The following is a 57671-nucleotide window of genomic DNA, read 5'->3' as shown; positions in this document are numbered from 1 at the left end:
CGATCTCGGGAAGCAGCGCCGCCAACCGGTCCAGCAACTCGGTCCGGCGCAGCGGGCGGCCGGCCAGCACCTCGCCGTACCCGACGTTCGCCCGGCCGTCGCCGATCGGGAACGCCCAGGCGTAGCCCGGCCAGTGCGCGGCCGAGGTGACGATCCGCTGCTCGGCCGGCCCGGCGGGGTCCGCGGCGTACCCCCGGATGGCCAGCCCCAGGTGTCCGTCGGGATTCGGCCCGTGCCCCAGCGCCCGCCGGACCACCGAACCGGCGCCGTCGGCACCGACCACGGCACGGGCGGCGAACGTACCGTCGAGCAGCACCAGGCCGTCGGAGCGTTCGATCCGCCGGACCGCGTGCCGGCGCAGCTCCGCGCCGGCCGAGCACGCCGCCGCCACCAGCCGGGCGTCGAAGACCTGGCGTGGCACCGTGTACGCCGGCCGGGGCAGCCGCCGCGCCACGCTCCCGCCGCCGGGCGCCACCAGCCGCAGCGCCGGCACCGGCCGGTAGCCGGCGACCGGGTCGGAAACCCCCAGTTCGGCGAGTACGTCGAGCGCGTGCGCCGCGATCCCGTCCCCGCAGGCCTTGTCCCGGGGAAAGTCGGCCCGGTCAAGCAGCAGTACCCGCGCTCCGGCCCGGCGGGCCGCCAACGCGGCACTGGCCCCGGCCGGCCCGGCACCCACCACCGCGACGTCGACGGTCTCCACCACTGCTCGCCTCAGCCCAGGAGCGCCGGGAATGCCTGATGCTCCAGAGTGCGTCCCGGTCGGCTCGAACCGGGCTCGCCCAGGTGCGCGGCGGCTCAAAAGATCATTCTTCGTCTGCAGGGCTAGGTACGACAACCGTGGCGAGACCTCGTACCGCTATCGGGTAGTAGGTATCGAATTCGTCAAGAACATGATTGGCCTGTTCGGGTGTAAGATCCGTCTCCCGCGCGCCCGCAGGCCAGTCATGGGACGAAACATGGTAGGTCGAATCATTGGCCATGTTCTTGACACCACTTCGTGAGACCGACTCGGATCCTTGCCCTAGTTCTACTACTCGCGATCTCGGCACCGCAATCCTCCGGTGGGGTCGTTGCTACTGGTGCTCAGGTGTTCTGATGCGGCAGCATCAGGAACCATAGCAGGACATAGGGTGATCAATCCAGGTGTTCATGATGCTCACCGAAGGCGTTGTGCCGGCTCGACAGGTGCAGAAACTCCCAGGTGCGGGCCAGATATATGTAACCGATCGCCATGGCGTTCAGGATAGCCAGGAGCGTCAAGACGCTCCATGCCAGCGAATCGATGCCCAGCACGTAGAGATCGAACGGGTTCTTCCAGCGGAAGTACGGCAACTCCGCCTTCGCAACCATAAACAGACCACTAGCGGAGATCGATGCCAGCACGGTCGTCAAGAGTGAGAGTCGTGCCGCCAACGTACCCTCCAGCAGGCGCCGAGGCGGTCCGTCGAAACCGAGCCAGGCTGCCGCGAGCGCTGGAAACACCAGAAGGAAGGCGGGTACGTCCGTGCCGGGATCGGGCCGTCGCGAGGCAACGAAACCAATCAGCCATATCAACAGCGCCGCAGCCGATCCAGTGATCACCGCCCGGAAGACCGACCCGGGCGGAGTCTCGTAGAAACGGAAGCGGGCCTGCGGAATCTTGTCCCCGCCCTCCAGACGCTCTATTGGCTCGGGGAAAAACCTCGAATAGAAGTGGGCATATCGCTGCCCCCCACGCCTACGGAATCGGTAGTAGGGAGGTGGCGGCACCTCTCCGGCGCCAGACTTGCGGTTCTCCCTGATACGCCGCCAGTGCGCGTCGAAATACGTGAGAAGCGCCCCCTGCGCTCCGACGAAAACACCCTCCTGACCGTCCACCACCAAGTGGTAACTCTGGCTGGTGCAGGCGTTCTCGAGCGAGACGCTGAAGTCGACCGGCCGTGAGCCCAGAACGAAGCGGGCGCGCTCCTTCGCCCAGTTCAGCAAGCCCTTGTCCCGCCTGGCGGCGAGTTCCAGTGACGGAGTGATTAGACGTTGGTAGGAGATCACGAACCGCCCGTCCGACGGACACGGCACGGCCGCGACGATCGCGTAGTGCAAGGCGAGTTTCTGGACCAGTTGCACCGCCAGTTTGTGCGCGGCGGGATTCGACACCCGCTCGCCCTGCCTCGACTGCGATCCGTCCAAATCCCTGATGGCCTGGATCCCCGAGTCGTCTGGCTCCTTGCCGTCGGCTCGACGCATGATGGCACGCAGGGCCAAGTGCTCCGCGTCGTACGCATTCCTATGGGTGGCGGGCGAGATATCCTGGCTGTGCGCGATGGCCAGCAGGGTCCGCAAAACCCGTGCCACCAGTTGGAGATACTGCCGGTACGAAAGTACGGGCAACGCGCTTCCGTCCGCGGCAGTTACCCGCAGGTCGTCCACCATGTCCCCCTTGCGCGGGACAAGGACAGGGAACAGCACGACAGGTGCTGCGAGGTTCGACTCCGCAGGCGCTGCACTGCGGTCCCCGCAAAGTTGCCGGACCGTGCTCTGCGGCAACTGGACGTCGATGGTGACGCGCTGCACGAGAGTCCGCTGGCTGAGTTCGTACCGCTCCGTGATCCGTTGCCGGACGTTGGCCGGGTAGATGACGGAGAAGGTGAAGGCGCGGGCCTGTCCGGCACCCGCGATCTCCGGATTCAGCATTCCGCCGCCACGACCGGCGCTGCGTTGCAGGATATTCACCTGATAGTCCGGCAGTTCGGTGACCCTGGTCTTGCGGTGTGAATCCTTCTGGGGCAGGTAGAAGCGAATCCGCGCATGCAGCACCACGAGTGCGACGATGCCGATCGTCGCGAACACCCGGCATGTGATGTCCGCGTACAGCCCGAGCCTGGGCGGCAGCCCGACTATCGCCACGCTAAGGAGCAGGCCCAGGGTCAACCAGATCAGGACCGAAGCAGCTGGCGAGGCACGGCGGACGGCTCCATTCGCGACCCCCTCGTCGTTCTGGTCGGATCCTCCATTGAAATGTCGCGCATCATCGTCGTCATGATCCGCCTCAGGTCAAAGCCGTGCTTACCGACCGGCACGAGATAACCAACAGCACCGGATTCCTGAAATTGAAACCATCTTCGTAGTCGCCTGATCACGCAACGTCCGTGTCGGAGAGGCGACATCGACCAGGGAAGGTCTGTCCGAAGGTGCGACCGGGGTCTCCAACTACCGCCTCGGCGGCAGCGACCACGAGGGTAGGCGCCACTCGGTCGGCGGATCCCCGAACGCCGCCGACCACACACGTTCGGCCCGGCTCTCCGACCGATCACTCCACAGACACGGCGCCATCCGGATCCAGCCGGACGCAGTTCGACGCGCCGTAGCGGCCACTAGGTGCGCGGCCGAGCTAGGCGACCCGCCACACCCGGACGGCGCCTCAGCCCGTCCCTGACCCAACCGGACTAGCCCGGCGCAGCGCGTAGAGGGTCAGCCCGGCGGCCACCACCAGCGGCACACCGTCCCGGACCAGACCGTCGACCCCGAGCAGCAGCCAGCAGAACGCCAGGTCCACCGCGACCACCGCCACGCTGACCACCACCAGCAGGCCGCTCGCCCAGGACTTGCCCCGGAGCAGGAAGAAGGTGCAGAACAGCACCGCGTAACTGACCCCGATGCCGATGCCGAACCACAGCACCAGGGTAGGCACCGCGAGCAGCCGACCGTCGAAAATCGTGCCGACCGCCACCAGACAGGGCACCAGGGTCAACGGCCCGTACGTGAACGCGGCGACCCGGGCGGTGAGCAGCCAGCCGGTCACCGGGGGCCGGCGCGGGGTGACCTCCCGGAAGGAGATGCCCTGCCGGTCGACGACCAGCCGGGCCGGATGCCGGACCAGGTACTCCCGCAGTGGCGGCGACCGGTAGAGCATCCAGACGACGGCGACGCAGAGTACGGCCAGTACGGCGAAGCCGAGTACTCCGGGCAGTGCGGGTACGCCGGCCCGGGGCACGATCAACCGGCCGACCGCGAAGACCGTGGTGACGGCGAGGATCAGTCCGAGTGGACGCGCACCGGCCCGGCCCCGCCGCACGTGCCGGATCAGGATCAGGAAGCCGAGGGTGCGCAGCAGCGCCCAGCCGCTGCGTACCGCCAGGCCGAAGCCGCGCTCGTCGGCGTACCACCAGTTGAGCGCGTCGACCGCGACGGTGGCCGCCGCGGTCGCGGCGAGCAACCAGGTCAGCGCGCGGACGGCGGACGGCCGCCGGACCTCGGTCGCGGCGGCCGTCGTCATGCCGTCGATGATGCCCGCCGGTCGCCACCCGCACACCTGAAAGGAAGGGCCCCCGCTTATCGTTTTCTGTTGTACAGGGGGCCCTTCCTTACATCTCAGCGCTGGTTGGCGCCTACCCGGGACGCTTCGTCGTCGAGGCGGGCGCGGAGGGCGTCGAGCTCGGCCCAGAGCACGCCGGGGAGCTTGTCACCGAACTTCTCGAACCACTCGGTGATCATCGGCAGCTCGTCGCGCCACTCCTCGACGTCGACCCGGGTCGCGATCCGCAGGTCCTCCGGGCTCATGTCCAGGCCGTCGACGTCGAGCGCGTCCGGAGCCGGTACGAAGCCGATCGGCGTCTCGACCGCCTCGGCCCGGCCCTCCAGACGCTCGACGATCCACTTGAGTACCCGGGAGTTCTCGCCGAAGCCGGGCCAGATGAACTCGCCGTCGGCGTTCTTGCGGAACCAGTTGACGTAGTAGATCTTCGGCAGCTTCGACTCGTCGCCGTCGGTGCCCTTGCCCATCTCGATCCAGTGCCGGAAGTAGTCCCCGCCGTGGTAGCCGATGAACGGCAGCATCGCCATCGGGTCCCGGCGGACCACGCCGACCTGGCCGGAGGCGGCGGCGGTGGTCTCCGAGGAGAGCGTCGCTCCCATGTAGACCCCGTGTACCCAGTCCCGGGCCTCGGTGACCAGCGGGATGGTGTCCTTGCGCCGCCCACCGAACAGGATCGCGTCGATCGGTACGCCGTTCGGGTCGTTGAACTCGTCGGCGACGATCGGGCACTGGAGCAGCGGGGTGCAGAACCGGCTGTTGGCGTGCGAGGAGAGTTCGCCGCTGTCCGGGGTCCAGTCCTGGCCCTTCCAGTCGATCAGGTGCGCCGGCGGCTCGCTCATCCCCTCCCACCAGATGTCGCCGTCGTCGGTCAGCCCGACGTTGGTGAAGATGGAGTTCCCCAGGTCGATGGTGCGCATCGCGTTGGCGTTGGTCTTCCAGCCGGTGCCGGGCGCGACGCCGAAGAGGCCGTACTCGGGGTTGACCGCGTAGAGCCGGCCGTCCGGGCCGAACTTCATCCAGGCGATGTCGTCACCGATCGTCTCGACCTTCCAGCCGGGAATCGTCGGCTCCAGCATCGCGAGGTTGGTCTTGCCGCAGGCGGACGGGAAGGCGCCGGCAATGTACTTGACCGTCCCCTCCGGCGAGGTCAGCTTCATGATGAGCATGTGCTCGGCGAGCCAGCCCTCGTCCCGGGCCATCACGCTGGCGATCCGCAGCGAGTAGCACTTCTTGCCGAGCAGCGAGTTGCCGCCGTAGCCGGAGCCGTAGGACCAGATCTCCCGGGTCTCCGGGAAGTGCGAGATGTACTTGGTGTCGTTGCACGGCCACGCCACGTCCTGCTGACCCGGCTCCAGCGGCGCGCCGACCGAGTGCAACGCGTGCACGAAGTCGGCGTTCTCCCCCATCCCGGCCAGCACCTTCTTGCCCATCCGGGTCATGATGCGCATGCTCGCCACGACGTACGGACTGTCGGTGATCTCGACGCCGAACATGGGCTGTTCCGCCTCCAGCGGACCCATGCAGAACGGAATGACGTACATGGTGCGTCCGCGCATCGAACCCCGGTAGAGGTCGGTCATGACGCGCTTCATCTCGGCCGGGGCCATCCAGTTGTTGGTCGGGCCGGCATCGGCCTCGTCGACCGAGCAGATGAAGGTACGGTCCTCGGCCCGAGCCACGTCGCCCGGATCGGTACGCCCCCAGAAGGAGTTCGGCTTACGTGCCGGATCCAGGCGTACGAGGGTGCCGGCGTCGACGAGTTCGTCGGTGATGCGGCGCCATTCCTCCTCCGAACCGTCGACCCAGACGACCTGGTCAGGGCTGGTCAGTTCGGCTACCTCTTTGACCCAGGCGAGTAGTTTCGGATGCCTTGTCGGAGCTTGATCGAGACCCCGGATAGTCGCCGGAGCGGCCATGACAGTTCTCCTTTGGTCGACGCTGACCGATTGCGGGGCGGGCGGTGCCGAACAGGCCTGCGACCGCGTCGCCTTGTGAAAGCCTGGGATTTCCGTCAGCGTAAACCGAGCCGGCGTTCGGGGCAGCGAGACTGGTTGTGAAGAACTGCACAAGATGCGGTCAGGCTGCGGTAAGGCGATTCTTTCCTCGCTCCCACGCGCAGTTTCACGCAAATCCTTCCGGGCAACAACATTGCGTCACGGCATCCTCACAGTGGCCAGTGACGCCAGGTGACTCTGGTGTCACATGAGACCCTCCGGTCGCCCGCACCGCAGAACCCGTCCGCCCCGCACCGCGGAACCCGCCCGGCCGGGCTCGGCCGGAGTCCGGCGCCGCGAGTCGCCGGTTGCGGCCCGTGCGGACGAGCGGCAACCGGTACGCTCAAGCCGTGTCCTCGACCGCCACCGGCGAACAGCCCTCCCTGCCGGATGCGCGGCGCGGAGTGATTCGCACCCTTCTGGACCGGTTCGGTCACCTGTTCCACGAGCTGGGCAAGTTCGGCACGGTCGGTGGGGTGGCCTTCGCTGTCGACTTCGTGCTGTTCAACTATGCCAACGCGAGCCTCGGCTGGGAGACCCTCACCGCGAAGACGTTCTCCACGGTCATCGCCGCGACCGTCGCCTTCGTCGGCAACCGGTTCTGGACCTGGCGACACCGGGAACGCTCCGGCATGGCCCGGGAATACTCGCTCTACTTCTTCTTCAACGCCGTCGGCCTGGGCATCGGCCTCGCCTGCCTCGCCATCAGCCACTACGGGCTCGGCAGCATCTGGCCAGGCGTGTTCAAGTCACTGATCGCCGACAACATCGCGGCCAACTTCGTCGGTGCGGCGCTGGGTACCTTCTTCCGGTTCTGGTCCTACCGCCGGTTCGTCTTCGTCGGCCCGGCGGCCGCCGACGCGCCGGACGTGATCACCCAGAGTCACAAGAGGCAGTGACCGGCAACCCACCTCCACCCGGTCGGCGCACCCGGCGCCCAGATCTGCCCTAAGGTGGTCGAATGCGTTTCGCCCGTTTGTTGCCCGAGCGCTGGCAGAAGTTCCTGCGCGAGGTGCTGAAATTCGGTGCCGTCGGGGGTTTGAACGCCGCCATCAACTACGCGGTGTTCAACGCGCTGGCGCTCACCGTGTTTGCCGACGGGCAACTGAAGGCGAATGTCATCGCCACGGTCGTCGCCACCATCTCGTCCTATCTGATGAACCGGCACTGGACCTACCGGGACCGGCCAAAGTCGGCGATGCGCCGCGAGTACGCCCTCTTCTTCCTCTTCAACGGCGCCGGACTCGCCATCGAGTTGGGCGTGTTGGCCCTGGCCAAGTACGGGTTCGGCATCAGCAGCCTGCTGGCGCTGAACGTCGCCAAGACGGTCGGCGTCGGGCTGGCGACCATCTTCCGGTTCTGGTCGTACCGCACCTTCGTCTTCCGCAAATCCCCCGCCGTGCCGTTTGCCCCGACCGAGAGCGGTGCGACGGGCAGGACGACCGCCCCCGGGCGGACCGCCGAACTGGACGACGACTTCCTGGCCGAACTCGACCCGGTCGCCGAACTCGCCGAGGCGGTCGGCGAACTCACCGGCCCGCACGCCGCCGCGCCGGGTGTCGACGGCGGCCCGGGCGTGGGTTCGGAGCCCAAGGTCCGCGACGGTAGGGCCACACCCGCCACAGGCGCAGCCACACCCAGCGCCAACGGAGCCACACCAGCCGCGAACGGGGCCGCGGCCGGTGCTACCAACGGGGCTGCGGCCGGCGCCAACGGAAGGCGGACCGCCGCCGGAGTGCCGGACGGTTCCGACCAGCCGCTCGAGGTCCAGTTCGCCGAGACCATCGACGTCGCGCTGGAGACCGAACTCGCCGCCGAGCTGAACGCCGCTCCCCGGCGTTCGTCAGCCCGCTGAGCGGCGCGGTGAGCCGCTCGGGTACCGGCGCACCCGCCGAACTGTTCTTCGAGGACCTGACGCCCGGCCGCTCCTTCGACCTCGGGGTAACCGTCGTCGACGGGCGGGAGATGGTCGACTTCGCCCGGCGCTTCGACCCGCAGTGGTACCACGTCGACGAGGAGTTGGCCCGGCGCAGCCATCACGGCGGGCTGATCGCCAGCGGCTTCTTCACGGTCAGCCTCTTCATGCGGGCGTACGTCGACCACGTACTCGCCCGAGCCGCCGGGGACGCCTCACCCGGGCTGGAGGAGCTGCGCTGGCTGGCCCCGGTACGCGCAGGTGACCGGCTGGCGACCCGGCTGACCGTACTCGGCAGCAAGCCGTCGGGGGCGCGGCCCGGCTTCGGGACCGTCACCCTGACCGGCAGCATGGACCGGCTGGACGCACAGAGCCAACCGGAGCGCGAGGTGCTGCGTACCCGCTTCCGGGGCTGGTTCGTGATGCGGGAGCCGCTGCCGCCGGGCTGACCCGGCCCCGGGCCAAGTGCGCCGGGGCGAGGTGCGCCCGGCCGCGCCAAGGGCCCCTGCCCGGCCGCGAACGGCGATCCGGTCCGCCGAAGGGCGGTTCGGTCGCCGAGCGGCGGTTCGGTCTGCCGATCGGCGATTCGGGTCGCAGGGGCCCTCCAGGGCGTTACTTCGACTCTTCGCGCAGCGGCTTGCCCTCGGCCACGTCGGCCATGATCTCGCGCATCTCGCCGTCACCGAGCGAGTGCTTGTCGTGGTTGGCGTCGACCAGCTCGTAGAGCATGGTCTGTACCCGCTCCACGCCCGGGATGTCCTCCAGCACCGACTGGCCCCGCTCGCCCGCCGACTCGATGGTCAGCGTGCCGCAGCCGAGCAGCCGTTCGAGGAACTTCTGGTTCATCGAGTGGTCGTTGATCCGGCCGAGCGGGATGTCCCGACGGTCGCGGGAGAAGACGCCCTTCTGCAACAGCACCCGCTCGTTCGTGAACAGGTAGTGCGTGGTCCGCCAGACCAGGTACGGCCGGACGCTCAACCAGACGACCAGCACCAGCGCGGCCGCCGCGATCACGTAACCGAGCACGGTGCCGGCACCGGTCGACGGCAGCAGAACGAGGCCGGCGACCACCGCAGCAACGGCCAGAACCAGCACCACGACCGGTCGGATCAACGCCTTCCAGTGCGGGTGCAGGTGCGCTACGACATGCTCGTCCTGGGTGAGCACGTCCTCAGGGAAAGCCACCCCATCCTCCTCGTCCATAACCGAATGTCCGCGGTGACCGTAGCGGTTGCGCGCCACCCTCGCGGTTTCCGGTATCGACTCTTTACCGACGGTCGGGCGGGTGGCGGTCAGCGCAGGTGCAGGACGTCACCGGCGGCGATCCGACGCTCGCCGTCGGCGGTCGCGAGTACGAGCTGGCCGTCGGGGTCGACCGTGCTGGCGGTACCGACCAGTTCGTCGCCGGCCGGCAGCAGCACCCGTACCTCCCGGCCGAGGGTGGCGCAGTTGCGCACGTACGCCTCGTGCAGGCCGCAGGCGGCGGCGTCGCCACCGGCGGTCCGCCAGCGGACGTACCAGCGGTCTATCCCGCGCAGCAGTGCCCGCAGCAGCGGGTCGCGGTCGGTGGCCACCGCACCGGCCAGTTGCAGCGAGGTGGCCGGCAGCCCGGTCGGGTTGACCGGCAGCTCGTCGGCGCGAAGCGTGACGTTCACGCCCAGGCCGAGCACCACCCCGGGGTCGCCCGCCCCAGTCCCGGAGACCCCCTCGGCCAGGATCCCGGCCGCCTTCGCCTCGCCACTCGGGGGACGTTCGGCGGGGCTGCCGTTGCGCGGGCGGGCCCAGAGCAGCAGGTCGTTCGGCCACTTCAGCGCCGAGTCCAACTCGGCCAGCAGGTCCACCGCCTCCACCAGGGCGACACCGGCCAGCAGGGGCAGCCAGCCGTACCGGGACGGCGGCACCGCCGGCCAGTTCCGGTCGGGTTCGGTCAGCCCTGGCCGGAGCAGCACGCTGACCGCGAGCCCGGCTCGGGCCGGCGACTCCCAGCTACGCCCCCGCCGGCCCCGCCCCGCGGTCTGCCGCTCGGCGACCACCACCAGTCCTTCCGGCTCACCGGCCCGGGCGGCCTCGGCCGCGTCGGCGTTCGTCGACCCGGTCTCGCGGTGCAGCACCAGCCGGGTCCAGAGGCTCTCCGGTGTGATCAGAGCCCGCCGGAGCCGCCGCGCGTCGAGTGGCGGACGGTCCAGGTCGGTGTACGGCGATCCCGGCATCAGCCCAGCGTACGGGTCAGGGCCTCCGGCCCGGGTCCGACCGTCGCGGCGACCTCGTTCCACCCGTCGCGGCGACCTCCTTCCGCCGGTCGTGGCGGAGTGGTACGGCACACGCCGCGCCACCGGGCGGTGGGGTGGCGCCGGCCGTCGTTACCATCGCGAACGTGACTGGGCAGCCGAGCACCACAGACGTCGACCCCCACAGCACCGCAGGCCGGCTGGCGGATCTGGACCGCCGGGTCGACGAGGCGGTGCACGCCGGTTCGGCCCGGGCGGTGGAGAAACAGCACGCCCGGGGCAAGAAGACCGCCCGGGAGCGGATCGAACTGCTGCTCGATCCGGGTTCCTTCGTCGAGCTGGACGGGCTGGCCCGACACCGGTCGACCAACTTCGGGCTGGACCGCACCCGCCCGTACGGGGACGGCGTGGTGACCGGCTACGGCACCGTCGACGGCCGGCAGGTCTGCGTCTTCGCCCAGGATTTCACGGTCTTCGGCGGCTCCCTCGGCGAGGTCTTCGGCGAGAAGATCGTCAAGGTGATGGACCTGGCGATGAAGATCGGCTGTCCGGTGATCGGCATCAACGACTCCGGTGGCGCCCGGATCCAGGAGGGCGTGGTCAGCCTCGGCCTCTACGGCGAGATCTTCTTCCGCAACGTCCGCGCCTCCGGGGTGATCCCGCAGATCTCGCTGGTGATGGGGCCGTGCGCGGGTGGTGCCGTCTACTCCCCGGCGGTCACCGACTTCACAGTGATGGTCGACCAGACCTCGCACATGTTCATCACCGGTCCCGACGTGATCAAGACGGTGACCGGTGAGGACGTCGCGATGGAGGAGCTGGGCGGGGCGCGTACCCACAACGCCCGCAGCGGCAACGCGCACTACCTCGCCACGGACGAGGACGACGCGATCGACTACGTCAAGGCACTGCTGTCGTACCTGCCGAGCAACAACCTCGACGAGGCACCGGTCCTCGACGCGCCGGCCGAGGTGGAGGTCACCGACTTCGACCGGGAACTGGACACGCTGATCCCTGATTCGGCGAACCAGCCGTACGACATCCACGAGGTGATCGAGCACGTCCTCGACGACGGGGAGTTCCTGGAGGTCCAGCCGCTCTACGCGCAGAACATCGTGGTCGGCTTCGGCCGGGTCGAGGGACGGCCGGTCGGGGTGGTGGCGAACCAGCCGATGCACTTCGCCGGCTGCCTGGACATCGCCGCCTCGGAGAAGGCCGCCCGGTTCGTCCGCACCTGCGACGCGTTCAACATCCCGGTACTCACCTTTGTGGACGTTCCCGGGTTCCTGCCCGGTACCGGCCAGGAGTGGGACGGCATCATCCGGCGGGGCGCCAAACTGATCTACGCGTACGCCGAGGCGACCGTACCGAAGGTCACCGTGATCACCCGGAAGGCGTACGGCGGGGCGTACGACGTGATGGGCTCCAAGCACCTCGGCGCGGACCTCAACTTCGCCTGGCCGACTGCGCAGATCGCGGTGATGGGCGCGCAGGGCGCGGTGAACATCCTCTACCGGGGCGAGCTGGCCGCCGCCGACGATCCGGTCGCCGTCCGGGCCAAGAAGATCCGGGAGTACGAGGACACCCTCGCCAACCCCTACGTGGCGGCCGAGCGCGGCTACGTCGACGCGGTGATCCGGCCGGCGGAGACCAGGAGCCAGATCGTGCGAGGGCTACGGGTCCTGCGCACCAAGCGGGAGACGCTGCCGGCCAAGAAGCACGGCAACATCCCCCTCTGAACCGGCTGCCCGGGCTACTCCGGGTTGCCCTGGGCCACCGGGCTGCCCCCAATCGGCTCCGGGCTGCCTCCGGGGTGCTCCGGACCGCCCCCAGGCTGCTGCGGGCCGCCCCCAGGCTGCTTTGGGCTGCTCGGGGCGTCCTCGTCCGGCTCCGGACACGGCGGGTTCACGGCCTCGCAGAGCCGGACGGCGGCCCGCCGGGTCAACGCCTCGGTCCGCTCCGGGTCCGGCGCCTCGTCGACCCTGTCCACCGTGGCGACCAGGTCGCCGACCCGGACGACTCCGACCAGCCGGCTGGCGGGACCGTCCACCACCACCGGACTGTCCTGCCGACGGACGGTGGTCTGCCAGTCCAACAGCACCGACTCGTCTCCGGCGAAGTCCTCGGCCAGGACCCGCCAGCGGTGCACCGCATCGACGGCAAGCCCTCGGCCGTCGACCTCGATCGCCCCGGCGCTGCGGTATTCGGCGCAGAGGTCGGGCACGGCACGGGCGTCCGCGAAGACCTGCCGGGCCGCGCCGGGAAAGAGCCGGAAAACCCGCTCGTGTACGACAGCAGCGCCGCTGTGCGGCTCACCGGGTACCGTCGGCGGCTGCTGTACCGTGTGCCGCCGCATCGTCCGGGCCAGCCCGTCGTAGCGGTCGCGTGTCGCGTACCCGGGACAGCCCAGCGGCACGGTCGGGTCGACCACCTCCACCAGCGTGTCCAGCCGCACCTCGACCCGATCCACCACCAGCCCCGGCCCGACGTCCTCCGGTTGCAACAGCGCGGAAGCCGGGATGGCGAGCGGGTCCGGTGACGGCATCGGGGCCGACGGTTCGGCCAGCGCTGGCTGCCCGGCCGGCAGCGGCAGTGGCCCGTACCGCTCGACGGCCACCACCGAGCCCGTCGCGACCACGGCGAGTACCGCGGCCGTCCCGACCAACGACCGGAGCCGGTTACGCCGCCGGGCCCGCGCCCGGATCTCCTCGGGCGCGAGCCAGCACACCGTGGCGATCTCCCCGGCGATCTGGTTCACCAGCTCCGGCCCCACCTTGACCGACTGGTCCGCCAGTGGGCCCGCCGACAGATCCGTCGACAGGTCCGTCGGCGGGTTGGACCGGTATCCGGGCCGGGAGACCCGGGTGGACATCGACTCAGGCATCGGCTGCCTCCTCCAGATCCACGACCCTCAGCAGGCCGGCCAGCGCCGCCCGGCCACGGGCCAGCCGGGCCTTCACCGTGCCGACGGGAGCACCGGTCTCCCGGGCCACGTCGGCGACCGGCATGCCGAGCAGGTAGTACAGGGCGATCGCGGTACGTTGCTCCTCTGGCAACCGGCGGAGTGCGGCGACCACCTCGATCGTCTCGGTGCCCGGGGCCGGGGTGTCGGCCGGCAACCCGTGCCGCAGGTACGCCCGGCTCCGGCTGCGCAGGCTGCGCCAGCGGCTGATCGCCACCCGGGCGGCCACCACCCGTACCCACGCCTCCGGATCGGCGTACCCGCGCACCAGCGACCAGCGCTGCCACGCCCGGATGTACGCCTCCTGCACCGCGTCCTGGGCTTCGGCCAGGTCACCGGTCAACAGATAGACGTACCCGAGCAGCCGTTGCCGGCTCCCCCGGTAGAACTCGTCGAAGTCGTCGACGTCGGGCACCCGTGACCTCCCCCTGCGGACATAGCCAATACGCCTGGGCCCCAGGGATCGGTTGCAGGTCGAGTCGAGAACGTTGCGGGTGCGGTAAGAATTCAGGCGCCTCGCGGTGGAGCGGCGTCGATCACCGTATCGAGGATGCTCCGGGACGCCTCCAGCTCGTTGATCGCCACGGTCATCCGGTCACGCTCCCGCCGCAACTGGTCGACCAGATCAGAGCAGACCGGCACGAGACGCTCGTCGTCGTCGCGTATGCACGGCAGGATCTGGGCGATCGTGGCGGTGTTCAGCCCAGCGGCGAGCAGCCGACGGACCCGCCGTACGGTCTCGACGTCGGCCTCCCGGTAGACCCGGTACCCGCTCGGCAGACGCGTTGGCACGAGCAGCCCCTGCTCCTCGTAGTAGCGCAGCAGCCGTTCGGGAACTCCGGTCCGGCGGGCCATCTCCCCGATGCGCATGTGATCCGCACCTCGCCACGTTGACTCTGACATCGATGTCAAAGTCTAACTTCACGGCATGACGCGACGGTGCCCGTCGCCGGTCAGGACGCGATGCCGCCCCTCGGCATGCTCGCCGTCCCGGCCGGCAGGCCCGACGCCAGACCACCCCGACGCATCGAAAGGAATCTCCGGGAATGTCCGCGTCATCCCTCGTCGCCTCCACACTGGCCCGCACCGTCCGCGGCTCCGGCCCCGGCCTGTTGCTCGCGCACGGCGCTGGCGGAGGTATCCAGGCGAACTTCGGCCCCATCATGGACGCCCTGGCCGAGTCGTACACCGTCGTCGCGCCCGATCTGCCGGGGACGGGCGACACTCCCCGGGCGGACGGACCTCTCGACCTCGACCGGCTGGCGGACGAACTCGTCGCCACCGCCGTCGAGGAGGGACAGGAGTCGTTCGCGATCGCCGGATACTCGATGGGCAGCGCGCTCGCCGTCCGCGCCACCGTCCGGCACCCCGAACGCGTCACGGCACTCACCCTCACCGCCGGCTTCGCCCGACCGAATCCGCGGTTCCGGCTCGCGGTCAAGCTTTGGCGCGACCTGCTGACCGCAGGCGAACCCGACCGACTCGCCGGTTATCTCTCGCTGATCGCCATGGGCGCACCCGCACTCGACGAGGTCGGGCAGCACGATCTCGACGCCGCACTGGCCGTCACGGCGGCCACTGTGCCACCCGGGACCCTGGAGCACCTCGACCTGCTCGACCGGATCGACATACAGGACGACCTCGGGAAGGTCACCGTGCCCACGCTGGTGATCTCGACGAGCTACGACAGCCTGGTGACGCCGTACCTGCACCGGCAGCTCGCCGACGGAATCCCCGGTGCGCGGTTCGTCGAGATCGCGACCGGCCACCTGCCGTTCGTCGAACGGCCGGACGAGTGGCTCGCGCTCCAGCGGCGCTTCCTCGACAACGCCCGATAGGGAGCTGGCTGCCGTCCGGACACCTGCCCGGCCGCTCAGCCGGGCAGGTTGGCGGAGTTCAGGATCGGGCCGGTGAGCAGCGCGGCTCCGGCGAGCAGGGCGATCAGGTTGACCGCGCCGAAGACCCCGACCCAGACCAGGCCCGGCACCCGGGTCAGCCAGGCGAGCTGGTCGGCGTCCGACTGCGGCAGTTGACCGCGTCGCCGCAGGGCCTGGAGTTCGCCCACCGGCCGTACCCCGCCGAGCAGCAGGAACCACACCCCGGTGTACGCGAACGCCGCCTGCACCTGCGGTGACGCCATCCAGGAGACCCCGAGTACGACCCCGGTGGTGACCACGATCGAGATGATGCCGAAGACGTTGCGGATCATCACCAGCATGGCAAGCAGCAGTGCGACCGCGACCCAGAGCAGCAGGGTGATCCGGTTTCCACCGAGTACCCAGGCACCGGCCAGACCGATGAGTGACGGCGCCAGATAGCCGGCCAGCAGGGTGAAGATCATCCCGGGACCGGTCGGCCGTCCCGCCGACAGGGTCAGCCCGGAGGTGTCCGAGTGCAGCCGGATACCTTGCAGACGGCGTCCGGTGAGTACCGCCGCGAGTGCGTGCCCGCCCTCGTGCGCGATGGTGATGGCGTTGCGCCCGATCCGCCACGGGAGCCGGGTGACCACCACGGTGAGAGCCACCAGCCCGGTGATCAGTACCAGCAGCGGGGGTGGGTCGGGCTGCGCCCCGAAGAGCTTGTCCCAGAGGTCTGTCAAGCCGTCCACTGACATCCGAGCGAGCCTAGTTCATGTCGTCGCTGTCCAGCCGGACCTGTCTAGTCCTTGCGCTCGATCACGAAGACCCCCAGCCCGGGATGACCCTCCACCAGACCCTTCGCTTTCAACCAGTTGACCGCCCCACGCACGACGGTGATGGAGACGCCGTACTGCGCACGCAACTCTGCGGTGCTGGGCAATTGATCGCCTGGTGTCAGCTTCCCTGATTCGATCTGCTCGGTGATGTCGTTGATGATCTTTTGTGTCTTCGAGGTAGGCACGATGCACTCCCTGGTCCGCGCCCATATTTGATCACGACGAACCGAGGAACCACAAGCATCAAGAGGCATCAGGGGGCATATGGTCTTGCCTTGCTCTACCTTATGCAATAGGTTGCTGGTGGCCGATTTCTCCTGGTCCGCAACCTGGTGGGTCGGTACTCCGCGCGACGGCTCGTCTCCCTCCGACAGCCCGGCGAGCCGTCGCGCGCCCCGCAACCGCCGGAGGTCCGCAATGGAACGCGACCGATCCATGGCAATCGTCGAACGACATCGCCCGGCCCCGCTGTGGCGGCTGCTCGGCATGTGGCGCTGTGTCGCGTGCCGGCGTCGCTGGCCCTGTCCCCGCTACCGCGACGCCCGCAGCAGCCTGCTCGCCCACGACCGGCACGACATCGCGGAAGTGGCGCGGCGACTCAACAGCCGCTGGCCGCAGCCCTGACACGAGTTAGCGGCAGCGGGACCTGTCATCACCTACCCGGTCGATAACTGATCCGGCTGCCGCTATCCCTCGTTGTCCCGTCTCAGTGCCTCGTCGTCCAGTCTCAGGGGAGCTGCGCGGCGGAGCCCGCCTGCGCCCGGCCCGTCGTCGGCATGGCGACCTGGGCTGGCACCGCGGCCTGGCTCTGCACGCCTCGCCGCAGCAACATCCAAGCGCCGACCGTAGCGACGGCCACGGCGACGACGCTCGCGAGCGCGATCAGCGCGACCATTCCGACGCTCGCCACCAGCAGGGCGAGATCGCCGATCGCCACCAGCATCCACAGTGCAATGCTGGGCTTCGTCGCATGATGTCGGGAACGCATCAGTCGTACCTCCTTCCGTCGAGATCATCACTACCCCGACGAAAGTGAGGTCATGCCTGTCAATTCCTCGCGGGTTGGAAACCGTCCGCGATGATCTTGAAGGTGGCGAGTTCACGGTCCCAGTCGGCCGCCTCGGTGTCCCAACGGATCGCGTACGCCTTCTTGCTGCTCGTGACGAAGCCCCGGTTACGCACGTGCATCCGCGCGCCACCCTCGTCGTGCAGCCACTCCCAGTCGGCGGCCTTCAACCAGTAGTCGACAGCCTGGATCGTCACCAGCTTGTAGTTCTGGTAGTTGCCCCGGCGAGCGCGCTCCTGCTCCCGCCAGTCCGCGACCGGATCGGGACGAGGGTTGTTCGTCTGGTCGATCATCAGGAACCGGCGACTGTTGGGATCGTTGAACTTCACCCGCGGTCCCTCCCTGCTGACCGTCCAGCCGTTCGGCACCGGTACGGAGAACCCGGTCCGGTCCTGATACATCCGCCAACCCGCAGGTAGCTGCGGAGCGGCCTGGCCCGTCGGCGTCGCCGGCGGCTGGGCCGGCGCGGCGGTGGTCGCCGCCGGGGTGGGCGTCGGTGCCGCGTTGGTCGGATCGGCCGACGGCGTACCCGCCGGTTGGCTCGTCGGTGCGGAACCGGAACCGGAACCCGTGCCCTGTTCCTCGCCATCCGACCCGCCGTCACGGGTCAGCGGCACGATCACGACGAGGGCGAGCAGGATCAACGCAACCAGCCCGCCGAGCAGCCACATCCGGCGGTTTCCGGCCGCGACGGCGGCCAGCGGACCGCGCCGGTCGCCATACTCGTCGTCCCGGCTCGTCGGGACCGCCGCCCTGCCTGCGGGCGCGGCCTGGGGCGCCTGCTGCGCGGCCCGGTTCTCCGGCTGCGCCGCCTGGTCTGCCTGCTCGTCTGCCTGCGGGGTTGCCGGCGTCTGAGCTGCGGAAGAGGTCTCCGCCTTCGGCTGCACCGCCGTCGGTGCCGGTTCCGGCTTCGCCTCGACCTCGTCGGCCGACTCGCCCGGCACGACGACGACCGTCGGCTCGGCGGGCGGTCGGGCACTGTCCGAACTGGCGGAATCCGCCGCTGCATCCGATGCGGGCGCCTGCGCCGCCGACTCCGGCTCGGCCGACGGGGCGGGCAGCTTCGTCGTCTCGGCAGCCGGCGGCGGAGCGGCGGGGAGTTTCGTCGTCTCGGCAGCTGGCGGGGCCGCCGGCAACTTGGTCGTCTCGGCGGCCGGCGGCGCCGGGGCAGCGGGCGGTGCGGCCGGCGGCGCGGCGGGGGCCGGTCGGGGCGACGGCAACGGCACGATCCGGGTACGCGGCTCGCCCGGTTCACGCGGGCCGTGCGGCCCCGGTCGGCGTACCCCGTCAAGCAGTGACAGCCCCGGGTTCCTGCGCCGGCCTGACGCGCGACGGAGCAACCGCTCCGCCACCTCGGCGTTGATCCGCGTCGCCGGATCCTTACGCAACAGCCCAGCCAGCACGGCCTTGAGCGGGCCGGCACGGCGCGACGCCGGCGGTGGTTCGGTGGCCAGCGCCGCCAACGTCGCGATCGCGGAAGGCCGGGCGAACGGCGACTGCCCCTCGACGGCGGCGTAGAGCGTCGCGCCCAGCGACCAGAGATCGCCCTCCGGCCCGGCCGTGCCGTCCCGGGCCCGCTCCGGCGCGATGTAGGCAGGCGATCCCAGCACCAGGCCGGTACGGGTCACGTTCGGGTCCCCCGGCACGGTGGCCAGCCCGAAGTCGGTCAGTACCACCCGGCCGTCGTCGCCGAGCAGCACGTTGCCGGGCTTCACGTCCCGGTGCATCACCCCGGCCCGATGCGCTGACTTCAACGCGCCGAGCACCCCGAGCCCGATCTCGGCGGCCCGGGTCGGCGACACCGGCCCGTCACTGGCGAGTACGTCCTGCAACGACCGCGACGGGATGTACTCCATGACGATCCACGGATCACCGTCAGTACGCAGTACGTCGAAGACCCGGACGACATTCGCGTGGTTGAGCCGTGCGATCGCTCGTGCCTCGCGGAGCGAGCGTTCGCGCATCTCCTGACGCTCTTCCTCGGTCAGCCCCGGCGGCGGGACCAACTCCTTGATCGCGACGTCGCGGTGCAGCACCTCGTCACGCGCCTTCCAGACCCGACCCATCCCACCCTGGCCGAGCGGCTCGACAAGTCGGTACCGGTCAGCGATGAGTTGTGGAGGCGCACTAGACACCCGTGGACGGTACCCAACCGCAACAAGAGTCACACCTTCGGCACGCCTATCTGAGACGCCCACCAATTGACGAGGACGTACCCTCAATGCCATGGCTGACGAAGAACCGCTGCTCCGGGTGGTCCGCGGTACCCCCACGCCGGAGGAGTTGGCTGCCCTGGTGGGGGCGATCTTCCTCCGTCCACGACCGACTACATCGGCCCGACCCGCCCAAGTGTCAACCTGGGCACGGAGAGGTCGTCCCGGTACGGTGTCCCCGTCCGGCATGCCGGCCCACACCGGTGTTGACGCCTGGCGGGTCTCCGGCCTTCCTCATTGACCTGCGCCTGGCGCCCTCCGGGGCTGCCCACGCCGGCCCTTACCCACTAACCTTGGTGTGGGGCAGTATGTAGCACCTGGGGAGAAGACGTGATACCTGAGGAAGACCGTGGCCCTGCGTGGCTGCGCGACTACGGCGGGTCCATAGAAGCTGACATTCAGCGCATGGAGGAGTTCGCCCAGCAGCTCCTGGCCGACGTCCAGAAGAACTACGTACCACACATGCAGGAAGTCCAGTCGGACATGCTGCCCGAGGCGCCTCGGCCCAACGCAGGCTTCCCCGAGCTTCTGTCTTTCTTCGACAGGCATCGGAATGTCCAGCAGGCCACTTCCAACCGCATCTGGGACGTCGGCGACGGGACCGGCGGCCTCGCCACTGCCGCTGAGACTGTCAGCAAGAACTACGTCAACTCCGACGCCTTCTCACACGCCCGCGTGCGGGAGGTTGAGAACGCGCTGGATCAGTCCGGGGCAGCGGCACCGCCGCCACCCGGGTCGCGGAGCACACCGCCGCAGGGCGGCGCTGAGAACACGGGGAGTCCAAATGCATGACAGCGGAGGCGGGGGAGGTGGCCTCTCCGGCACGACCAACTGGACAGCGCAGAATGTCTCGCAGATGTGGGCACTGTTGGAAAACCAACAGACGGACACGCATTGGCAGCATGTCAGTGGTTGGCGGAAGACCTCCGAGCTCAGCTTGCTACACCTGTCCCGGCTGAAGCAGTACCGCGAAAACCTGATCGAGGCCTGGCCACCCGAGAAGAATGAAGCTTCGAAGGCCTACGTCACACGACTCGACTATCTCATCGAGACGGTCCAAGGCGTCTACGATACGGCAGCCGCAAACCAGCAGACCCTGACGGGCGTGACCCAAGCAATTTGGGAGTCCCGAAGGAACCTTGAGGAAATCCACAAGGAATACCTCGCAAAGGCACAAGCTAAGCAGCAGTACGACGCTGCGGTCCTGGCGAACAACGGACGTCCTCCAGATGGCCAGCAGCCGACGACCCAGGCTGACCTAGAAGACCTGAACTGGCGTGCCCGTCACATCATGTATGGGCTAAGCGGTGAACTCGCCACCGCTCAGGTACAACTCCGCAAGCCTCCCCCCTATAAGACGAACGATAAACAGACGGGTGGTTCGGAGAATCCCCCGGGCGGCAACTCGAGTAGCGTTATGGGCAGTTCGGGCCCTCCAGTCCTTCCTCCCGTTGTACCGATCCCGGCTGGAGGTGGTGCGAGCTTTACCCCTTCACCGACCCCGCCCGTGCACATCGTGGTACCAACGACACCTGCGCCTACCGTTGGCCCGATTCTTGGTGGCACTGGCCCAGTTGCCCCTCCAGCCGTACCACCAACGCCCCCAAGCGTCATTCCGCCGCCGCCCACCACTGGCCCTGGCCTTCCCCCGCCGCCTCCAATAGCCCCCGGTCTTCCGCCAGGCACGAGGCCGCCAGGACTTCCTCCTGGCGCTCGACCTCCGGGACTAAACCCTGGTTACCCCATGCCATCATCGATGCCGCCAGGCGGCGGTATGCACAAGGCTGGGTTTGGACCGAACGCAGGACTACCACCGCGAGCGATGCCTCCAGGCGGGATGATCGGCGGAACACCCGGAGCAGGGCTTTCGCAGCCGGCCACGGGAACTGCAGCGGCCCGACGCATAAACCCAGTTGGCGGCGTCATTGGCGGTGGAGGCGGAGCCCCGCTTGGTGGGTCCGGACAGCGTTCAATCTCGAGCGCCAACCGCTCCTTCTCAAGCACTGGTCAGACATTCGGGGCAGGTTCGGGCGTGCGGGCCGGAAATCAGAGCAAGGGTGAAGATATCGATCGACACTGGGACCCCGATAACCCTTGGGAAACAGACGAAGGCGTTGCACCGGTAATGATGCCTAGCCGAGAGAACGGCCGAATCGACCCAGGCCCAACGATTGGCTATAAGCGGTGATTTACCGCGTCGTACGGACGGCCGTGGCGCTCTTCTGCGCCACGGCCGTTGCCGTCTTACCAGCCACCGCAGCACAGGCAGATGAGGTGCGTAACAACCAGTGGCATCTTGAATACCTCAAGGTCACTGCAGCACATGCGATTAGTCAAGGTGAGGGAATTACCGTCGCCGTAATTGACACTGGCGTTGACCCTCACCCCGATTTGCGCAACAATCTTTTGCCCGGCACCGCCACTTATGCAGGAGGAGAAGGCAACGGGCGCCAGGATGGCGACCCAGGAGGGCACGGGACAGGCATGGCTGGCCTGATCGCGGCGCACGGTAGAGGTACCAACGGAGCCCTTGGCATTGCCCCGAAAGCCAGGATTCTTCCGATCCGCGACTCCAATAGTAAGAGCGACGGCGACCCAGATGACACGGCCAAGGCGATAGAGTGGGCAGTGTCCAAGAAGGTCGATGTAATCAATATCTCCTCCGTTAGTTCGTCCTCAGAACGCCTTAGTCAAGCAATCGAGTCCGCCTTTCGGGCAGACATCGTCGTTGTCGCCTCTGCAGGAAATCGTCCTTCACGTCTTCTAGTAGGATTTCCGGCTGCAATCGACGGAGTCGTCGCTGTCGGTGCCACTGATCAAGCAGGTAACCATTTTAGGAACTCGGTTACAGGAGAGAAGCTGGTCATTGCGGCACCAGGCGTCGATATACGCAGCACATCAAGAGGCAGTAGATACAGTAAGACGTCTGGAACCTCCGACTCTGCGGCGATCGTTGCTGGGGCGGCTGCGCTCGTACGGAGCAAGTTCCCGGATCTGTCGGCGGAGGAAGTCGTACACCGGCTGACCGCTACGGCCGACGACAAGGGTGCGCCGGGTCGGGACGAGGAGTACGGGTACGGCGTACTCAACCTGGTCAAGGCGCTGACTGCGGACGTACCTCCGCTGGAGGGAAGTGCCGAGCCCAGCACCAGCGCCGCACCCAGCTCCACTCAGACACAGCCTGCCGGTGACGCGGCTCCCGAGCCGGAGAACAAGTCGAATTCTGGTTCGACCATCCTTATCGGTGTCCTGGTGGCTCTCGTCGTACTCGGTCTGTTGGTGGTCCTTCTGGTGGTGCTCCTGGCCCGGCGACGGCAACAACCGCGACTCTGACCGAGCTGGTCCGAGATCGAGCCGGCCCGGAACCGACGCCAGTCCGGAATCGAGTCGGTACGAACACCCGGCCCGATCGTGGGTAGCCCGCGTCGGGCCGGGTACTTTGACCGTCGTGCACACCACGAACCGGCTGCGCCTGGTGCTCGCCTCGGCGAGCCCGGCCCGACGTAAGCTCCTGCAGGCCGCCGGCATAGAGCCGGATGTGCTGGTCAGCGGGGTCGACGAGTCTCAGGTGGACCCTTCGACCCCCGAAGCGCTGAGTCTCACCCTGGCCCAGATGAAGGCCCGAACGGTCGCCCAGCGATTCACCGCAGACCTGAACGGCAGCAACTCGACCAGCACCGGCAACGGCTCAACCAGCACCGCCGACGGCTCCACGAGCACCAGCGACGGCTTCGACAACCGGGACGAGCCCGGCGACGATCTCCGTACGCTCGTCCTCGGGTGTGACTCGGTGCTCGCCTTCGACGGGGAGATCCTCGGGAAGCCGGCCGACGCGGACGAGGCGGTACGGCGCTGGCAGGCGATGCGGGGCAAGAGCGGAGTACTGCACACCGGGCACTGCCTGATCGACCTGCCGAGCGGGCGTGAGGTGGCCAGGGTCGCCGCCACCGGCGTCTACTTCGCCGAGATCACCGACGACGAGATCGCCGCGTACGTCGCGACGGGCGAGCCGTTGCAGGTGGCGGGCGCTTTCACCATCGACGGTCTGGGCGGTCCGTTCGTCGACCGGGTGGACGGCGATCCTGGCGCCGTGATCGGGCTCTCCCTGCCGCTGTTCCGTAACCTGCTCGACGAACTCGACCTGCGGATCACAGACCTCTGGGCCGCTCGGACGCTCCGAGGCGGCACCGGCTTCGGCACCGAGACGACGACGGGACCGAATCACACTGACGAACCGCTACCGTCCGCCGCCGACCTGACATAGCGTCGACAGGTGCCGACGAAGTCGATTCCACTCACCGATGACCTGCACGCTTACGTCCTCGCGCACGGCTCGCCACCCGACGCCCTGGTCCGAGAACTGATCGACGAGACGGTCTCCCTCCTGCCGGCCGACGCCGGGATGCAGATCGCTCCCGAGCAGGTCGGGCTACTCACCTTCCTGACCAGGCTGGTGAACGCCCGGCAGGCGGTGGAGGTCGGCACCTTCACCGGGCTCTCGTCGTTGGCGATCGCCCGGGGACTCCCCGCCGACGGGCGGTTGACCTGCTTCGACATCTCGGAGGAGTACACGGCGGTCGCCCGCCGTTACTGGGCGCGGGCCGGGGTGGACGACCGGATCGAGTTGCGGATCGGCCCGGCCGCCGAGACGCTACGCTCCCTCCCCACGCAACCACACCTCGATCTTGCCTTCGTCGACGCCGACAAGCCGGGTTATCCGACCTACTGGGCCGAGTTGGTGCCGAGGATGCGTACCGGTGGGTTGATCGTGGTGGACAACGTGCTCCGGGGTGGCCGGATCCTCGCCCCGGAGACCGTGGCCGACCGGGCGATCGCCGAGTTCAACGAGGCGGTGTTGCAGGACGAGCGGGTCGACCTGGTGATGCTGCCGGTCGCCGACGGGCTCACGCTGGCCCGCCGCCGCTGACCGCGGCCACCATCGGCAGCGACGGCCGAGGTCCGGTGACAGGTGATCCGGGTACGGGTGCAGCGGCCGGGAAGCCAGCTCCACCCGTACCCGGAAAAGAGCCTCAGCGGACGCTGCGGGCGAACTCGCGTGCGGCCCAGGCCACGGCGAGCGTCGTGATCACCGCCATCACCGACATTCCCTGCCAGACGGCGTCGTTGCCGAGATCGCCGGCGAAGAGTGCCCGGGCACCGTCGACCGCCCAGGAGAACGGGTTCCAGTCGGCGATCCCCTGCAACCAGCCGGGCGCGAAGCTCAACGGCAGCAGGATTCCGGAGAGCAGCAGGACCGGCTGGGCGATCGTGTTCATCAGCGGCGCCAGTGCGTCCTCACTCTTCACCACCAGGGCGATCCCGTACGACAGCGCCGAGGTCATCAGCGCGATCAGGGCCAGCAGCAGGTACGCGAGCAGCAGGTCCCCGATGAAGACCGAGAGCCCGAACGCCAGTGCCAACAGGGTGATGATGATCGCCTGGGCGATCAGCGAGACCACGTCCCGCAGCGACCGGCCGAGCAGCAGGGCCAGCCGGCTGACCGGGGTGACCCGGGACCGTTCGATCACCCCGGCCCGGAGTTCGGCGATCAGGCCGAAGCCCTGGAACAGCCCGCCGAAGATGGCGAGCAGCACCAGCAGGCCGGGCACGAATATCCGGTACGCCTCCGCGTTGCTCGACGCCTGCAACGCGGGCTTGAGCAGCGGGGCGAAGAGCAGCAGGTACATCACCGGCTGGAAGATGCCGACGAAGAGCCAGACGGGCTGGCGGACCAGCAGCAGGAACTGCCGCTGGAAGATCAACCACGTGTCGCGGGCGAATTTCATCAAGGTCTCCTGTTGGGCGGTGCGCGGCGAAGGCGGGTCCTGACTCGCGTGGTGGACGGTCAGGACTCGCGCAGCGAGCGGCCGGTCTTGGTGAGGAACACGTCGTCGAGGCTGGGCCGGTGCAGCTCGATCGAGCTGAGCGCGATGCCGGCGGCGTCGAGGGCGCGGAGGATCTGCGGCATGTCCCGGGTCCCGTCGTTGACGTAGAGCCGCAGCGTGCCGTCGTCGGAGGTTTCCAGGCTGGTGACGTACGGCTCGGTCTCCAGCGCCTTGCCGGCGTCCTGGGTCGAGCCTTCGATGGTGACCAGCACCACGTCGCCGGAGATCTCCCGCTTCAGTTCCGCCGGTGTCCCCTCGGCGACCACCTCGCCGTGGTCCATGATGGCGATCCGGTCACAGAGCGCGTCCGCCTCGTCCAGGTAGTGGGTGGTGATGAAGACGGTCATCCCCTCGGCGCGCAGCCGACGGATCTCGTCCCACATGTGGGCGCGGCTCTGCGGATCGAGGCCGGTCGTCGGCTCGTCCAGGAAGACGATCTTCGGTTCGTGGATGATGCCGAGCGCGATGTCGACCCGGCGACGCTGACCTCCGGAGTACGTCTTGCACTTGCGGTCGGCGTACTCGGTGAGCTGGAACGCCTCCAGGGCACGTACCGCCCGCCGCTGTGCCTCGGCCTTGCTCAGCCCGTACATCCGGGCGTGCAGTACCAGCTCCTCGCGTGCGGTCGACTCGTCCCAGGTGCTGCCGCCCTGGGCCACGTAGCCGATCCGTCGCCGCACCTCACCGGGGTTGCTCCGCAGATCGGCACCGGCGACGTTGGCCTCGCCGCCGTCCGGCTCGATCAGCGTGGCGAGCATCCGCAGCGTGGTCGTCTTACCCGCACCGTTCGGGCCGAGAAAGCCGAAGATCTCCCCCTCGGCCACCACGAGGTCGACACCGCGGACCGCGTCGACCGACTTCTTCTCTCTGCCCTGTCGGGAGCGGAACGACTTCCGCAACCCCTTGGTCTCGATCATGCCTGCTCCTGGTCAGCCGGACCGGCATCCCACCGGCCCATCCCCCGGGGCACGCCAGAAGGCGCCCACCGCAACGCTTCCGGGAGGCTAACGCGATATAGCTCATCTAGTCAACGTTGATTATTACGTGTCGACGCATCCGGCGGCTCCGACTCCGGCGTCGGCTCGGACGCTGGCTCCGACGTCGCCTCCGGTGTCGGCTCGGACGCTGGCTGCTCGGGCCGGGGCGTACGCCCGCCGGTCCAGGCCGCCGCCTCGGCTGCCAACGGGGCGTACTGGGCCCATTCGACGTTCTCCGGGTAGTCCTCCGGCAGGTACGGCACCCCGGCGTCGATCAGGTCGGCGATCCGCTCACACCAACTGATCTCCCCCTCCGCGCGGGCGATGGAGAGCTGCCACATCCAGGAGACGTGGACCGGCTTGCCCTCCTTCATCCAGCCGGACTCCATCGCGGCACGGAGACTTTCGTTCACCGCCCGCAGCAGCCGGGCCCGGTTACGCAGCGCCGCCGACGCCTCGTCCCGGGGCAGCGCCGGCAGGAAGGAGAAGGCCGCGAAGAACGGGTCGACAACCTCACCGAGGTTCCACCAGTTGCCTCTGAGCAGTCCCTGGAACTCGTCCTCGCCCTTCGGGGTGATCTCGTACGTGACCCGGGCCGGACGGGCGCCGACCTGCTCGGTGGCCACCTCCCGTAACAGTCCCTCCTCGGTCAGCTTGCGCAGCGCGTGGTAGATCGAGCCGGGCTGGACGTTCGCCCACTTGTCCGCGTTCCAGCTCAGCAGTTCGCGACGTACGTCATAGCCGTGTACCGGTTGCATCCACCGGACCAGGCCGAGAATCATCATTCGGGTAGCTGACACACCAGAAGCGTAATAAGCAAAATTGACTAACCACCAACGCCACCCGCTGGCGCACCCCCGTACGCTCCCGGCGAGCGCGTACTCGCCGGCCCGCCGGCCGGGTCGCACCGCAGCCGCCGACCGTCAACTGCCCGACCGCCGCTAGCCCAGGGCCGGGTCGAGGGTGGCCAGCGTGGGGCGGGGCCAGGTCGGGGTGGCATTGGTCACCTCCCCAGCCATCGGCAGGGTGATCAGAGTCGTTGACAATGTCCCTGGCAACGTCCCTGGCAGCCACCCCCGGCGACCGGCGACGGTGGGAGCGATTCGAGGAGGAGCAGCCGCGTGCGCAAGGTACTGATCGCCAACCGGGGCGAGATCGCGGTCCGGGTCGTCCGCGCCTGCCGGGACGCCGGACTGGCCAGCGTCGCCGTCTACGCCGACTCCGACCGGGACGCGCTGCACGCCACCCTCGCCGACGAGGCGTACGCGCTGGGTGGCGAGACCGCGACCGAGACGTATCTGCGGATCGACAAACTGCTCGACGTGGCCGCCCGGTCGGGCGCTGACGCCGTACACCCGGGTTACGGGTTTCTCTCCGAGAACGCCGACTTCGCGGCGGCGGTGATCGACGCCGGCCTGACCTGGATCGGCCCGACGCCGCAGGCGATCCGCGACCTCGGCGACAAGGTCACCGCCCGGCACCTCGCGCAGCGGGCCGGCGCTCCGCTGGTGCCCGGCACCTCCGAGCCGGTGAGCGGTCCCGACGAGGTACTCGCCTTCGCCGCCGAGCACGGCCTGCCGGTGGCGATCAAGGCGGCGTTCGGCGGCGGTGGCCGGGGTCTCAAGGTGGCCCGGACGATGGCGGAGATTCCGGCTCTCTTCGAGTCGGCGACCCGGGAGGCGCTGGCAGCCTTCGGTCGGGGCGAGTGCTTCGTCGAGCGCTACCTGGACCGTCCCCGGCACGTCGAGGCACAGGTCCTCGCCGACCAGCATGGCAATGTCATCGTGGTCGGCACCCGGGACTGCTCGTTGCAGCGCCGGCACCAGAAGCTCGTCGAGGAGGCGCCGGCGCCGTTCCTGACCGACGAGCAGCGGGCGCAGATCCACGCCAGCGCGAAGGCGATCTGCCGGGAGGCCGACTATCACGGCGCCGGCACCGTCGAATATCTGGTCGGCGCGGACGGCACCATCTCCTTCCTGGAGGTGAACACGCGGCTCCAGGTCGAGCATCCGGTGACCGAGGAGACCGCCGGCATCGACCTAGTCCGGGAGCAGTTCCGGATCGCGTCCGGCGAGCGGCTGCGGTTCGACGCCGATCCGGCACCGCGCGGCCACTCGATCGAGTTCCGGATCAACGGCGAGGACCCGGGCCGGAACTTCCTGCCGGCGCCGGGCACGGTGACCGCGCTGCGGCTGCCGACCGGACCCGGCGTACGGGTGGACACCGGCATCGCCGCTGGCGACGTGATCGGCGGAAACTTCGACTCGCTGCTCGCCAAGGTGATCGTCACCGGGGAGACCCGTACCGAGGCACTGGAGCGGGCCCGCCGGGCTCTCGACGAGATGGTGGTGGACGGGATGGCCACCGCGCTGCCGTTCCACCGGCTGGTCGTCCGGGACCCGGCGTTCACCTCCGAGCCGTTCTCCGTGCACACCAGGTGGATCGAGACCGAGTTCGACAACACGGTGCCGGCGTTCACCGGGACCGTACCGCTCGACGATCCGGCCGGTGCCAGGGAGACCGTCGTGGTCGAGGTGGCCGGCAAGCGGCTGGAGGTCAGCCTCCCCGCCGGCTATGCCACGGGTACGGCGACAGCCGCCGGCCCGGCCGCGTCCGGCACCTCTGCTGCCGGTGCCTCCGCTTCCGGTGCCCGGCGATCGGCCCGGCGCACCGGCCGATCCGGTACGGCGGGCGGGGCCGGGGCCGGTGGAGACGCGCTCACCTCACCCATGCAGGGCACGATCGTCAAGATCGCGGTTGCCGAGGGGGACACGGTTGCCGAGGGTGACCTGGTCGTCGTGATGGAGGCGATGAAGATGGAGCAGCCGCTGCACGCGCACAAGTCAGGCGTGGTGAGCGAACTGACCGCCGAGGTCGGCGCTGTCCTCACCGCCGGTGCCGCCATCTGCCTCATCCGCTGATCCGCCCGACGCCTCCAGCGACCTGGCGCCTCGTCTTCCCAGCCGGCAACCACATGGGCGAGCGGGTGGAGAGACCGGTCACGGGACCAGCGGGACTGCCGGGCCGGGCGGAGCGTCCTCCGGCATGATGACCAGGTGCGGTTCATCACCGGCGGAAAGCCCAGCCAGGACCTGACCTACAACGACGTCTTCCTCGCCCCGGTCCGGTCGGCCGTGGAGTCCCGGCTCGACGTCGACCTCTCCAGCAGCGACGGGACCGGCACCACGATCCCGATCGTGGTCTCCAACATGACGGCGGTGGCGGGCCGGCGGATGGCCGAGACGGCAGCCCGGCGCGGCGCCCTGACGGTACTGCCGCAGGACATCCCGCTCGAGGTGGTCACCGAGGTGATCGGCTGGATCAAGCAGCGGCATCTGGTGCACGACACGCCGATCGCGCTCGGCCCGACCGACACCGTCGGAGACGCCATCCACCTGCTGCCGAAACGGTCGCACGGCGCGGTGGTCGTGGTCGACCCGGACGGCCGCCCGATCGGGGTGGTGACCGAGGCCGACACGGTCGGGGTGGACCGGTTCACGCAGTTGCGCCATGTGATGTCCACCGAACTGCACACCGTGCCGGCCGAGGCAGATCCCCGGACCGGGTTCGACAGGCTGTCCCGGGGGCGGCGCCGGCTCGCTCCGGTGGTCGACGTGGAGGGCCGGCTGGTCGGGGTACTGACCCGACAGGGGGCGCTGCGGGCCACGCTGTACCGGCCGGCGCTGGACGGCAAGGGCCGGCTGCGCATCGCCGCCGCGATCGGCATCAACGGCGACGTCGCCGGCAGGGCCGCCGCGCTCTTCGAGGCCGGGGTCGACACCCTTGTGGTGGACACCGCGCACGGTCACCAGGAGCGGATGCTCCGGGCACTGCGCGCGGTACGCAGCCTCGATCCGCCGGTACCGGTGGCCGCCGGCAACGTGGTGACTGCGGACGGGGTACGGGACCTGGTCGAGGCGGGGGCGGACATCGTCAAGGTCGGCGTGGGGCCGGGGGCGATGTGCACCACCCGGATGATGACCGGGGTGGGCCGGCCACAGTTCTCCGCTGTACTCGACTGCGCCGCCGCAGCCCGCGAACTGGGTCGACACGTCTGGGCGGACGGCGGGGTACGCCACCCACGGGACGTCGCCCTGGCCCTGGCCGCCGGGGCGTCGAACGTGATGATCGGTACCTGGTTCGCCGGCACCTACGAGTCACCCGGTGACCTCTACACCGATGCCGACGGCCGGCGCTACAAGGAGAGCTTCGGCATGGCCTCGGCGCGGGCGGTCAGCGCGCGTACCGCCGAGGACAGCGCGTACGACCAGGCCCGGAAGGCGGTCTTCGAGGAGGGCATCTCCAGTGCGCGGATGTACCTCGACCCGAACCGGCCGGGCGTCGAGGACCTGATCGACGAGATCGTCGCCGGGGTACGCAGCGCGTGCACGTACGCCGGTGCGGCAGATCTCGCCGAGTTCCACGCCAACGCCGTGGTCGGGGTGCAGAGCGCCGCCGGTTACACCGAGGGGATGCCGCTGCCCACCAACTGGTGACGTGGGGAAGCCTCGGTGGCTCAGTCGGGTGTCGCGAACAGTCGACTGAGCACGAGCCTGGCGGCCGGCTCCGGGTCGTCGCCGAGTTGGTCGGTCTGGAGCGCCCCGCCGAGCCACAGGGTGGCGAAGCCGTGCGCGATCGACCAGGCGGCCAGCTCGGACTGCGCGGCCGTCGGGCCGACCGCCGCCGCGGGCAGCCCGGCCACACCGGCCTGGAGTGCTGCCTGGGCCCGCTGTTGGGCGGCGGCGAGCCCTGCGTCGTCGCGGTGGAAGAGTTCCGGCCGGAACATCACCTCGAAGTAGGCCCGGTGACGCACCGCGAACATGACGTAGCCGACGCCGAGTTCGAGCAGGCTACCGTCGAACTTTCCCGCGATCCGGGCCAGCGTGTCGGCCAGCATCTCGTAGCCCTCGGTGGCGAACGCGGTGAGCAGCCCGGCCTTGTCGCCGAAATGGTGCGCGGGTGCGGCGTGCGAGACGCCGGCTCGGCGGGCCAGGTCGCGCAGGCTGAGCCCGGCCGGCCCGGACTCCTCGATCGCGGTCGCGGCGGCGGCGAGCAGCGCCCGTCGCAGGTTTCCGTGATGGTACGGCCGTCCCGCGGCATCCTCCTCGGTCATACGCATCAGCATATCTTGCTATTGACAAGATCCCCGCCGCAAGCGAATCTTGATAGTGACAAGTTTCCCCTCCAGTGGAATGGACAACCGCCATGGCGCCGCTGATCGCCCTCATCGCCGGCTCGCTCGTCGCCCGACTCGCCGGGCTCCTCGGCATCGACGCGCTCGACGGCTGGCAGCCCGCCCTCAGGGTCGGGCTCGCCCTGATGTTCCTGCTCACCGGCTACGCACACTTCGCGGCGAGTCGCCGCCGCGATCTCATCGCGATGGTGCCGCCGGCCCTGCCCCGCCCCGACCTGCTGGTCACCGTGACCGGCGTGCTGGAGCTGGCCGGAGCGGTCGGGCTGCTCGTCCCGGCCACCGCCCGCCCGACCGCGGCCGGGCTGGCGCTGCTGATGGTCGCGATGTTCCCCGCCAACGTCTACGCCGCCCGCCACAGGCTGACCCTCGCCGGCCGCCCGGTCACCCCGCTCGGCATCCGTACGGCCACGCAGGTGCTCTACGTCGGCGCCGCCCTCCTGGTCGTCCTCCTCCCAGCGTGAGCCGCGTTGCAGGTAAGGAAGGGCCCCCTGTTATCGCATTCTGTATAAGCGGGGGCCCTTCCCATCAGGGCAGGAGTTCGGGCGCGTGCCCGGTCACGACGCCGGTGACCAGTCGCAGCGCGTCAGCTGCCGACATCGGCTCCACCGACCGGCCGTCCCGCAGCCGCAGCGCCACCTGCCCGGCCGCCACCTCCCGGGCGCCGAGCACGGCCGCGTACGGGACCCGCCGCTGGGCAGCCTCCCGGACCCGGGCACCGAGTGACCCGTCGACGACCAGCTCGGCCCGCAGCCCGGCGAGTACGCAGTCCCGGCGGAACGCCTCGGCCGCCGCCACCTGCTCCTCCCCCACCGGGAGGACGTGCACCTGGACCGGGGCGTACCAGGCAGGAAAGGCTCCGGCGTGCACCTCGATCAGGTACGCGAAAAGTCGTTCCATGCTGCCGACCAGGCTCCGGTGCACCATCACCGGCCGCGCCCGCCGTCCCTGGCGATCGGTGTAGGAAAGGTCGAACCGGTCCGGCTTGTCGAAGTCGAGCTGGATGGTGGAGAGGGTCGACTCCCGGCCGGCCGCGTCCCGGACCTGGATGTCGATCTTCGGCCCGTAGAACGCCGCCTCCCCCGGTGCCTCGACGAACGGCAGGCCGACCAGCGCAGCCCGGAGCAGTTCCTCGGCGTACTGCCACTGCGCGTCGTCGCCGACGTACTTCTCGCCCGGTCCGCGCAGCGACAGCCGGTACCCCGCCGGGCGTACCCCGAGCGCGGCGTGTGCCACCCGGATCAGCTCCAGCACCTCGGCGACCTCGTCGCCGACCTGTTCGAGCGCGCAGAAGTTGTGCGCGTCGTTCAGCGAGATGGCGCGTACCCGGCTGAGTCCACCGAGCACCCCGGATCGCTCCGACCGGTACATCCCGCCGATTTCGGCGATGCGCAGCGGCAGTTCCCGGTAGGACCGGCCACGGGCCCGGTAGACCAGGGCGTGGTGCGGGCAGAGCGCCGGCCGGAGTACGAACTCGTCGTCGGCGGAGAGCCGCAGCACCGGGAACATGTCGTCGGCGAAGTAGCCGAGATGCCCGGAGAGCTCGAACAGTTGGCGTTTGCCCAGCGGGGGCGAGTAGACGTGCTGGTAGCCAGCCCGGCGCTCCAGCTCACGGACGTACTCCTCGACGCTGTGCCGGGCTGCGGCGCCGGCCGGCAGCCAGATCGGCAGCCCGGCCCCGGCGAGCGGATCGGCGTGGAACAGCTCCAGCTCGCGGCCGAGCCTGCGGTGGTCGTGCATCTTCTCTCCCTGATCGGTGCGGACCCGGCGGCGACTGCGGCCGGGAACGGCGCCGATCTGATGAGCACGACGAAGCCCCGGGGCGGATCGCCCCGGGGCCGGTCGACGAGTTGGTATGCGTCAGCGCGGCACGCCGGGGTCTCCCGGCGTCGTCGTCTCGCTCATCGCGCTGCGCATGGCGGCCACCGTACTCCGGCCGGCCGCACCCCCGCAGCCCATTTCCGGGCTCCTCGGCGCCCGCCGCCGAACGCCCACCCGTTGAACGGAAACCGCCGTCGAACGGCCGCCGTCGCTGGATGGTCGCGTTGCGGGCAACCGCTGTCCTATGCGCTTCCAGCCGGGCCGCCGACGCGGGACCCGTCGGCGGCCCGGTGGCGAACCGCTTCGACCACCGGGAACGGGGGACCCGACGGGACGCGGTTCGCGCGCCGACAACGGTACGCCGCCGGCCGCGTCAGCACCGCCCCGGAAGGCTATCCGTACCACCCCGCCGGAGCCGCCCGTCAGTCCAGCTCGTGCAGCATCAACTGCCGGCCCGCCTCGGTGATGGATCCGGACAGTGACGGATAGATGGTGAAGGTCATCGCCAACTGGTCGACCGTGAGATTGTTCTCCACCGCGATCGTGATCGGCAGGATCAGCTCGCTGGCTTTCGGCGCCACCACCACCCCGCCGATCACCTGCCCGGTGGCCGGCCGGCAGAAGAGCTTGACGAAACCGTCCCGCACGTCGGCCATCTTGGCCCGGGCGTTTCCGGCCAGCGGCAGCATCACCTGGCGGGCCGGAATCCGTCCCGAGTCCACCTCGTTCTGCGACACCCCGACGGTGGCCAGTTCGGGATCGGTGAAGACGTTCGCGGCGACGGTACGCAGCCGCAGCGGCGAGACGGCCTCACCGAGCGCGTGCCACATGGCGATCCGGCCCTGCATCGCGGCGACGCTGGCCAGCGGCAGCACCCCGGTGCAGTCACCCGCGGCGTAGACGCCCGGCACGTTGGTCCGGGACACCCGGTCGGTGCTGACGTAGCCGCCGGGCGCCACAGTCACGCCGTACTCGGTCAGGCCGAGGTCTGCGGTGTTGGGAACCGAGCCGACCGCCATCAGCGCGTGCGAGCCGTGCACCAGCCGGCCGTCGGCGAGTTCCACCTCGACCCCGTCGCCTGTCCGGCGGACCGCGTTCGCCCGGCTGTTGTTGAGGATCTGCATCCCCCGGGACCGGAAGACCTGCTCGATCGCCATCGCGGCGTCGGGGTCCTCGTGCGGCATCACCCGGTCGCGGCTGGAGACCAGGGTCACCTGCACCCCCATCGCCAGGTAGGCGCTGGCGAACTCCGCGCCGGTGACGCCGGAGCCGATCACGATCAGCCGCTCCGGCAGCTCGGGCAGGTCGTACACCTGGCGCCAGGTGAGGATCCGCTCGCCGTCCGGTACCGCGCTGGGCAGCACCCTCGGGTTGGCGCCGGTGGCGATCAGCACGGTCGAGGCGTCCATCGAGTACGTGGAGTCACCCTCGGACGGGGTGACGAGTACCCGGTGGGTGTGACCGAGCGTGTCCTCGCCGAGCCGGGCCCGGCCGGAGACGAATGTCACGCCCGCCTTGATCAATTTTGCCTGGATGTCGGCGGACTGGGCGAGCGCGAGCCGCTTCACCCGGCCGTGCACGGTCGGCGCGTCGACGGTGATCGCGTCCAGCCCGCCCGAGTCGACCCCGAACTCCTCGGTGTCCCGATATCCGGTCACCACATCGGAACTGGCGATGAAGGTCTTCGACGGTACGCAGTCGTGCAGCACACAGGCCCCGCCCGCGCCGTCGCTCTCGACCACCGTCACGTCGGCGTCCAACTGGGCGGCGACCAGCGCCGCCTCGTAGCCGGCCGGGCCTCCGCCGATGATCACAATCCGGCTCACAGTGCTCGCCCTCCGTAGCTGCTTCCAGTGACAATCTTGTTCCGAACCCGTCCGACACGCACGGTCGTATTCTCCCCTACCCCTCCACCGGGCTATCGTCATCGCCGTGCGTCATTACGCCGCGTACGGCTCAAACCTCGATCCCGCCCGGATGCGGGCCTACTGCCCGCACTCACCGATGGTGGGCACCGGCTGGCTGGAAGGCTGGCGGCTCACCTTCGCCGGCGAGGGGGTGATCGGCTGGGAGGGTGCGGTCACCACCATCGTCGAGTCGCCCGGCGATCGGGTCTTCGTCGCACTCTACGACGTGCACTCCTGGGACGCCGCCCAGCTCGACGAGGTGGAGGGAGTGGCGTCCGGCACGTACCGGAAGCTGCACGTCCGGGTGGTCACCCTGGACGGCGAGATCACCGCCTGGGTCTACGTCTTCGCCGGCTACGAGGGCGGGCTGCCCACCGCGTGGTACCTGTCGGAGATCGCCAACGCCGCCGAGAAGGCCGGCGCCCCCGACGACTACGTGGCCGAACTGCGCTCCCGACCCACCGGCACCGCCTCGGCCTGACCGGGTCGGCCGTCCACGCCGTCCGGGCGCGAGCCGGAACACCACAAGGTCCGGCCCGCTCCCCCGCTACTCCGGTGGCGGACAGGGGATCTCCACGGTCACCAGCGTCGGGCCGCCGACCGGGCTCTGCACGGTGAGTACCCCGTCGAAGGCGCCGAGTCGCCGCCGTACGCCGCGCAGCCCGGTACCCCGGGCCGGATCGGCGCCGCCCCGCCCGTCGTCGGCGACCGTGACCCGCAGCACCGTACCGGTGTGCGTGATCTCGATCTCCACGGTCTTCGCCCCGCCGTGCCGGCTGGCGTTGGCCAGCGCCTCCAGTGCGCAGAAGTACGCCGCCGACTCCACCGGCGCGTCGAGCCGGCCGGGCAGTTCCCCGGTGACCCGTACCGGCACCGGGCTGTCCAGTGCCACCGCCCGGAGCGCGTCCGGCAGGCCCCGCTCGGCGAGTACCGGCGGATGGATGCCCCGGACCAGGTCACGCAGCTCGGTCAACGCGGTCGCCGAGGCCTGCCGGGCCTGGGCCACCATCGCCTGCGCGGCCGACGGATCCTCCTCGATCAGCCGCTCCACCCCGGCCAGGTTGAGCCCGACCGCGATCAGCCGGGCCTGCGCCCCGTCGTGCAGGTCCCGTTCGATCCGGCGCAACTCCGCCGCCTGGGTGTCGACGGCGTCGGCCCGGGTCTCGGTCAGTTGCTGCACCCGCAGCGCGAGTTCGGCCGACCGGGTGGGTGCGAGCAGCAGGCGGTCGTACCAGAGGCGCAGCCGGAACAGGGGCGGGGCGAGCAGCGCGCCGAGGGCGGCGATCACCAGGCCGAACAGCGCACTGGTCCAGCCGGGGATTCCGGCGAGGTCCGGCACGAGGTAGGTGACGCCGTACCAGATGTACCAGGGGGTCACCCACTCGCCGCTGAACAGCCCCACCGGGACTCCCCACGGGATCCACCACAGTGGCTGCGTGACCAGCCCGTAGAGCCCCAGCGAGACCAGGGCGGCCGGGATCAGCCCGAGCATCCCGAGCAGCGGGTTGGTGGCCATCCAGAGCTGGTCCCGCCAGAACGCCGGGTCGCCGAGGGTCCACCCGTACGCCTGGGCCCGCACCGCTGCCGCCCGGTCGTCGTAGAGGGTCCGGCCGACCCGGTACCGGCCGTCCTCGTCCCGCCGGGGCGGCGCCGGATACGGCCGGTACGGCTCCGGAATCGTCGTACCGGCCCAGGTGTCGGCGTAGCGGCGGTAGCGGTTCACCAGCGGCCGGGTCAGCTTCGACACCTGCGGCGAGAGCCCACCCCAGGTGACCAGCAGGGTCAGCATGTTCAGCAGGAAGCCGCCGAACGCCGCGAAGCCGAGGCCGGCCAGCCCGGCACCGCGCCAGGTCGCGGTCGAGCACCGACTCAACCACCGGGCCGGCCTGGACCGGCGCCACCAGGACTGCTCCGACGGCTGGAGCAGCAGCCGGCTCCACCTGGCGTGCAGCCGCAGCGTCAGCGGCGCGACCGCGAAGCCGAGCACGACCAGTGCCAGCCCGACCGCCAGCGCCAACGGCGGGGAGCCGACGACCGGGGCCGCGCCGCCGGTCAGCCCGAGCGCGCCGAGCCCGATCCCGGCACCGGCCAGCACCGGCGGGACCAGTGTCGCCAGGCCGCCGGTGAAGGGCGTGAGGTGCAGCCAGATCCACTCGCGCATCAGCGCCGGGTCCTCGCCACGCCAGGTGAGTTCCATCAGGTACGCCGGGAGCCGGGGCGAGCGGTACAGCTCGTTCTCGTAGACGTACCAGCCGTCGGCCCGGCGCTGCGGCACCGGCGGTCCCGGCCGGTGCTCGGCCGGCACCGGGACGCCTGCCCAGCGTCCGGCGAGCCGTCGACCCAGATCCGTCAGCCGCTTCGCGGCCCTGGCCATCGGCAGGTACGGCACGACCAGGGTGGCCGCCACCACCAGCAGTACGGACATCAGCAGGCCGAGCAGGCCCAGCCCGGTCTGGGCGAGGTTACGGACGAACGCGAGAGCGTACCGGCGGGACATGCCTCCAGTCTGGCCGCCGGCTCTCTGCGACGGACTGCGCTCAGGCGCCGGGCCGGGGTGTAGCTACCTGCACCCCGGCCGGGCAGGTGGACGCATTACGACGGAGCCGGCGAGTTCATAGCGTTCCTGTCATGACAGCCATCGAGGTCAGCAACCTGCAGAAACGGTACGGCGACCAGGTCGCGGTCCGCGACGTCTCGTTCGAGGTACGGGCCGGGGAGATATTCGGGATCGTCGGTCCCAACGGCTCCGGCAAGACCACCACCGTCGAGTGCCTGACCGGGCTGCGCCGGGCCGACGGTGGAACGATCCGGGTCTTCGGGCTCGATCCGGTCCGGGACCACGCCGAGCTGCGCCGCCAGGTCGGCATCCAGCTCCAGGAGAGCCACCTGCCGGACCGGTTGAAGGTCTGGGAGGCACTCGACCTGTACAGCTCGTTCTATCCGGAACCGGCGGACTGGCGGGCGCTGATGGACGATCTGGGGCTGACCGCCAAGCGGAACACGTTCTTCAGCAAGCTCTCCGGCGGGCAGAAGCAGCGGCTCTCGGTCGCGCTCGCGCTGGTCGGCAACCCCCGGGTCGCGGTACTCGACGAGTTGACCACCGGGCTGGACCCGCAGGCCCGCCGGGACACCTGGCAACTCGTCCGGCAGGTGCGGGACCGGGGCGTCACAGTCGTCCTGGTCACCCACTTCATGGACGAGGCCGAGCGGCTCTGCGACCGGCTGGCCGTGATCCGGGCCGGTGAGGTGGTCGCGATCGACACCCCGGCCGAGCTGGTGGCCCGGGCCGAGGTGCCCGGCGTCACGCGCCCCACCCTGGAGGACGCCATCCTCGCCCTGACCGGCCCGACCGCCAGCAGCCTGAACTGACCCGGCCCGACGCCACAACCCCGAAGGATCGAGGAATTCTGATGAACGCCGCCGCCCTGCCCGAGACCGTTCCGTCCGGGACCGCCGGCCCGGCACATCGACGCCGTACCGCCGGTCGGAGCACCGGCAGACTGATCGTCACCGAGGCGAAACTCTTCGTCCGGGACCCGCTCGGCTCCTTCTTCGCGGTGATCTTCCCCGCCGCGCTGCTGCTGATCCTGGGCAGTGCCATGCCGGGCTTCAACGAACCGAGCGCGGACGTCGGCGGCCGAAAGCCGATCGAGGTGTACCTGCCGATCACCCTGGCCCTGGCGATCGGCACCGTCGCCCTGGTCAACCTGCTGGGCACGCTCGCCAGCAACCGGGAGAAGGGCATCCTGCGCCGGCTCTCCACCACCCCGGTCTCGCCGGTCCGGCTGCTTGTGGCGCAGTTGACGGTGAACGTGGCCGCGCTGCTGGTCGGCTCGGCGCTGGCGCTGCTCGCCGGTCGACTCGCCTTCGGGATCGAGGCCCGACCGAACGTACCCGGAATGCTCGCCGCCTTCGTGCTCGGTTCGGCCTCGATGGTGGCGCTGGCCCTGCTGGTGGCCGCCTTCACCCCGACCAGCCGGGCCGCGGTGGGAATCGGCAGCCTGGTCTACTACCCGATGCTCTTCGCGGCCGGGGTCTGGACCCCGGGCCCGCTGATGCCCGAGGCGGTACGCCGGATCGCCGACTTCACCCCGCTCGGCGCCGCCTCCCAGGCACTCCAGGACACCTGGAGCGGTGACTGGCCGCAGCCGCTGCACCTGGCGGTGCTGGCCGGCTCCATCGCGCTCTTCGCCGGCCTGGCCGCGAGGCTGTTCCGCTGGTCGTGATCGCCCGACGCCACGCTCGACGGCACCGTGGTCCCGCCGCAGTTGGGCGGGCCACGGCGCTGTGTCGGGGGTGCCGGCGGCGGTCAGTCCAGGTTGGGCGGTGACATCCGGACCCCGGCCAGCGCGACGCCGAGCAGGTTGACCAGTTCCGCCCGTTCTGCCGGGTCGAGCACCCCGTATGCCTGTGCCACGATCCGGTCGGCCACGGACTCGGCCCAGAGCCGGCGCCGGACCAGCGGCCCGACCGGCGGGTACGGCGGCGACCAGCCGTACGCCACCGCACCGGACTCACCCTCCGGGCCGGCGAGGATGATCTCCATCGCCGTCATCCCGGCCGCGCGTACCGCCATCAGGCTGGCTCCGGAGTAGTACTCGAAGAGCAGGTGCAGCAGCACCGCGGCCCGCGCGGCAGGGGCGGCGTCCGCCGGCACCGGCATGCCCCGCCAGGCCGCGAAGAGCGGCATCCCGGTGGCGTCCGCGGCCATCACGACCGGCTCGACCAGCTCGATGAGCCGGGCGATCGGCGGGAAGCTGGCCAGGTAGTCGATTCCCCAGCGGCAGCATTCCGCCCGGCTGACCTCCGCCACGGCGCTCGGGCTGGCCACCCGGGCGGCGGTCTCCCAGCCGTCGGCGACCGCCTCCGGCGAGAGGATGCCGATCGCGGCGGCCACCGTCTCGGTGCGTACGTCACCGAGGACCGCGCCGCGTCCGGTGACCAGGAACGCCCAGCCGGAGATGCCCATCTGGCGCGCCCGGCGCAACGTGCGGGGGCACTCGATGAACGCGCTGCCCAGCTTCAGCACGGTCGGCCTGGCCGCGCCGGCGGCCTGCTCGGGGGTCAAGGACACTGCCTTCCGGTCTGAGTTCCGGGTTCCGCCCGCGTCACCCGGTTGAGTCTGCCTCGCGGACCGCCGTTTGGGCAGTCCCGGCCGCCAGCCGCGCCGAACCGACTCGCCTGACCTGCCCGACCCGACCGATCCACCCCGGGGGGCCGGCGACGGTGCGAGGCGCAACCGGAGGCGGCGCGAGGCGAACCGGCGGCAGTGCGAGCCGGAATTGGCGGCGGCGCGAACCGGAACCGAAGGCGGTGCGAGCCGGAACCCGGGGCGATGCGAGCGGGAATCGGCGGCGGTGGGGTCGGGTTCAGGGCGTGTCGTCGCCGTCCTCCGCCGTCGCCTCGACGGCCGCCTGCACCTCGCCGGCCCGGCGTCGGGCGGCGACCGCCGCCCGCTCGGCGGCCCGGCGGGCCAGTTTGCGCCGGCCGGACTCCTGTTCGGCGGCGGCCCGCCGCCGTTCCAGCTCGGCCAGTTCGGCCTCGATCGCGGCCAGCGCCGCCCCGGCGTCCCGCTCGGCCGCCACCGCCGCCGCCAACTCCGCCTCGGCCCGCTCCTGCCGGGTACGCGCCTCGGCCAGCGCCCGGTCCAGGGTACGGCGACGGGCAGCCCGGGCGGACTCCTCGGCACGGGCGGCACGGGCGGCCTCCCGCTCGGCGGTCGAGGTGCCCCGCCGTGCACCGGCACCCTCCGGTCCCGCCGTCCCGCCTCCGGTACGCCGGCCCCGCGCCCCGCCCCCGGTACCGGTTCGGGCTGCCGCCCGCCCCGCCCCGGTGTCCTCGGTGTCCTCGGCGAGTTCGTCGCCGGCTTCCCCGATCGGCTCGTCGGTTTCCGGACCGTCGACGTCCGGACCGCCGACGATCAGGCGCAACTGCGGCCGGGGTACCTCGCCGAAGCCGGCGTAGCTGGTCGCCCGGACCAGCCGGCCGGAGCGGGCCTGCTCGGCGACCTCGACGTCGGCCAGCGCCGCGTTCAGGGTCGCCTCCACCTCGGCCAGCGGGAGCTTCCCGGCGGCCAGCCGGGGATCCGCCTCCTCGGCGAGCGCCCGGGCCTGGCCGACCAGCGCGCCCACCACGCCCCGCCGCTGTGCGGAGAGTTCCCGCAGCCGGTCGCCGCGCAGCTCCCGCTGGGCGCCACGCAGCGCGGCGGAGAGTTCGACGAGTTCGGCCATCAGCTCGGGGCGGCGCAGGGCCAGCAGGTTCACCAGCCAGGCCGCCACGGTCGGCTTGCGCAGCTTGGCGATCTCCCGGGCGGTGGCCGGGTCTCCGGCGGCCCGGGCGGCGGCGACCGCCTCGGAGCGGGCGGCGACAAAGCCGTCCGGCGGGGCGGCGTAGAGCCGTTCCACCAGTTCAGAAGGGACGCTGGGCATGGTCCTGACGCTTTCGGGTTCAGCCGCCGACGGTTGCCGGCAGCGGGCGGTCGTGGGCACCGCCGACCGCAGCGTCCTGTTTGGACGGGTACCTGGTCAGTCGCATCGAGACTCCTCGGTCACCGAATCGTGATGTCCCCAGCGCAGTCTGCCGGAACCGTGGTGACTCCGCGCCGCGTCTGACGGAACGCCTCTACGGGGGACGGACGAACGGAGGGGACATGATCAGACAGAGTGGGATCAGACGGAACTGGACCGTTGTCGGGCACGGCGGGACCGCTGTCGGACGTGGCGGGACCAGGGCTGGGCGTGGCGGGACCGGGGCTGGCGGGACCGGAGCCGGGCCGGCGCGTCGGCGCCTGGCCGGGCTGTTGGGTGCGCTGGCGCTCGCCGCCGGGCTGGCGCTGGCCGGCTGCGGCGCCGACCGCAACGACGCCTCCGGCACGTCGGCGGCGGACACCCAGGCCGGCCCCGAGCAGGCGGCAGAGCCCGGCGCGGCCGAGGTGCCGCTGACCGGGGGCGGCGAGGCCGACCAGCCGGCGAAGGAACCGAACACCGATCTGGGGGTGGGCCAGCGGGCGATCGTCTACACCGGCTCGGTCACGGTGCGGGTGGAGGACGTGCAGGAGGCCGCCGCCCGGGCGGTGGGCATCGCGAGTGGGGCCGGTGGCTTCGTCGGCGGTGACAACCGCACCAGCGACGCCTCCCGTTCCGAGGCGACCCTGCAACTGCGGGTTCCGGCGGACCGGTTCGGCGCTGTACTGGACGAGATCGCCCGGCTCGGCGACCAGTTGCGCCGCGAGGTGAAGAGCGACGACGTCACCGAGGAGACCCTCGACCTGGACGCCCGGATCGCCACCCAGAAGGCGAGGGTGGAAAGCGGCCGGCGGCTGCTGGCCCAGGCGAAGTCCCTCTCCGAGCTGGTGATGCTGGAGGGCGAGCTGGCCAAGCGGGAGGCGGATCTCGCCTCGCTGGAGGCGAAGAAGCGCCGGCTGGCAGACCTGACCGCGCTCTCCACTGTCACCGCCGTGCTGCTCGGCCCGAACGCGCAGGTGCGCGAGGAGGACGAGCCGGCGACCGGGTTCCTGGCCGGGCTGGAGGCCGGCTGGGAGGCGTTCGTGCTGTCGCTGCGGGTCCTGCTGACCGTGCTGGGTGCGCTGCTGCCCTGGGCCATCGGGCTGGGCCTGCCGGTGCTCGGGGTGATCTGGCTGTTCCGCCGGCTCCGCAACCGGCGCTCCCGGCCGGGTCCGCCGATCCCGCCCCGGGTCGCACCCCCGGCCCCGGTCCAGGTCCAGGTCCCGGCCCAGGCGCCGGCACCGCCGGACTGAGTCCCTCTTCCGGCCCGCCGGGGTGAACCCTCTACCCGGGTACGCCGGGTGCCGCCGCTGCGGTGCCCGGCGACTCCGGGTCAGCCGGCCAGCGCCTTCAGCGCGGTCTGCACCAGCAGCCGTACGCCGACCCCGATGGCCCGCTCGTCCACGTCGAAGGTCGCCCGGTGCAGGTCGACGTTTGCCGCCGCCCGCCCGACGCCGAGTCGGGCCAGCGCGCCCGGTACGTGCTCCAGGTACCAGGAGAAGTCCTCGCCGCCCATGCTCTGCGGGGTCTCGGCGATTCCGGCCGGGCCGGTGGTGGCCGCCGTGGCGGCGGTCAGCACCCGGATCGCCGCGGCGTCGTTGACCACCGGCGGGCGGCCGCGCAGGTATTCGACGTCCACGGTGGCGCCGGTCGGGGCGATCACGTCACGGACCACCTGTGCGACGATCTTCGGCGCCTGGTCCCAGGTGTCCCGGTCGAGTACCCGGAGCGTGCCGGCCGCCATCGCCTCGTTCGGGATGACGTTGTACTGGGTACCCGCCGAGGCCTGGCCGAAGACGAGCAGCAGCCCGCTGTTCGCCGGCACCCGGCGGTTGACCAGCGCCGGCACCTCGGTGACCAGCCGGCCCAGCGCATCGACCAGGTCCACGGTCAGGTGCGGCCGGGCGGTGTGCCCGCCAGGCCCGGCCAGCCGGACGGTGATGTTGTCCGCCGCCGCGGTGATCGGGCCGACCCGGAGGCCGACCTGCCCGACCGGCAGGTTGGGGTCGCAGTGCAGGGCGAAGATCTGGGTCACGTCGGTCAGCCCGCCGGCCTCGATGACCTCCAGCGAGCCGCAGGGCAGGATCTCCTCGGCGGGTTGGAAGATCAGCCGGACCCGCCCGTCCAGCTCGCCCCGCCGGGCCAGCTGGGCCAGCAGCAGGCCCACCCCGAGTACGACAGTGGTGTGCACATCGTGCCCGCACGCGTGACACACACCGTCCACGGTGGACCGGTACGGCACGTCCTTCACGTCGGTCAGGGGCAGCGCGTCAAGATCGGCCCGGAGGGCGACCACCGGTCCGGAGGGCCGCCCGTCGATGTCGCAGATCACCCCGTTGCCCTTCGGCAGCAGGCGCGGCTCCAGGCCGGCCAGCGCCAGTTCCCGGGCGATCAGCGCGGCGGTGTCGAACTCCTGACCAGAGAGTTCCGGATGGGCGTGCAGGAACCGGCGGGTCGCGATCAGGTCGGGCAGCCGGACGTCGAGCAGCCGGTCGAGCCCGAAGGGCAGGGGCTCGGCACCGGGCGGCGTCTCGGATTCCGACGACGCCGGCTGGCTGCCGGTCGGCAGTTGCAACGCACTCGTCACGTCGAATTCTCGATCACTGTGGATGGGATGGGACTCGGACAGCCTAGACCGCCGACGGTGACGCTGCGCAACCTCGTTCTGGTAGTGATCAGACAGCACAGCGTCACGAAAGCCCTGGTAGGAGCGCTCGGCAACGTACGGAGGGCTACCTATCCCGCCATCAGACCCCGCCATCTGTGCCACACCTCCTACAACGCGTGACGGTTTCACCGGTCACGATCTAGCTCGGCAGCAGCGCCACCTGCCCGATTTGTCGAGTTGTCCGACGGTCTCGGGCAGACAGGGGTGGAACACCACCGGGTGGGGTGGCGGGGGTCCCCAGGGTGACATTCGACGTCAAACGGGCCCCGCACTGGCTGTCCGTCATCTGCGGCCGGGCCCGGCCGCCACCGATTCTGCGAACCTCTCATACCCGAAAAACCACGCCGGCACTCCAGGCCGCCGCCAATCACCCGGAAGGTACGCCTGCCCAGCGGGGCGGAGGAGCCGCCCGGAGACTTCCGGTGCGGTACCGGACGGTCAGAACCGGTCGCTGGGCCGGTACGTCCCCCATACCTCGCGCAGCACGTCGCAAACCTCGCCCACGGTGGCCCGGGCCCGCAGCGCCTCCTTCATCGGGTGGAGCACGTTCCCGGTACCCGAGGCTGTCGTGCGCAGGTCGGCGAGGGCCCGCTCGACGGCGGTGGCGTCCCGGTCGGCCCGCAGCCGGGCCAGCCGGTCCCGCTGGGCCGCCTCGATCGCCGGGTCGACCCGGAGCGGCTGGTACGGCTCCTCCTCGTCGACGGTGAACCGGTTGACCCCGACCACCACCCGGTCACCGGACTCGATCTCCTGCGCCACCCGGTACGCCGACGCCTCGATCTCGCGCTTCTGGAAGCCCACCTCGATCGCCTCCACCGCCGAGCCGTACTCGGCGACCCGGGCCATCAGCTCCCGTACCCCGGCCTCGATCTCGTCGGTCATCGACTCCACCACGTACGAGCCGGCGAACGGGTCGACGGTGGCGGTCAGGTCGGTCTCGTACGCCAGCACCTGCTGGGTACGCAGCGCCAGCCGGGCCGCCTTCTCGGTCGGCAGCGCGATCGCCTCGTCGAAGCTGTTGGTGTGCAGCGACTGGGTGCCGCCGAGCACCGCCGCGAGGCCCTGCACGGCGACCCGGACCAGGTTCACCTCCGGCTGCTGGGCGGTGAGCTGCACCCCGGCGGTCTGGGTGTGGAAGCGCAGCATCAGCGACTTCGGGTTCTGCGCACCGAACTCGTCGCGCATCAGGTTGGCCCAGATCCGCCGGGCGGCCCGGAACTTCGCCACCTCCTCCAGCAGGGTGGTCCGGGCCACGAAGAAGAACGACAGCCGGGGCGCGAAATCGTCAACGGCGAGGCCGGCGGCGAGCGCCGCGCGGACGTACTCCAGGCCGTTGGCCAGGGTGAAGGCGATCTCCTGCACCGGGGTCGCCCCGGCCTCCGCCATGTGGTAGCCGGAGATCGAGATGGTGTTCCACCTCGGCACCTCCGCCCGGCAGTACGCGAAGGTGTCGGCGACCAGCCGCAGCGACGGCTTGGGCGGGAAGATGTAGGTGCCCCGGGCGATGTACTCCTTCAGGATGTCGTTCTGGATCGTCCCGTTCAGCGCTGAGCCGGGCACCCCGGACTCCTCCGCCACCAGTTGGTAGAGGAGCAGCAGCACCGAGCCGGGTGCGTTGATGGTCATCGAGGTGGAGACCTTGTCCAGCGGGATGCCGCCGAAGAGGGTGCGCATGTCCTCGACCGAGTCGATCGCCACGCCGACCTTGCCGACCTCACCCTGCGCGATCGGGTGGTCGGAGTCGTAACCCATCTGGGTGGGCAGGTCGAAGGCGACCGAGAGTCCCATCGTGCCGGCGGCGAGGAGCTGGTGGTAGCGGGCGTTGGACTCGGCGGCGGTGCCGAAGCCGGCGTACTGGCGCATGGTCCACGGACGCGAGGTGTACATCGTCGGGTACACGCCCCGGGCGTACGGGAACTCACCGGGCGCACCGAGCCGGGCCGCCAGGTCCGCCGGTACGTCGGCGGCACCGTAGACCGCCCTGATCGGGAACCCCGACTCACTCGACCGACCATCACTCATGACCGGCATGCTAGGCCCGGGGCGTTGAGCAGGCACCGCTGGACCGAACCGGCATCGCTGTGAGATACACCGCAGGCGTCCGGGCCGGCTCGGGTCGGCGTCCGGGCAGCCGTGAACGGCGCGGCACGCGGCGTCGACAAACACGAACGCATCGTGAGGCGACAGACACGTACGGTCGAGTTATCGGGAACTACGGCGGTTGTCTTTCCCTTCTGCGGTCGGAACCCGCAATATAGGGGGGTTCTGTCCTGTGCCCCCTCGATTCTCTTCGGTGGCTTTTCTGTGACTCAGATCCCGACGTGGAGTGGCGGACCGGCCAATCCCACCAACGGACGTGCGGCACCCGGCATCACCATCGGCGGTCGGTACTCGTTGCGGGCGGCGGTCGGCCACGGCGGCATGGGCACCGTGTGGCGCGCGGCCGACACCCTGCTGCGCCGCGACGTGGCGGTGAAGGAGGTCGTACTCCCGCCGGGGCTGGCCCCCAGCGACCGCGACGCGATGTACGAACGCACCCTCCGCGAGGCGCGGGCCGCGGCTGCCCTGCAACACCCGGCGGTGGTGCAGGTCTACGACGTGGTCACCGAGGGCGGGCGGCCGTGGATCGTGATGGAGCTGCTCGACGCGCGCAGCCTGGCCGACATGGTGATCGAGGACGGCCCGCTGGGGCCGCGCGCGGTCGCCAAGATCGGTATCGCCCTGCTCGGCGCGCTCGAGGTGGCGCACGCGATCGGGGTACTGCACCGCGACGTCAAGCCGGCGAACGTGCTGATCTGCTCCGACGGTCGCTGCGTGCTCACCGACTTCGGGGTGGCCCGGATGCCGACCGACGTCCAGCTCACCACCCCGGGCATGGTGCTCGGCTCGCCGCACTTCATCTCGCCGGAACGGGCCATGGGGCAGGACTTCGGCCCGCCCAGCGACCTCTTCTCGCTCGGCGTCACCCTCTACACGGCCGTCGAGGGGCGGCCGCCGTTCGACAAGGGCGACCCGATCGAGACCATGCACGCGGTGGTGGAGGACCCGCCCGCGCCGCCGGTCCGCTCCGGTGCGCTGACCCGGGTGCTGCTCGGGCTGCTGGAGAAGGACCCGGCCCGCCGGCTCGACGTCACCGCCTCCCGCACCATGCTCCGCGAACTGCTGGCCGGCCCGCTGGCCAGCAACGCCGCCGGGCACATGGTCACCGACCCGTACGCGGTGGTGCCGACCCAGCGCTCGCCGTGGCAACAGCCCGCCGGCGCCCCCCAGTCACCGGCGCCGGCCGGAGCCCAGCCCGGCCACACCAGCCGGCCGGCGGCCAACGGCGAGATCGGCGGCTCGGCGATGCTCGCCCCGGGCGAGTCCCCGACCGACCGGCTGGCGCGCAACGCCCGCGACATCGGCGCCTCCAACCGGCCCCCGTCAGGCGGCGCCAACCCGCTGAACACCCCGACCGGGGCGATGCCGGGCTCGGCCGGCCGGCGCGGCGGACCGCTCGACACGCCGACCGGGGCGATGTCCGGGTCCGGTGGCCGGGGCGGCACCGTGCACGTGGCCCGGGGCGGCGGCCTGGGCCGTGGCCTGGCCGGCGCCCGGCAGGCCGGTGACTCGGTGGTCCGGACGGTCCGGGGCTGGCCCCGGAAGATGCAGCTCGCCGTGGCCGGCGGGGTCGCCGTGGTGCTGCTGGTCGGCATCGTCGCGCTCTCGGTCGGCGGCGGTGGCGACGACCCGACCAAGAACCCGCCGCCGCAGGCCGAACCGACCAGCCAGGCCCCGGCACCAGCGCCCTTCGCCACCCAGCCGCACAACGCGAAGGGCGTCTCGGTGAACGTCCCGAAGGGCTGGAAGAAGAGCGGGGCCGGGGTCTACACCGACTACACCGACCCGGAGGACAGCGGCCGGCGGGTCCGGATCCTGGTGGAGTCTGGCAAGACGCCGATGGGCTTCATGAAGGTCGCCGAGGGCGGGCTGAAGAAGAACGGCAGCACCTGCAAGAAGCCCTACACCCAGGTGGCGCTCCAGGAGGTCGAGGTCGCCGGCAAGCCCGCGGCCGAGCTGGAGTACACCTGCGGCGAGGGCTCGAGCAAGCGGCACGGGGTGTGGCGGGCGATCACCGAGGACGGCAAGGCCTACTCGTTCTATCTGACCACCCCCGATGAGCGGTTCGAGGAGAGCAAGCCGATCTTCGACGAGATGGTCAAGTCGTTCCGGCTCGGCGAGACCGGCTGACATCCACGCACCGGCCCCGCTTCTGGCGTACACCACGCCGGGGGGCGGGGCCGGACCGCATCCCGAAGTGGCCGGCGTGCTATCACAGTCCGATGGTGGCGAAACCGAAGCAGCCCGAAGGCGAATCCCCGGACGAGTTGACCGGGCTGCGGGCCCGGGCCCAGGCGTGGCTCGACGACGACCCCGACCCGGCGACCCGGGAGGAGCTGCGGGGCGTACTCGACAGGCTGCCGGCGAGCGCCGCCGAGCTGGCCGACCGGTTCTCCGGACCGCTCACCTTCGGCACCGCCGGGTTGCGGGGTCCGCTGCGGGCCGGCCCGAACGGGATGAACCTGGCCGTGGTCACCGCCGCCGCAGCCGGGCTGGTCGGCTGGCTCGCCGCCCGGGACGCCTCCGGGCCACTGCTGATCGGGTACGACGCCCGGCACGGCTCCAGGGAGTTCGCCGAGCGGACCGCCCGGGTGGCCACCGGCGCGGGGCGACCCGCCCTGCTGCTGCCCCGGCCGCTGCCCACCCCGGTGCTGGCGTACGCGGTCCGGGCCCTCGGCGCGGTCGCCGGGGTGATGGTCACCGCCAGCCACAACCCGCCACAGGACAACGGCTACAAGGTCTACCTGGGCGCCTCGACCGGGGGTCCCCGGGGCGCGGGGGCGCAGATCGTGCCCCCGGTCGACGCCGAGATCTCCGCGGCGATCCGGGCGGTCGGGTCGCTGGCGGCGGTACCGCTGGGCGGGCCGGGTGAGGTGCTCGGGGACGACGTGGTGGCGGCGTACGTGCGGGCCACCGCCGGGCTGATCAAGCCGGACGGGCCGCGTGGGCTGACCGTGGCGTACACCCCGCTGCACGGGGTGGGTGCCGCCGTACTCACCTCGGTCTTCGCCCGGGCCGGGTTCGGCGTGCCGGGGATCGTCGCCGAGCAGGCCGAGCCGGACCCGAACTTCCCGACCGTCTCGTTCCCCAACCCCGAGGAACCGGGCGCGACCGACCGGCTGGTCGCGCTGGCCCGGCAGATCGGGGCGGACATCGCGCTGGCGAACGACCCGGACGCCGACCGGTGTGCGGTGGCGGTCCCCGACCCGGTGCGCGGCTGGCGGATGCTGCACGGCGACGAGGTGGGCATCCTCCTCGCCGACCACCTGTTCCGGCAGGGCCACACCGGGCTGTACGCCACCACGATCGTCTCGTCGTCCCTGCTGCGGACGCTGTGCGAGGCGCGCGGCCTGCCGTACGGCGAGACGCTCACCGGGTTCAAGTGGATCGTCCGGGCCGAGGCCGGCGACGCCGAGCTGACCTACGGCTACGAGGAGGCGCTCGGCTACTGTGTCGCCCCCGACCAGGTGCGGGACAAGGACGGGATCAGCGCCGCGCTCACCTTCGCCGAACTGGCGGCGACGCTCAAGACGCAGGGGCGGACCGTCACCGACCGGCTCGACGAGTTGGCCAGGGAGTTCGGGGTACACCTGACCGACCAACTCTCGGTCCGGGTCGACGACCTGAGCGAGATCGCGAACACGATGGCCTACATCCGGGGCAGGACCCCGAAGACGCTGCTCGACGAGCCGGTGACCTCGGTCGAGGACCTGGCTCCGGCGGCGGACGTGCTGATCCTGCGTACCGACTCGGCCCGGGTGGTGGTACGCCCGTCCGGCACCGAGCCGAAGCTGAAGGCGTACCTGGAGGTGGTGGAACCGGTGGTCGACGGCGACCTGCCGGCGGCCCGGGAGCGGGCCGCCGCCTCGGTGCGCGCGCTGCGCACCGAGACCGCCGCGGCCCTCGGCATCTGGTAGCCGACCACCCGCCGGTGGCGGTGCCGCCCGGAGCCGCCTGCGGTCAGCTCCGGCTGCCCAGCGCGGCGTCGATGGCCCGGGAGAGGGCGGCGATCACCAACGCCACCGAGGGGCGGATGGTGGACTCCTCCAGGCTCCCCCCGTCGGTGAAGCCCGCACTCCGGGCGATCTCGGCCAGCCGCGTCCGGGCGTCCTCGGCGGCCGGTCCGGTCAGTCCGAGGCTCGGCTGTACCCGGATCGCCGCCATCACGGCGGCGAGCGCCGCGGTCCGCTCGTCGGGTACGGCCTGCCCGGTCAGCGCGGCGGTCAGCCGGCTGCGGATCTCGTCCTCGACCGACGGGTCGAGTACCGGATAGCGATGCACGTGGATGTGCCCGAGTTCGGTCTCGTCGACGTCGCTGACCACGCCCCGGGCGCAGAGGTCGTTCAGGATCCGGTCGCGCAGCCCGTGCCGGAGCCGCTGCACCCAGGAGGCCGGGGTGTGCGGGGTGTCCGCGGCGATCCGGGCGAGCACGTCGTCGGCGATCGGGTCGCCGGTCGGCGTGGGGTCGGTGGCCACGATCGAACCGTCGGCGAACGCGACCCGTCCGGCGAGCGCGAGGTCGACAAGCACGGCGGCGGCCATGCCGAGGTCGAGACCGATCCGGGATCCGGTCGCCTTGCCGGACTTGTCGTCATAGCCGAGCAGCAGCAACTCCTCGGCCAACCCAACACCTGTCATGGCCCGGAACGGTAGCCGTTTCGCGCCAGCCGCGCATGCGTCCCGGCCGGACCGAATCGGACGGGTCGGGCGCCTGCGGTGTCGGACCGGTCGGGCGCCTGTGGCGAAGCCGGGCGACCGGGAGTCAGAACCGGGGCATACCGCCGAACTGCCGGTCCCCGGCGTCACCGAGCCCGGGGACGATGAACATCTTCTCGTTGAGCCGCTCGTCGATCGAGGCGGTAACCAGCCGCAGCGGCAGCCCGGAGCGCTCCAGCCGCTCGATGCCGGCCGGTGCGGCGAGCACGCAGAGCACCGTGATGTCGGTGCAGCCCCGGTCGGCCAGCAGCCGGCAGCAGTGCTCCAGCGAGCCGCCGGTGGCGAGCATCGGGTCGAGCACCAGCACCGGCCGGCCGGTCAGGTCGGTCGGCAGCGACTCCATGTAGGCGCGCGGCTCGTAGGTGTGCTCGTCCCGGGCGAGCCCGACGAAGCCCATCGACGACTCGGGCAGCAGGCCGAGCGCCGAGTCGGCCATGCCCAGCCCGGCGCGGAGCACGGGCACCAGCAGTGGCGGGTTGGCCAGCCGGGCGCCCTGGGTGGGTGCCACGGGCGTGTCGATCGGGAACTGCTCGACCGGCAGCGAGCGCGCGGCCTCGTACACCAGCATGGTGGTGAGTTCGTGCAGCGCGGCGCGGAACGACGCCGAGTCGGTCCGGGCGTCGCGCATCACGGTCAGCCGCGTCTGGGCCACGGGATGGTCAACCACGAGTACGTCCACGGTCGCTCAACCTACCGGTAACCTCTGGTCGTGCCGCTGTCGGTCGGCAGGTCCCGGGCGGGTACCTGCCGACGACCCGGCAGGCGACTATGGCCAAGATCACAGACTCGCCGCCGTGCGTAGACTTGCGGCCATGACGGCGACAGCGGCGTCGGCGCGTTCCGACCTGACCGAGGTGGGGCGTTCCGAGGCGACCCTACGGGCCTTCCTGCACGGCCTGCCCGGCGTGGACCAGGTCGGCGCGGAGCAACGGGCGGCGATGCTCGGCACCCGCTCGATCAAGACCAGCGCCAAGGCCTGGGCGATCGACCTGGCGATCCGGATGGTCGACCTGACCACGCTGGAGGGCGCCGACACCCACGGCAAGGTACGCGCGCTCGCCGCCAAGGCACTCCGCCCGGACCCGGCCGACCCGTCCTGCCCGCCGGTCGCCGCCCTCTGCGTCTATCCGACGATGGTCCCGGTGGCCGCCGAGGCGCTCTGGGGCCCGACCGCCCGACCGGCCGGGGACGCGGGCCGGGTGCACCTGGCGAGCGTGGCCACGGCGTTCCCGTCCGGGCAGGCGCCGCTGGAGGTCCGGCTCGCGGACACCCGCTCGGCGGTGGCCGCCGGGGCGGACGAGATCGACATGGTGATCAACCGGGGCGCCTTCCTCTCCGGGCGCTACCAGGAGGTCTACGACGAGATCGTCGCGGTCAAGGCCGCCTGCGGGGACGCCCACCTCAAGGTCATCCTGGAGACCGGCGAGCTGGTCACCTACGACAGCGTCCGGCGGGCCTCCTGGCTGGCCATGCTGGCCGGCGCCGACTTCATCAAGACCTCGACCGGCAAGGTGCCGGTGGCCGCGACCCTGCCGGTCACCCTGGTGATGCTGGAGGCGGTCCGGGACTTCCGGGACGCCACCGGCCGGCAGGTCGGGGTCAAGCCGGCCGGCGGGATCCGGACCACCAAGGACGCGATCAAATACCTGGTGCTGGTGAACGAGACCGCCGGCCCGGACTGGCTGCACCCCGACCAGTTCCGGTTCGGCGCCTCCAGCCTCCTCAACGACCTGCTGATGCAGCGCACCAAGTTGACCACCGGCGTCTACTCCGGCCCCGACTACTTCACCCTGGACTGACGATGTTCGAATACGCCCCGGCGCCGGAGTCGCGCGCCGTCGTGGACCTGAAGCCGTCGTACGGGCTCTTCGTCGACGGCGAGTTCGTCGAGCCGGGTGACGGCGGCACGATCAAGTCGATCAACCCGGCCTCCGAGGAGGTGCTCGCCGAGGTGGCCGAGGCCGGTCCCGGTGACGTGGACCGGGCGGTACGCGCGGCCCGCCGGGCGTACGACGAGGTCTGGGGGCCGATGCCGGGCCGGGACCGGGCCAAGTACCTCTTCCGGATCGCCCGGATCATCCAGGAACGCTCCCGCGAGTTGGCGGTGCTGGAGTCGCTCGACAACGGCAAGCCGATCCGGGAGTCCCGGGACGTCGACCTGCCGCTGGTCGCTGCGCACTTCTTCTACTACGCCGGCTGGGCCGACAAGCTCGGGTACGCCGGCTTCGGCCCGGCCCCGCGCCCGCTCGGCGTGGCCGGTCAGGTCATCCCGTGGAACTTCCCGCTGCTGATGCTGGCCTGGAAGATCGCCCCGGCGCTGGCCGCCGGCAACACGGTGGTGCTCAAGCCGGCCGAGACGACCCCGCTGAGCGCGCTGCTCTTCGCCGAGATCTGCCAGCAGGCCGACCTGCCGGCCGGGGTGGTCAACATCGTCACCGGGGCCGGCGAGACCGGCCGGGCGCTCGTCGAGCACGACGCGATCGACAAGGTCGCCTTCACCGGCTCCACCGAGGTCGGCCGGCAGATCGCCCGCTCGGTCGCCGGCACCCGCAAGAAGCTCACCCTGGAACTCGGCGGCAAGGCGGCGAACATCGTCTTCGACGACGCACCCGTCGACCAGGCCGTCGAGGGCATCGTCAACGGCATCTTCTTCAACCAGGGCCACGTCTGCTGCGCCGGCTCCCGGCTGCTGGTCCAGGAATCGGTGTACGACGAGGTGCTCGGCTCGCTCAAGCGCCGGATGGCCCGGCTGCGGGTCGGTGACCCGCTGGACAAGAACACCGACATCGGTGCGATCAACTCGGCTGCCCAACTCGACCGGATCCGCACGCTGAGCGAGATCGGGTCCTCGGAGGGGGCCGAGCGCTGGTCCCCGCCGTGCGAGTTGCCGGACCGGGGCTTCTGGTTCGCCCCGACCATCTTCACCGGGGTCAGCCAGGCACACCGGATCGCCCGCGAGGAGATCTTCGGGCCGGTGCTCTCGGTGCTGACCTTCCGTACCCCGGCCGAGGCGGTGGAGAAGGCGAACAACACGCCGTACGGGCTGTCGGCCGGGATCTGGACCGACAAGGGTTCCCGGATCCTCTGGATGGCCGACCGGCTGCGCGCCGGAGTGGTCTGGGCGAACACGTTCAACAAGTTCGACCCCACCTCGCCGTTCGGCGGTTACAAGGAGTCGGGCTACGGCCGGGAGGGTGGCCGGCAGGGGCTGGAGGCGTACCTCGATGTCTGAACGGGTGGCGGTACGCAAGACGTACAAGCTCTTCATCGGCGGGAAGTTCCCGCGCAGCGAGTCGGGGCGGTCGTATCCGGTGCAGAACTCCAACGTGGCACTCGCCTCCCGCAAGGACGTCCGGGACGCCGTACTCGCGGCGCGGGCGGCGGTCAAGGGCTGGTCGGGCGCGACCGCGTACAACCGGGGGCAGATCCTCTACCGGGTCGCCGAGATGCTGGAGGGGCGGCGGGACCAGTTCGTCGGGCTGGGTGTGCCGGCCGACGAGGTCGACGAGGCGATCGACCGCTGGGTCTGGTACGCCGGCTGGGCCGACAAGCTGACCCAGGTGTACGGCAACGCCAACCCGGTCGCCGGGCCGTACTTCAACATCTCGGCGCCGGAGCCGACCGGGGTGGTCGGGGTGCTCGCCCCGGCCGAGCCGGCGCTGCTCGGGCTGGCCAGCGTGGTGGCTCCGGCGATCGTCACCGGCAACACGGTGGTGGTGCTGGTCGCGCAGGAGAGCCCGCTGCCCGCGATCACCCTCTCCGAGGTGCTGGCCACCTCCGACCTGCCCGGCGGGGTGGTGAACCTGCTCACCGGCCGCCCGGCCGAGACCGCGCCCTGGCTGGCCGGGCACATGGACGTGAACGCACTCGACCTGACCGGAGTCGACGACCCGGAACTCGCCACCGAGTTGGAGCGGGCCGCCGCCGGCAACCTCAAGCGGGTCCTCCGGCCGCCGGCCGCACCGGTCGACTGGAGCGCCGACCCCGGCATCGCCCCGATGACCGCCCTGCTCGAGACCAAAACCGTCTGGCACCCGAAGGGCGTGTAAGGAAGGGCCCCCGCATAGCGCTTTCTGTTGTAGAAGGGCCCCTTCCTAACACCTGTTGTGGGAAAGCTGGCGTACGACGGCGGGTAGTAGAATTTGCACCGTGACGCGACTCGGTGATCTCGAACGTGCGGTGATGGACGTGCTCTGGGACCGGGGCACCGGTGCCGGGGTGACCGTGCGCGAGGTCGCCGAGGCGTTGCGGGACCGTGAGCTGGCGTACACGACCGTGATGACGGTGCTCGACCGGCTGGCCGGCAAGGGCATGGTCGAGCGGGAGCGGGAGGGGCGGGCCTGGCGCTACCGGCCGGCGGCCAGCCGTGAGGCGCACATCGCCCGGCTGATGCTCGACGCCCTGGACCTGGCCGGCAGCCGGGACGCCGCGCTGGTCCGGTTCGCCCGCTCGGTGACCGGGAACGAGGCCGAGGTGCTGCGCGCGGCGCTCGCCGAGGAGGCGGACGAATTTCCGGCGGCGCCCGACCGGCAGTCCGCCGCGAAGCGGCAGGTCTGAGCCGATGTCCTACGCCGCGCACTTCGCGCTCGCCGTACTGGCCTGTTATCTCGCCGCCCAGGCGCTGACCCGGTCCGGCCGGCTGGGTGCCGGGTGGGCCTGGCACAGTCCCCGGGTGGCGATCGTCTGCTGGCAGTTCGTCGGGCTGGCGCTGGGGCTCTCCGCGATCGGCCTGCCGATCTCGCTCGGGCTCGCCCCGTACGGCCAGGGCACCGGTTCGGCGCTGCGGTCGCTCGCCGGTGACGTCTTCGGCGGCGGGGACCTGCCGCCCGGCCTGGGGGTGACGCACCTCGGACTGGTCGGCATCGGGGTGGGCGTGGCGGTGGTGCTGCTCGGCTCGACGGCGCGGAGTCTGCTCGCCGCACTGCACGCCCAGCGCCGGCACCGGGACCTGTTGACCCTGGTGGCCCGGAACGACCCGGCCGCACCCGGTGCGCTGGTACTCGACCATCCCAGCGCGGCCGCCTACTGCCTGCCCGGGGTACGCCCGCAGGTGGTGGTAAGCGCCGGCACCCTGAGCCTGCTCGACCGGGCGCAGCTCGCCGCCGTACTCAGCCACGAGCGGGCGCACGCCGACGAGCGGCACGATCTGGTACTCCTCCCCTTCACCGCGCTGTGCAAGGCGCTACCGGGCGTCGGATGGGTGCGCGCGGCGCACGACGCCGTCGCCCTGCTGGTGGAGATGCGGGCCGACGACAAGGCCCGGCGCCTGCACGCCGACGGCCCGCTCGCCGCCGCGCTGCTGCGGTTCGCCAGCGCCGGTGCCCGGGTCACCCCGGCCGGTGCGCTCGGGATCGCCGACGGCGAACTCGACGCCCGGGTACGGCGCCTGCTGGAGGTACGCCGACCGGGCCGGCTGCCCGGCGTGACCGCGCTGACGCTGGCGACGGCCCTGGTCGCCCTGCCGGTGTCGCTGTTCCTGCACTGAGCCGCCGGGCATCTACTACGCCTCGTAGTAAACTGGCCCTGATCACGGAAGCTGCCCGAAAAGATGCGTGGGATATGGGTCATCGACGCTCGCCGGCCGGGCCAGCCGGCCACCGGCCTTCCGGTGCGGCGGTGAGTCGCCGGCCGTTCGACCCACGCCTGCTGCGCCGGGTACCCGGCGCACGACGCCAGCTCGGACTGCTCGGCCTGCTCGGTGTCGTCGCCGCCGGACTCGTCATCGCCCAGGCCACCACCCTCGCCACAGTGCTGGCCGAGGCGGCTGGCGGGCAGCTCGACCGGGCCGCGCTGGCCGGCTTCCTGGCCAGTGTGGCCGGCCGGGCGGCCCTGCTCTGGGTCCAGGGCACGGTGGCGGCCCGGGCCGCCGCCACGGTCAAGGCCACGCTCCGGGCCGACCTGCTCGCCGCCGTCGACAGGCGCGGACCGGCCTGGCTCGCCGGGCAGCGCGGCGGCCAGCTCGCCACCCTCGCCGGGCGCGGCCTGGACGCGCTCGACGCGTACTTCACCGGCTACCTGCCGCAGCTCGTGCTGAGCGTCACGGTGCCAATGGCCGTACTCGCCCGGCTGTTCTTCGCCGACTGGAGTTCCGCCCTGGTGATCGCGGCGACCCTGCCGCTGATCCCGATCTTCGGCGCACTGCTCGGCTGGCAGGCCCAGGCCGCCACCGAACGCCAGTGGCGCCGGCTGGCCCTGCTCGGCGGACACTTCCTGGACATGCTGCGCGGTCTGCCCACCCTGCACCTGTTCGGCCGGGCCCCCGCCCAGGTGACCGTGGTACGCCGGATGGCCGACCGGCACCGGAGCGCGACGATGAAGACGCTGCGGATCGCCTTCCTCTCCGCACTCGTACTCGAACTGGTCGCCACCCTCTCGGTCGCGCTCGTCGCGGTACCGATCGGCCTGCGGCTGCTCGGCGGCGGGCTCGCCCTGCAGACCGCGCTGCTGGTGCTGCTGCTCGCCCCCGAGGCGTTCCTGCCGCTGCGCGCCGCCGGCAGCCAGTTCCACGCCAGTCAGGAGGGGCTGACCGCGCTGGACGA

49 protein-coding genes and 3 pseudogenes (2 of these 52 only partly in view) are annotated in these 57671 nt (G+C 70.8%); 26 read left to right on the top strand and 26 right to left on the bottom strand.

All coding sequences use genetic code 11. The features are described from left to right. The 4 genes from CLT71_RS27355 to CLT71_RS27340 all read right to left on the bottom strand — a co-directional run. On the bottom strand, positions 1 to 700 hold the 5' portion of the coding sequence (locus CLT71_RS27355; protein ID WP_486483476.1) for an NAD(P)/FAD-dependent oxidoreductase. The gene continues 449 nt to the left of window position 1, outside the view; 700 of the gene's 1149 nt are visible here — the first part of the coding sequence; the start codon lies at positions 698 to 700; its stop codon lies off the left edge, out of view. 434 nt (positions 701 to 1134) lie between these two features. Beyond that, entirely contained in the window at positions 1135 to 2826 is a 1692-nt protein-coding gene (locus CLT71_RS27350) for a hypothetical protein (protein ID WP_143743636.1), read from the bottom strand. A gap of 571 nt (positions 2827 to 3397) precedes the next feature. Then, positions 3398 to 4252, bottom strand: a complete 855-nt coding sequence (locus CLT71_RS27345; RefSeq protein ID WP_101369639.1) for a hypothetical protein — start codon at positions 4250 to 4252, stop codon at positions 3398 to 3400. 95 nt (positions 4253 to 4347) lie between these two features. Beyond that, a complete protein-coding gene (locus CLT71_RS27340; RefSeq protein ID WP_101369638.1) occupies positions 4348 to 6207 on the bottom strand; it encodes a phosphoenolpyruvate carboxykinase (GTP) in 1860 nt (619 codons plus the stop codon). 428 nt (positions 6208 to 6635) lie between these two features. Here CLT71_RS27340 and CLT71_RS27335 point away from each other — a divergent pair, with 428 nt between their 5' ends. The 3 genes and pseudogenes from CLT71_RS27335 to CLT71_RS27325 all read left to right on the top strand — a co-directional run bounded on the left by CLT71_RS27335 (position 6636) and on the right by CLT71_RS27325 (position 8649). Beyond that, on the top strand, positions 6636 to 7184 hold the full coding sequence (locus CLT71_RS27335; RefSeq protein ID WP_101369637.1) for a GtrA family protein: 549 nt from the start codon (positions 6636 to 6638) through the stop codon (positions 7182 to 7184). Between the two features lie 62 nt (positions 7185 to 7246). Further along, positions 7247 to 7816, top strand: a pseudogene (locus CLT71_RS38235) (GtrA family protein); the annotation flags it as partial. A gap of 332 nt (positions 7817 to 8148) precedes the next feature. Then, positions 8149 to 8649 carry a MaoC/PaaZ C-terminal domain-containing protein gene (locus CLT71_RS27325; protein ID WP_199187737.1) on the top strand — a complete coding sequence of 167 codons (501 nt, stop codon included), beginning with the start codon at positions 8149 to 8151 and terminating at the stop codon, positions 8647 to 8649. 163 nt (positions 8650 to 8812) lie between these two features. Here CLT71_RS27325 and CLT71_RS27320 read toward each other — a convergent pair whose 3' ends face one another. After that, complete coding sequence (locus tag CLT71_RS27320; RefSeq protein WP_101371827.1) at positions 8813 to 9385, bottom strand: PH domain-containing protein; 573 nt, start codon at positions 9383 to 9385, stop codon at positions 8813 to 8815. Positions 9386 to 9492: 107 nt separating this feature from the next. Continuing rightward, on the bottom strand, positions 9493 to 10410 hold the full coding sequence (locus CLT71_RS27315) for a biotin--[acetyl-CoA-carboxylase] ligase (RefSeq protein ID WP_101369635.1): 918 nt from the start codon (positions 10408 to 10410) through the stop codon (positions 9493 to 9495). 164 nt (positions 10411 to 10574) lie between these two features. Here CLT71_RS27315 and CLT71_RS27310 point away from each other — a divergent pair, with 164 nt between their 5' ends. After that, positions 10575 to 12167 (top strand): acyl-CoA carboxylase subunit beta, encoded by a 1593-nt coding sequence (locus CLT71_RS27310; RefSeq protein ID WP_101371826.1) that lies wholly within the window; start codon positions 10575 to 10577, stop codon positions 12165 to 12167. A 14-nt stretch (positions 12168 to 12181) separates the two neighbouring features. Here the strand turns inward: CLT71_RS27310 and CLT71_RS27305 are convergent, their stop codons facing one another. From CLT71_RS27305 to CLT71_RS27295, 3 genes are all read right to left on the bottom strand, one after another. Beyond that, on the bottom strand, positions 12182 to 13312 hold the full coding sequence (locus tag CLT71_RS27305; RefSeq protein WP_143743635.1) for a hypothetical protein: 1131 nt from the start codon (positions 13310 to 13312) through the stop codon (positions 12182 to 12184). Continuing rightward, entirely contained in the window at positions 13305 to 13805 is a 501-nt protein-coding gene (locus CLT71_RS27300) for a SigE family RNA polymerase sigma factor (RefSeq protein WP_101369633.1), read from the bottom strand. Before CLT71_RS27300 ends, CLT71_RS27305 begins: the two co-directional genes overlap by 8 nt. A 92-nt stretch (positions 13806 to 13897) precedes the next feature. After that, on the bottom strand, positions 13898 to 14260 hold the full coding sequence (locus CLT71_RS27295; protein WP_101369632.1) for a MerR family transcriptional regulator: 363 nt from the start codon (positions 14258 to 14260) through the stop codon (positions 13898 to 13900). 176 nt (positions 14261 to 14436) lie between these two features. Here CLT71_RS27295 and CLT71_RS27290 point away from each other — a divergent pair, with 176 nt between their 5' ends. Then, positions 14437 to 15228, top strand: a complete 792-nt coding sequence (locus tag CLT71_RS27290) for an alpha/beta fold hydrolase (protein ID WP_101369631.1) — start codon at positions 14437 to 14439, stop codon at positions 15226 to 15228. A 35-nt stretch (positions 15229 to 15263) separates the two neighbouring features. Here CLT71_RS27290 and CLT71_RS27285 read toward each other — a convergent pair whose 3' ends face one another. After that, the gene (locus tag CLT71_RS27285; protein ID WP_101369630.1) at positions 15264 to 16004 is read right to left on the bottom strand and encodes a M50 family metallopeptidase; all 741 of its coding nucleotides are present in this window, start codon (positions 16002 to 16004) and stop codon (positions 15264 to 15266) included. 44 nt (positions 16005 to 16048) lie between these two features. Next, a complete protein-coding gene (locus CLT71_RS27280; RefSeq protein ID WP_486483475.1) occupies positions 16049 to 16270 on the bottom strand; it encodes a winged helix-turn-helix domain-containing protein in 222 nt (73 codons plus the stop codon). A 232-nt stretch (positions 16271 to 16502) separates the two neighbouring features. Here CLT71_RS27280 and CLT71_RS36645 point away from each other — a divergent pair, with 232 nt between their 5' ends. After that, on the top strand, positions 16503 to 16709 hold the full coding sequence (locus tag CLT71_RS36645; RefSeq protein WP_199188010.1) for a hypothetical protein: 207 nt from the start codon (positions 16503 to 16505) through the stop codon (positions 16707 to 16709). Positions 16710 to 16812: 103 nt separating this feature from the next. Here the strand turns inward: CLT71_RS36645 and CLT71_RS27275 are convergent, their stop codons facing one another. Then, positions 16813 to 17073, bottom strand: coding sequence for a hypothetical protein (locus CLT71_RS27275; RefSeq protein WP_101369629.1), 261 nt, complete (start codon positions 17071 to 17073; stop codon positions 16813 to 16815). An 863-nt stretch (positions 17074 to 17936) separates the two neighbouring features. Continuing rightward, positions 17937 to 19286: pseudogene (locus CLT71_RS38230) on the bottom strand (serine/threonine-protein kinase); the annotation flags it as partial. Positions 19287 to 19377: 91 nt separating this feature from the next. Between CLT71_RS38230 and CLT71_RS27265 the strand changes: the two are divergent. The 5 genes from CLT71_RS27265 (at position 19378) to CLT71_RS27240 (ending at position 24291) form a co-directional block, all read left to right on the top strand. Further along, positions 19378 to 19605, top strand: coding sequence for an acyl-CoA carboxylase subunit epsilon (locus CLT71_RS27265; RefSeq protein WP_101369627.1), 228 nt, complete (start codon positions 19378 to 19380; stop codon positions 19603 to 19605). Between the two features lie 164 nt (positions 19606 to 19769). Further along, complete coding sequence (locus tag CLT71_RS27260; protein ID WP_101369626.1) at positions 19770 to 20156, top strand: hypothetical protein; 387 nt, start codon at positions 19770 to 19772, stop codon at positions 20154 to 20156. Between the two features lie 1392 nt (positions 20157 to 21548). Beyond that, on the top strand, positions 21549 to 22697 hold the full coding sequence (gene mycP / locus CLT71_RS27250; RefSeq protein WP_486483474.1) for a type VII secretion-associated serine protease mycosin: 1149 nt from the start codon (positions 21549 to 21551) through the stop codon (positions 22695 to 22697). Positions 22698 to 22812: 115 nt separating this feature from the next. Beyond that, a complete protein-coding gene (locus tag CLT71_RS27245) occupies positions 22813 to 23628 on the top strand; it encodes a Maf-like protein (RefSeq protein WP_486483473.1) in 816 nt (271 codons plus the stop codon). Positions 23629 to 23637: 9 nt separating this feature from the next. Then, on the top strand, positions 23638 to 24291 hold the full coding sequence (locus tag CLT71_RS27240) for an O-methyltransferase (RefSeq protein WP_101369624.1): 654 nt from the start codon (positions 23638 to 23640) through the stop codon (positions 24289 to 24291). Between the two features lie 103 nt (positions 24292 to 24394). Here CLT71_RS27240 and CLT71_RS27235 read toward each other — a convergent pair whose 3' ends face one another. From CLT71_RS27235 to CLT71_RS27225, 3 genes are all read right to left on the bottom strand, one after another. Next, positions 24395 to 25150, bottom strand: a complete 756-nt coding sequence (locus CLT71_RS27235; RefSeq protein ID WP_101369623.1) for an ABC transporter permease — start codon at positions 25148 to 25150, stop codon at positions 24395 to 24397. Between the two features lie 59 nt (positions 25151 to 25209). Beyond that, a complete protein-coding gene (locus CLT71_RS27230; protein WP_101369622.1) occupies positions 25210 to 26166 on the bottom strand; it encodes an ATP-binding cassette domain-containing protein in 957 nt (318 codons plus the stop codon). Positions 26167 to 26276: 110 nt separating this feature from the next. Further along, positions 26277 to 27026, bottom strand: coding sequence for a helix-turn-helix transcriptional regulator (locus CLT71_RS27225; protein ID WP_486483472.1), 750 nt, complete (start codon positions 27024 to 27026; stop codon positions 26277 to 26279). A gap of 321 nt (positions 27027 to 27347) precedes the next feature. Here CLT71_RS27225 and CLT71_RS27220 point away from each other — a divergent pair, with 321 nt between their 5' ends. Together CLT71_RS27220 and CLT71_RS27215 are read left to right on the top strand one after the other, a co-directional pair. Next, positions 27348 to 29147, top strand: coding sequence for an ATP-binding protein (locus tag CLT71_RS27220; RefSeq protein ID WP_101369620.1), 1800 nt, complete (start codon positions 27348 to 27350; stop codon positions 29145 to 29147). A 135-nt stretch (positions 29148 to 29282) separates the two neighbouring features. Next, on the top strand, positions 29283 to 30722 hold the full coding sequence (locus CLT71_RS27215; RefSeq protein ID WP_101369619.1) for a GuaB1 family IMP dehydrogenase-related protein: 1440 nt from the start codon (positions 29283 to 29285) through the stop codon (positions 30720 to 30722). Positions 30723 to 30742: 20 nt separating this feature from the next. Here the strand turns inward: CLT71_RS27215 and CLT71_RS27210 are convergent, their stop codons facing one another. After that, complete coding sequence (locus tag CLT71_RS27210) at positions 30743 to 31339, bottom strand: TetR/AcrR family transcriptional regulator (protein WP_101369618.1); 597 nt, start codon at positions 31337 to 31339, stop codon at positions 30743 to 30745. A 92-nt stretch (positions 31340 to 31431) separates the two neighbouring features. On the opposite strand from CLT71_RS27210, the gene CLT71_RS27205 reads away from it, so the two are divergent. Further along, positions 31432 to 31881, top strand: coding sequence for a DoxX family protein (locus tag CLT71_RS27205; protein ID WP_101369617.1), 450 nt, complete (start codon positions 31432 to 31434; stop codon positions 31879 to 31881). Between the two features lie 64 nt (positions 31882 to 31945). Here CLT71_RS27205 and thrS read toward each other — a convergent pair whose 3' ends face one another. After that, positions 31946 to 33157: a threonine--tRNA ligase gene (gene thrS / locus CLT71_RS27200; protein ID WP_101369616.1), complete on the bottom strand. Its 1212-nt coding sequence runs from the start codon at positions 33155 to 33157 to the stop codon at positions 31946 to 31948. 503 nt (positions 33158 to 33660) lie between these two features. After that, a complete protein-coding gene (locus tag CLT71_RS27195; protein ID WP_101369615.1) occupies positions 33661 to 35064 on the bottom strand; it encodes an NAD(P)H-quinone dehydrogenase in 1404 nt (467 codons plus the stop codon). A 106-nt stretch (positions 35065 to 35170) separates the two neighbouring features. Here CLT71_RS27195 and CLT71_RS27190 point away from each other — a divergent pair, with 106 nt between their 5' ends. Continuing rightward, positions 35171 to 35626 carry a gamma-glutamylcyclotransferase gene (locus CLT71_RS27190; protein WP_101369614.1) on the top strand — a complete coding sequence of 152 codons (456 nt, stop codon included), beginning with the start codon at positions 35171 to 35173 and terminating at the stop codon, positions 35624 to 35626. Positions 35627 to 35692: 66 nt separating this feature from the next. Here the strand turns inward: CLT71_RS27190 and CLT71_RS27185 are convergent, their stop codons facing one another. Then, entirely contained in the window at positions 35693 to 37642 is a 1950-nt protein-coding gene (locus CLT71_RS27185; protein WP_101369613.1) for a sensor histidine kinase, read from the bottom strand. A 131-nt stretch (positions 37643 to 37773) separates the two neighbouring features. On the opposite strand from CLT71_RS27185, the pseudogene CLT71_RS27180 reads away from it, so the two are divergent. Together CLT71_RS27180 and CLT71_RS27175 are read left to right on the top strand one after the other, a co-directional pair. Beyond that, a pseudogene (locus CLT71_RS27180) lies at positions 37774 to 38478 on the top strand (ABC transporter ATP-binding protein); the annotation flags it as partial. A 77-nt stretch (positions 38479 to 38555) separates the two neighbouring features. Beyond that, positions 38556 to 39371, top strand: coding sequence for an ABC transporter permease (locus CLT71_RS27175; RefSeq protein WP_101369611.1), 816 nt, complete (start codon positions 38556 to 38558; stop codon positions 39369 to 39371). Positions 39372 to 39454: 83 nt separating this feature from the next. Here the strand turns inward: CLT71_RS27175 and CLT71_RS27170 are convergent, their stop codons facing one another. Together CLT71_RS27170 and CLT71_RS27165 are read right to left on the bottom strand one after the other, a co-directional pair. Continuing rightward, positions 39455 to 40213 (bottom strand): SCO6745 family protein, encoded by a 759-nt coding sequence (locus tag CLT71_RS27170; protein WP_101371822.1) that lies wholly within the window; start codon positions 40211 to 40213, stop codon positions 39455 to 39457. Between the two features lie 301 nt (positions 40214 to 40514). Next, positions 40515 to 41573 (bottom strand): hypothetical protein, encoded by a 1059-nt coding sequence (locus tag CLT71_RS27165; protein WP_101369610.1) that lies wholly within the window; start codon positions 41571 to 41573, stop codon positions 40515 to 40517. A gap of 221 nt (positions 41574 to 41794) precedes the next feature. On the opposite strand from CLT71_RS27165, the gene CLT71_RS27160 reads away from it, so the two are divergent. Then, on the top strand, positions 41795 to 42901 hold the full coding sequence (locus CLT71_RS27160; RefSeq protein WP_101369609.1) for a DUF4349 domain-containing protein: 1107 nt from the start codon (positions 41795 to 41797) through the stop codon (positions 42899 to 42901). A gap of 80 nt (positions 42902 to 42981) precedes the next feature. Here the strand turns inward: CLT71_RS27160 and CLT71_RS27155 are convergent, their stop codons facing one another. Both CLT71_RS27155 and CLT71_RS27150 read right to left on the bottom strand, forming a co-directional pair. After that, on the bottom strand, positions 42982 to 44235 hold the full coding sequence (locus CLT71_RS27155; protein WP_101369608.1) for an amidohydrolase: 1254 nt from the start codon (positions 44233 to 44235) through the stop codon (positions 42982 to 42984). 519 nt (positions 44236 to 44754) lie between these two features. Then, positions 44755 to 46338, bottom strand: a complete 1584-nt coding sequence (locus tag CLT71_RS27150) for a methylmalonyl-CoA mutase family protein (RefSeq protein ID WP_101371821.1) — start codon at positions 46336 to 46338, stop codon at positions 44755 to 44757. 282 nt (positions 46339 to 46620) lie between these two features. On the opposite strand from CLT71_RS27150, the gene CLT71_RS27145 reads away from it, so the two are divergent. Beyond that, a complete protein-coding gene (locus CLT71_RS27145; protein ID WP_101369607.1) occupies positions 46621 to 48546 on the top strand; it encodes a protein kinase domain-containing protein in 1926 nt (641 codons plus the stop codon). Between the two features lie 92 nt (positions 48547 to 48638). Further along, entirely contained in the window at positions 48639 to 50333 is a 1695-nt protein-coding gene (locus CLT71_RS27140) for a phospho-sugar mutase (protein WP_101369606.1), read from the top strand. Between the two features lie 43 nt (positions 50334 to 50376). Here CLT71_RS27140 and CLT71_RS27135 read toward each other — a convergent pair whose 3' ends face one another. Further along, positions 50377 to 51054: a GOLPH3/VPS74 family protein gene (locus CLT71_RS27135; protein WP_101369605.1), complete on the bottom strand. Its 678-nt coding sequence runs from the start codon at positions 51052 to 51054 to the stop codon at positions 50377 to 50379. A gap of 124 nt (positions 51055 to 51178) precedes the next feature. Beyond that, complete coding sequence (gene upp, locus CLT71_RS27130; protein ID WP_101369604.1) at positions 51179 to 51811, bottom strand: uracil phosphoribosyltransferase; 633 nt, start codon at positions 51809 to 51811, stop codon at positions 51179 to 51181. A 133-nt stretch (positions 51812 to 51944) separates the two neighbouring features. Here upp and deoC point away from each other — a divergent pair, with 133 nt between their 5' ends. The 6 genes from deoC to cydD all read left to right on the top strand — a co-directional run. Continuing rightward, positions 51945 to 52931: a deoxyribose-phosphate aldolase gene (deoC, locus tag CLT71_RS27125; protein ID WP_101369603.1), complete on the top strand. Its 987-nt coding sequence runs from the start codon at positions 51945 to 51947 to the stop codon at positions 52929 to 52931. A 2-nt stretch (positions 52932 to 52933) separates the two neighbouring features. Then, positions 52934 to 54364 carry an aldehyde dehydrogenase family protein gene (locus CLT71_RS27120; RefSeq protein WP_101369602.1) on the top strand — a complete coding sequence of 477 codons (1431 nt, stop codon included), beginning with the start codon at positions 52934 to 52936 and terminating at the stop codon, positions 54362 to 54364. Beyond that, positions 54357 to 55181 carry an aldehyde dehydrogenase family protein gene (locus tag CLT71_RS27115; protein ID WP_101369601.1) on the top strand — a complete coding sequence of 275 codons (825 nt, stop codon included), beginning with the start codon at positions 54357 to 54359 and terminating at the stop codon, positions 55179 to 55181. Before CLT71_RS27120 ends, CLT71_RS27115 begins: the two co-directional genes overlap by 8 nt. Positions 55182 to 55281: 100 nt before the next feature. Next, on the top strand, positions 55282 to 55689 hold the full coding sequence (locus tag CLT71_RS27110) for a BlaI/MecI/CopY family transcriptional regulator (protein WP_101369600.1): 408 nt from the start codon (positions 55282 to 55284) through the stop codon (positions 55687 to 55689). 4 nt (positions 55690 to 55693) lie between these two features. Beyond that, positions 55694 to 56617 (top strand): M56 family metallopeptidase, encoded by a 924-nt coding sequence (locus CLT71_RS27105; RefSeq protein WP_101369599.1) that lies wholly within the window; start codon positions 55694 to 55696, stop codon positions 56615 to 56617. A gap of 131 nt (positions 56618 to 56748) precedes the next feature. Further along, on the top strand, positions 56749 to 57671 hold the beginning of the coding sequence (gene cydD, locus CLT71_RS27100) for a thiol reductant ABC exporter subunit CydD (RefSeq protein WP_158242316.1). It continues 943 nt past the right edge of the window; only the first 923 of its 1866 coding nucleotides appear in the window; the start codon lies at positions 56749 to 56751; its stop codon lies beyond the right edge, outside the window.

Source organism: Plantactinospora sp. CNZ320 (assembly GCF_002846275.1).
This window is presented reverse-complemented; position numbering and strand designations above follow the sequence as displayed.

What these genes read in the sequence shown, in the direction of transcription:
- CLT71_RS27345 (WP_101369639.1), bottom strand. Translation starts at nt 4,252, where the DNA reads ATGACGACGGCCGCCGCGACCGAGGTCCGGCGGCCGTCCGCCGTCCGC.
- CLT71_RS27340 (WP_101369638.1), bottom strand. Translation starts at nt 6,207, where the DNA reads ATGGCCGCTCCGGCGACTATCCGGGGTCTCGATCAAGCTCCGACAAGG.
- CLT71_RS27315 (WP_101369635.1), bottom strand. Translation starts at nt 10,410, where the DNA reads ATGCCGGGATCGCCGTACACCGACCTGGACCGTCCGCCACTCGACGCG.
- CLT71_RS27305 (WP_143743635.1), bottom strand. Translation starts at nt 13,312, where the DNA reads ATGCCTGAGTCGATGTCCACCCGGGTCTCCCGGCCCGGATACCGGTCC.
- CLT71_RS27295 (WP_101369632.1), bottom strand. Translation starts at nt 14,260, where the DNA reads ATGCGCATCGGGGAGATGGCCCGCCGGACCGGAGTTCCCGAACGGCTG.
- CLT71_RS27290 (WP_101369631.1), top strand. Translation starts at nt 14,437, where the DNA reads ATGTCCGCGTCATCCCTCGTCGCCTCCACACTGGCCCGCACCGTCCGC.
- CLT71_RS27285 (WP_101369630.1), bottom strand. Translation starts at nt 16,004, where the DNA reads ATGTCAGTGGACGGCTTGACAGACCTCTGGGACAAGCTCTTCGGGGCG.
- CLT71_RS36645 (WP_199188010.1), top strand. Translation starts at nt 16,503, where the DNA reads ATGGAACGCGACCGATCCATGGCAATCGTCGAACGACATCGCCCGGCC.
- CLT71_RS27275 (WP_101369629.1), bottom strand. Translation starts at nt 17,073, where the DNA reads ATGCGTTCCCGACATCATGCGACGAAGCCCAGCATTGCACTGTGGATG.
- CLT71_RS27265 (WP_101369627.1), top strand. Translation starts at nt 19,378, where the DNA reads ATGGCTGACGAAGAACCGCTGCTCCGGGTGGTCCGCGGTACCCCCACG.
- CLT71_RS27260 (WP_101369626.1), top strand. Translation starts at nt 19,770, where the DNA reads ATGGAGGAGTTCGCCCAGCAGCTCCTGGCCGACGTCCAGAAGAACTAC.
- CLT71_RS27235 (WP_101369623.1), bottom strand. Translation starts at nt 25,150, where the DNA reads ATGAAATTCGCCCGCGACACGTGGTTGATCTTCCAGCGGCAGTTCCTG.
- CLT71_RS27230 (WP_101369622.1), bottom strand. Translation starts at nt 26,166, where the DNA reads ATGATCGAGACCAAGGGGTTGCGGAAGTCGTTCCGCTCCCGACAGGGC.
- CLT71_RS27210 (WP_101369618.1), bottom strand. Translation starts at nt 31,339, where the DNA reads ATGACCGAGGAGGATGCCGCGGGACGGCCGTACCATCACGGAAACCTG.
- CLT71_RS27205 (WP_101369617.1), top strand. Translation starts at nt 31,432, where the DNA reads ATGGCGCCGCTGATCGCCCTCATCGCCGGCTCGCTCGTCGCCCGACTC.
- thrS (WP_101369616.1), bottom strand. Translation starts at nt 33,157, where the DNA reads ATGCACGACCACCGCAGGCTCGGCCGCGAGCTGGAGCTGTTCCACGCC.
- CLT71_RS27185 (WP_101369613.1), bottom strand. Translation starts at nt 37,642, where the DNA reads ATGTCCCGCCGGTACGCTCTCGCGTTCGTCCGTAACCTCGCCCAGACC.
- CLT71_RS27175 (WP_101369611.1), top strand. Translation starts at nt 38,556, where the DNA reads ATGAACGCCGCCGCCCTGCCCGAGACCGTTCCGTCCGGGACCGCCGGC.
- CLT71_RS27165 (WP_101369610.1), bottom strand. Translation starts at nt 41,573, where the DNA reads ATGCCCAGCGTCCCTTCTGAACTGGTGGAACGGCTCTACGCCGCCCCG.
- CLT71_RS27160 (WP_101369609.1), top strand. Translation starts at nt 41,795, where the DNA reads ATGATCAGACAGAGTGGGATCAGACGGAACTGGACCGTTGTCGGGCAC.
- CLT71_RS27150 (WP_101371821.1), bottom strand. Translation starts at nt 46,338, where the DNA reads ATGAGTGATGGTCGGTCGAGTGAGTCGGGGTTCCCGATCAGGGCGGTC.
- CLT71_RS27140 (WP_101369606.1), top strand. Translation starts at nt 48,639, where the DNA reads ATGGTGGCGAAACCGAAGCAGCCCGAAGGCGAATCCCCGGACGAGTTG.
- CLT71_RS27135 (WP_101369605.1), bottom strand. Translation starts at nt 51,054, where the DNA reads ATGACAGGTGTTGGGTTGGCCGAGGAGTTGCTGCTGCTCGGCTATGAC.
- deoC (WP_101369603.1), top strand. Translation starts at nt 51,945, where the DNA reads ATGACGGCGACAGCGGCGTCGGCGCGTTCCGACCTGACCGAGGTGGGG.
- CLT71_RS27120 (WP_101369602.1), top strand. Translation starts at nt 52,934, where the DNA reads ATGTTCGAATACGCCCCGGCGCCGGAGTCGCGCGCCGTCGTGGACCTG.
- CLT71_RS27115 (WP_101369601.1), top strand. Translation starts at nt 54,357, where the DNA reads ATGTCTGAACGGGTGGCGGTACGCAAGACGTACAAGCTCTTCATCGGC.
- CLT71_RS27105 (WP_101369599.1), top strand. Translation starts at nt 55,694, where the DNA reads ATGTCCTACGCCGCGCACTTCGCGCTCGCCGTACTGGCCTGTTATCTC.